General features: G+C 67.2%; 55 protein-coding genes (2 of these 55 running past the window's edge). 26 read left to right on the top strand and 29 right to left on the bottom strand.

The window, feature by feature from the left end:
* Positions 1-710, bottom strand: the 5' portion of a protein-coding gene (locus BLR75_RS00525; protein ID WP_084313119.1) for an acyl-CoA dehydrogenase family protein. The gene continues 454 nt to the left of window position 1, outside the view; the window shows 710 of its 1,164 coding nt (coding positions 1-710); its start codon is at positions 708-710; its stop codon lies beyond the left edge, outside the window.
* A 38-nt stretch (positions 711-748) separates the two neighbouring features.
* On the bottom strand, positions 749-1,576 hold the full coding sequence (locus tag BLR75_RS00520; RefSeq protein WP_084313118.1) for an HTD2 family dehydratase: 828 nt from the start codon (positions 1,574-1,576) through the stop codon (positions 749-751).
* A gap of 119 nt (positions 1,577-1,695) precedes the next feature.
* Between BLR75_RS00520 and BLR75_RS00515 the strand changes: the two genes are divergently transcribed.
* A complete protein-coding gene (locus BLR75_RS00515; RefSeq protein WP_084313117.1) occupies positions 1,696-2,631 on the top strand; it encodes a LysR family transcriptional regulator in 936 nt (311 codons plus the stop codon).
* Between the two features lie 10 nt (positions 2,632-2,641).
* On the opposite strand, the gene BLR75_RS00510 is transcribed toward BLR75_RS00515, so the two are convergent.
* The 3 genes from BLR75_RS00510 to BLR75_RS00500 all read right to left on the bottom strand — a co-directional run bounded on the left by BLR75_RS00510 (position 2,642) and on the right by BLR75_RS00500 (position 7,035).
* A complete protein-coding gene (locus BLR75_RS00510; RefSeq protein ID WP_371858131.1) occupies positions 2,642-4,072 on the bottom strand; it encodes an alginate export family protein in 1,431 nt (476 codons plus the stop codon).
* A gap of 124 nt (positions 4,073-4,196) precedes the next feature.
* The gene (locus tag BLR75_RS00505) at positions 4,197-5,888 is read right to left on the bottom strand and encodes an arylsulfatase (protein WP_084313115.1); all 1,692 of its coding nucleotides are present in this window, start codon (positions 5,886-5,888) and stop codon (positions 4,197-4,199) included.
* A 199-nt stretch (positions 5,889-6,087) separates the two neighbouring features.
* Positions 6,088-7,035 (bottom strand): LysR family transcriptional regulator, encoded by a 948-nt coding sequence (locus tag BLR75_RS00500; RefSeq protein ID WP_084313114.1) that lies wholly within the window; start codon positions 7,033-7,035, stop codon positions 6,088-6,090.
* A gap of 205 nt (positions 7,036-7,240) precedes the next feature.
* On the opposite strand from BLR75_RS00500, the gene BLR75_RS00495 reads away from it, so the two are divergent.
* The 3 genes from BLR75_RS00495 to BLR75_RS00485 all read left to right on the top strand — a co-directional run bounded on the left by BLR75_RS00495 (position 7,241) and on the right by BLR75_RS00485 (position 11,940).
* Positions 7,241-9,394 (top strand): FUSC family protein, encoded by a 2,154-nt coding sequence (locus tag BLR75_RS00495; protein WP_084313113.1) that lies wholly within the window; start codon positions 7,241-7,243, stop codon positions 9,392-9,394.
* Positions 9,395-9,757: 363 nt separating this feature from the next.
* On the top strand, positions 9,758-10,009 hold the full coding sequence (locus tag BLR75_RS00490) for a DUF2790 domain-containing protein (protein ID WP_084313112.1): 252 nt from the start codon (positions 9,758-9,760) through the stop codon (positions 10,007-10,009).
* 257 nt (positions 10,010-10,266) lie between these two features.
* On the top strand, positions 10,267-11,940 hold the full coding sequence (locus BLR75_RS00485) for an MFS transporter (RefSeq protein ID WP_084313111.1): 1,674 nt from the start codon (positions 10,267-10,269) through the stop codon (positions 11,938-11,940).
* Here BLR75_RS00485 and BLR75_RS00480 read toward each other — a convergent pair.
* Both BLR75_RS00480 and edd read right to left on the bottom strand, forming a co-directional pair.
* The gene (locus BLR75_RS00480) at positions 11,937-12,926 is read right to left on the bottom strand and encodes a glucokinase (RefSeq protein ID WP_084313110.1); all 990 of its coding nucleotides are present in this window, start codon (positions 12,924-12,926) and stop codon (positions 11,937-11,939) included. The two genes, BLR75_RS00485 and BLR75_RS00480, sit on opposite strands and share 4 nt — an antisense overlap.
* A gap of 53 nt (positions 12,927-12,979) precedes the next feature.
* Entirely contained in the window at positions 12,980-14,806 is a 1,827-nt protein-coding gene (gene edd, locus BLR75_RS00475) for a phosphogluconate dehydratase (protein ID WP_084313109.1), read from the bottom strand.
* Between the two features lie 128 nt (positions 14,807-14,934).
* Between edd and gap the strand changes: the two genes are divergently transcribed.
* Positions 14,935-15,939, top strand: coding sequence for a type I glyceraldehyde-3-phosphate dehydrogenase (gap, locus tag BLR75_RS00470; protein ID WP_084313108.1), 1,005 nt, complete (start codon positions 14,935-14,937; stop codon positions 15,937-15,939).
* Between the two features lie 126 nt (positions 15,940-16,065).
* On the opposite strand, the gene BLR75_RS26610 is transcribed toward gap, so the two are convergent.
* From BLR75_RS26610 to BLR75_RS00430, 8 genes are all read right to left on the bottom strand, one after another.
* Positions 16,066-16,248: a DUF1289 domain-containing protein gene (locus BLR75_RS26610; RefSeq protein ID WP_174688571.1), complete on the bottom strand. Its 183-nt coding sequence runs from the start codon at positions 16,246-16,248 to the stop codon at positions 16,066-16,068.
* Between the two features lie 217 nt (positions 16,249-16,465).
* On the bottom strand, positions 16,466-18,757 hold the full coding sequence (gene bglX / locus BLR75_RS00460; protein ID WP_084313106.1) for a beta-glucosidase BglX: 2,292 nt from the start codon (positions 18,755-18,757) through the stop codon (positions 16,466-16,468).
* 137 nt (positions 18,758-18,894) lie between these two features.
* The gene (gene trpB / locus BLR75_RS00455) at positions 18,895-20,100 is read right to left on the bottom strand and encodes a tryptophan synthase subunit beta (RefSeq protein WP_084313105.1); all 1,206 of its coding nucleotides are present in this window, start codon (positions 20,098-20,100) and stop codon (positions 18,895-18,897) included.
* Positions 20,101-20,256: 156 nt separating this feature from the next.
* Complete coding sequence (gene scpB, locus BLR75_RS00450; protein ID WP_084313104.1) at positions 20,257-21,228, bottom strand: SMC-Scp complex subunit ScpB; 972 nt, start codon at positions 21,226-21,228, stop codon at positions 20,257-20,259.
* A gap of 49 nt (positions 21,229-21,277) precedes the next feature.
* Complete coding sequence (locus BLR75_RS00445) at positions 21,278-22,036, bottom strand: segregation and condensation protein A (protein WP_169720270.1); 759 nt, start codon at positions 22,034-22,036, stop codon at positions 21,278-21,280.
* Positions 22,037-22,384: 348 nt separating this feature from the next.
* Positions 22,385-23,599 carry a tryptophan--tRNA ligase gene (locus tag BLR75_RS00440; protein WP_084313103.1) on the bottom strand — a complete coding sequence of 405 codons (1,215 nt, stop codon included), beginning with the start codon at positions 23,597-23,599 and terminating at the stop codon, positions 22,385-22,387.
* 16 nt (positions 23,600-23,615) lie between these two features.
* Positions 23,616-24,248 carry an L-threonylcarbamoyladenylate synthase gene (locus BLR75_RS00435; protein WP_084313102.1) on the bottom strand — a complete coding sequence of 211 codons (633 nt, stop codon included), beginning with the start codon at positions 24,246-24,248 and terminating at the stop codon, positions 23,616-23,618.
* Entirely contained in the window at positions 24,245-25,120 is an 876-nt protein-coding gene (locus BLR75_RS00430) for a PHP domain-containing protein (protein WP_084313101.1), read from the bottom strand. The genes BLR75_RS00435 and BLR75_RS00430 overlap by 4 nt, the downstream gene beginning before the upstream one ends.
* 181 nt (positions 25,121-25,301) lie before the next feature.
* On the opposite strand from BLR75_RS00430, the gene BLR75_RS00425 reads away from it, so the two are divergent.
* From BLR75_RS00425 to BLR75_RS00400, 6 genes are all read left to right on the top strand, one after another.
* Entirely contained in the window at positions 25,302-25,895 is a 594-nt protein-coding gene (locus BLR75_RS00425; protein WP_084313100.1) for a septation protein A, read from the top strand.
* A 1-nt stretch (position 25,896) separates the two neighbouring features.
* Positions 25,897-26,196 carry a YciI family protein gene (locus BLR75_RS00420; protein WP_084313099.1) on the top strand — a complete coding sequence of 100 codons (300 nt, stop codon included), beginning with the start codon at positions 25,897-25,899 and terminating at the stop codon, positions 26,194-26,196.
* An 88-nt stretch (positions 26,197-26,284) separates the two neighbouring features.
* Positions 26,285-26,656 (top strand): hypothetical protein, encoded by a 372-nt coding sequence (locus BLR75_RS00415; protein ID WP_084313166.1) that lies wholly within the window; start codon positions 26,285-26,287, stop codon positions 26,654-26,656.
* A gap of 14 nt (positions 26,657-26,670) precedes the next feature.
* Positions 26,671-27,348 carry a response regulator transcription factor gene (locus BLR75_RS00410; RefSeq protein ID WP_084313098.1) on the top strand — a complete coding sequence of 226 codons (678 nt, stop codon included), beginning with the start codon at positions 26,671-26,673 and terminating at the stop codon, positions 27,346-27,348.
* 112 nt (positions 27,349-27,460) lie between these two features.
* Positions 27,461-27,928 (top strand): Spy/CpxP family protein refolding chaperone, encoded by a 468-nt coding sequence (locus tag BLR75_RS00405; protein WP_084313097.1) that lies wholly within the window; start codon positions 27,461-27,463, stop codon positions 27,926-27,928.
* A gap of 85 nt (positions 27,929-28,013) precedes the next feature.
* A complete protein-coding gene (locus BLR75_RS00400) occupies positions 28,014-29,342 on the top strand; it encodes a sensor histidine kinase (protein ID WP_084313096.1) in 1,329 nt (442 codons plus the stop codon).
* 475 nt (positions 29,343-29,817) lie between these two features.
* On the opposite strand, the gene BLR75_RS00395 is transcribed toward BLR75_RS00400, so the two are convergent.
* Complete coding sequence (locus tag BLR75_RS00395) at positions 29,818-30,378, bottom strand: nitroreductase family protein (RefSeq protein ID WP_084313095.1); 561 nt, start codon at positions 30,376-30,378, stop codon at positions 29,818-29,820.
* A 151-nt stretch (positions 30,379-30,529) separates the two neighbouring features.
* Between BLR75_RS00395 and BLR75_RS00390 the strand changes: the two genes are divergently transcribed.
* Together BLR75_RS00390 and BLR75_RS00385 are read left to right on the top strand one after the other, a co-directional pair.
* Positions 30,530-31,984, top strand: coding sequence for a TrkH family potassium uptake protein (locus BLR75_RS00390; RefSeq protein ID WP_084313094.1), 1,455 nt, complete (start codon positions 30,530-30,532; stop codon positions 31,982-31,984).
* 120 nt (positions 31,985-32,104) lie between these two features.
* The gene (locus BLR75_RS00385) at positions 32,105-32,422 is read left to right on the top strand and encodes an Mpo1-like protein (RefSeq protein ID WP_084313093.1); all 318 of its coding nucleotides are present in this window, start codon (positions 32,105-32,107) and stop codon (positions 32,420-32,422) included.
* On the opposite strand, the gene BLR75_RS00380 is transcribed toward BLR75_RS00385, so the two are convergent.
* From BLR75_RS00380 to BLR75_RS00335, 10 genes are all read right to left on the bottom strand, one after another.
* The gene (locus BLR75_RS00380) at positions 32,419-32,748 is read right to left on the bottom strand and encodes a YnfA family protein (protein ID WP_084313092.1); all 330 of its coding nucleotides are present in this window, start codon (positions 32,746-32,748) and stop codon (positions 32,419-32,421) included. The two genes, BLR75_RS00385 and BLR75_RS00380, sit on opposite strands and share 4 nt — an antisense overlap.
* A gap of 24 nt (positions 32,749-32,772) precedes the next feature.
* Complete coding sequence (locus BLR75_RS00375; RefSeq protein ID WP_084313091.1) at positions 32,773-33,198, bottom strand: hypothetical protein; 426 nt, start codon at positions 33,196-33,198, stop codon at positions 32,773-32,775.
* Between the two features lie 236 nt (positions 33,199-33,434).
* The gene (locus BLR75_RS00370) at positions 33,435-34,247 is read right to left on the bottom strand and encodes an SDR family oxidoreductase (protein ID WP_084313090.1); all 813 of its coding nucleotides are present in this window, start codon (positions 34,245-34,247) and stop codon (positions 33,435-33,437) included.
* Positions 34,248-34,359: 112 nt separating this feature from the next.
* The gene (locus tag BLR75_RS00365; RefSeq protein WP_084313089.1) at positions 34,360-34,662 is read right to left on the bottom strand and encodes a hypothetical protein; all 303 of its coding nucleotides are present in this window, start codon (positions 34,660-34,662) and stop codon (positions 34,360-34,362) included.
* 93 nt (positions 34,663-34,755) lie between these two features.
* Positions 34,756-34,914 (bottom strand): DUF3309 family protein, encoded by a 159-nt coding sequence (locus tag BLR75_RS00360; RefSeq protein ID WP_084313088.1) that lies wholly within the window; start codon positions 34,912-34,914, stop codon positions 34,756-34,758.
* Positions 34,915-35,148: 234 nt separating this feature from the next.
* Positions 35,149-35,775, bottom strand: a complete 627-nt coding sequence (locus tag BLR75_RS00355; protein WP_084313087.1) for a 3'-5' exonuclease — start codon at positions 35,773-35,775, stop codon at positions 35,149-35,151.
* Positions 35,772-37,562 (bottom strand): DUF294 nucleotidyltransferase-like domain-containing protein, encoded by a 1,791-nt coding sequence (locus BLR75_RS00350; RefSeq protein ID WP_084313165.1) that lies wholly within the window; start codon positions 37,560-37,562, stop codon positions 35,772-35,774. Before BLR75_RS00350 ends, BLR75_RS00355 begins: the two co-directional genes overlap by 4 nt.
* A gap of 69 nt (positions 37,563-37,631) precedes the next feature.
* Complete coding sequence (locus BLR75_RS00345; RefSeq protein WP_084313086.1) at positions 37,632-39,287, bottom strand: cation acetate symporter; 1,656 nt, start codon at positions 39,285-39,287, stop codon at positions 37,632-37,634.
* Positions 39,284-39,595: a DUF485 domain-containing protein gene (locus BLR75_RS00340; protein ID WP_084313085.1), complete on the bottom strand. Its 312-nt coding sequence runs from the start codon at positions 39,593-39,595 to the stop codon at positions 39,284-39,286. Before BLR75_RS00340 ends, BLR75_RS00345 begins: the two co-directional genes overlap by 4 nt.
* Positions 39,596-39,815: 220 nt before the next feature.
* Positions 39,816-40,697, bottom strand: coding sequence for a glycine betaine ABC transporter substrate-binding protein (locus tag BLR75_RS00335; protein ID WP_084313084.1), 882 nt, complete (start codon positions 40,695-40,697; stop codon positions 39,816-39,818).
* A 286-nt stretch (positions 40,698-40,983) separates the two neighbouring features.
* On the opposite strand from BLR75_RS00335, the gene BLR75_RS00330 reads away from it, so the two are divergent.
* Entirely contained in the window at positions 40,984-41,208 is a 225-nt protein-coding gene (locus BLR75_RS00330) for a DUF2061 domain-containing protein (protein ID WP_084313083.1), read from the top strand.
* Between the two features lie 85 nt (positions 41,209-41,293).
* The gene (locus tag BLR75_RS00325; RefSeq protein WP_084313082.1) at positions 41,294-42,880 is read left to right on the top strand and encodes a glycoside hydrolase family 17 protein; all 1,587 of its coding nucleotides are present in this window, start codon (positions 41,294-41,296) and stop codon (positions 42,878-42,880) included.
* A 243-nt stretch (positions 42,881-43,123) separates the two neighbouring features.
* On the opposite strand, the gene BLR75_RS00320 is transcribed toward BLR75_RS00325, so the two are convergent.
* A complete protein-coding gene (locus tag BLR75_RS00320; RefSeq protein WP_084313081.1) occupies positions 43,124-43,483 on the bottom strand; it encodes a hypothetical protein in 360 nt (119 codons plus the stop codon).
* Between the two features lie 125 nt (positions 43,484-43,608).
* On the opposite strand from BLR75_RS00320, the gene BLR75_RS00315 reads away from it, so the two are divergent.
* The 4 genes from BLR75_RS00315 to BLR75_RS00300 all read left to right on the top strand — a co-directional run bounded on the left by BLR75_RS00315 (position 43,609) and on the right by BLR75_RS00300 (position 47,315).
* Complete coding sequence (locus BLR75_RS00315; protein WP_084313080.1) at positions 43,609-44,094, top strand: GNAT family N-acetyltransferase; 486 nt, start codon at positions 43,609-43,611, stop codon at positions 44,092-44,094.
* A gap of 98 nt (positions 44,095-44,192) precedes the next feature.
* The gene (locus BLR75_RS00310) at positions 44,193-45,542 is read left to right on the top strand and encodes an alpha/beta fold hydrolase family protein (protein WP_084313079.1); all 1,350 of its coding nucleotides are present in this window, start codon (positions 44,193-44,195) and stop codon (positions 45,540-45,542) included.
* A 4-nt stretch (positions 45,543-45,546) separates the two neighbouring features.
* Positions 45,547-46,347: an MlaA family lipoprotein gene (locus BLR75_RS00305; RefSeq protein WP_084313078.1), complete on the top strand. Its 801-nt coding sequence runs from the start codon at positions 45,547-45,549 to the stop codon at positions 46,345-46,347.
* Between the two features lie 107 nt (positions 46,348-46,454).
* A complete protein-coding gene (locus BLR75_RS00300; protein ID WP_084313077.1) occupies positions 46,455-47,315 on the top strand; it encodes a pirin family protein in 861 nt (286 codons plus the stop codon).
* Here BLR75_RS00300 and BLR75_RS00295 read toward each other — a convergent pair.
* Entirely contained in the window at positions 47,288-48,496 is a 1,209-nt protein-coding gene (locus tag BLR75_RS00295) for a patatin-like phospholipase family protein (protein WP_084313076.1), read from the bottom strand. The two genes, BLR75_RS00300 and BLR75_RS00295, sit on opposite strands and share 28 nt — an antisense overlap.
* Positions 48,497-48,553: 57 nt before the next feature.
* Positions 48,554-49,489 (bottom strand): lipid A biosynthesis lauroyl acyltransferase, encoded by a 936-nt coding sequence (locus BLR75_RS00290; RefSeq protein WP_084313075.1) that lies wholly within the window; start codon positions 49,487-49,489, stop codon positions 48,554-48,556.
* A 158-nt stretch (positions 49,490-49,647) separates the two neighbouring features.
* Between BLR75_RS00290 and minC the strand changes: the two genes are divergently transcribed.
* The 7 genes from minC to BLR75_RS00255 form a co-directional block, all read left to right on the top strand.
* Positions 49,648-50,442, top strand: a complete 795-nt coding sequence (gene minC, locus BLR75_RS00285) for a septum site-determining protein MinC (protein ID WP_084313074.1) — start codon at positions 49,648-49,650, stop codon at positions 50,440-50,442.
* A gap of 60 nt (positions 50,443-50,502) precedes the next feature.
* The gene (minD, locus tag BLR75_RS00280) at positions 50,503-51,318 is read left to right on the top strand and encodes a septum site-determining protein MinD (RefSeq protein WP_084313073.1); all 816 of its coding nucleotides are present in this window, start codon (positions 50,503-50,505) and stop codon (positions 51,316-51,318) included.
* Entirely contained in the window at positions 51,315-51,569 is a 255-nt protein-coding gene (gene minE / locus BLR75_RS00275; RefSeq protein ID WP_084313072.1) for a cell division topological specificity factor MinE, read from the top strand. The genes minD and minE overlap by 4 nt, the downstream gene beginning before the upstream one ends.
* A gap of 66 nt (positions 51,570-51,635) precedes the next feature.
* Positions 51,636-52,271, top strand: a complete 636-nt coding sequence (locus tag BLR75_RS00270; RefSeq protein ID WP_084313071.1) for an RluA family pseudouridine synthase — start codon at positions 51,636-51,638, stop codon at positions 52,269-52,271.
* Positions 52,272-52,411: 140 nt separating this feature from the next.
* Entirely contained in the window at positions 52,412-53,701 is a 1,290-nt protein-coding gene (locus BLR75_RS00265) for a M18 family aminopeptidase (protein WP_084313070.1), read from the top strand.
* A 207-nt stretch (positions 53,702-53,908) separates the two neighbouring features.
* On the top strand, positions 53,909-54,967 hold the full coding sequence (locus tag BLR75_RS00260; protein WP_084313069.1) for an ABC transporter substrate-binding protein: 1,059 nt from the start codon (positions 53,909-53,911) through the stop codon (positions 54,965-54,967).
* A gap of 54 nt (positions 54,968-55,021) precedes the next feature.
* Positions 55,022-55,611: the 5' portion of an alkaline phosphatase family protein gene (locus tag BLR75_RS00255; RefSeq protein ID WP_084313068.1), read on the top strand. 220 nt of this gene lie beyond the right edge of the window; only the first 590 of its 810 coding nucleotides appear in the window; the start codon lies at positions 55,022-55,024; its stop codon lies off the right edge, out of view.

Genomic DNA, 55,611 nt, shown 5'->3' with positions numbered 1-55,611 from the left:
ATGTACTTGAAGCCCTTGCCCTCTTCGCCGATCAGGTTCTCGGCGGGGATTTCCAGGTTGTCGAAGAACAGCTCGTTGGTCTCGTGGTTGACCATGTTGGCGATCGGGCGGACGGTCAGGCCGTTGCCGATGGCCTCGCGCAGGTCGACCAGGAAGATCGACATGCCTTCGGACTTCTTCTTCACCTCGGCCAGCGGGGTGGTGCGCGCCAGCAGGATCATCAGGTCGGAGTGCTGGATACGCGAGATCCACACCTTCTGGCCGTTGATCACGTACTTGTCGCCCTTGCGCACGGCGCTGGTCTTGATCTTGGTGGTGTCGGTGCCGGCGGTCGGCTCGGTCACGCCCATCGACTGCAGGCGCAGGTCACCGGCGGCCAGGGCCGGCAGGTACTTGCGCTTCTGCTCCTCGCTGCCGTTACGCAGCAGGGTGAACATGTTGTACAGCTGGCCGTGCACGGTGCCGGAGTTGCCGCCGCAACGGTTGACTTCCTCGAGGATCACCGAAGCCTCGGCCAGGCCCAGACCCGAACCGCCGTACTCGACCGGAACCATCGCCGACAGCCAGCCGGCCTTGGCCATGGCGGTGACGAACTCATCCGGGAAGCCCTTCTCTTCGTCGATCTTGCGCCAGTATTCGGCCGGGAATTGCGCGCAGAGGGCACGGACGCCTTCGCGGATGGCATTCATTTCTTCGCTGTTCGGGTTCATTCGGCGGTTCCTTGATTCTTGTACGTTTGCAGAGGTGTTCAATCGAATTCGACTTCGGCGCGCTGGGCGATGCCGCCGGCATTGGCGGCCCACAGTTCGGCCTTGCCGGGGGCGACGATGCGTCCGCCGACCTCGAAGGGTTCGGGAGCGATCAGCGGGCGCTGGCCGCGATAGCTGAAGCGGCGCACCCGCGCCTGCGGGTTGGCGCGGCAGAACGCGCGCAGGTTCAGCGTGGCGATCAGCGGGCCGTGCACCACCAGGCCCGGGTAACCCTCGGCCTCGGTGACGTAGGGCCAGTCGTAGTGGATGCGGTGGCCGTTGAAGGTGACGGCGGAGTAGCGGAACAGCAGGGTCGGCGTCGGCGCCACGCGCTCGTTCCACTCGCCTTCCGGGGTAGGTTCGCCGGCGCCGAGCTTGGGCGGGGTCGGCTCGCGGTAGACGATGTTCTGGATCTCGCGGATGACCAGGTGCCCATCCTGAAGGTATTCATGGCGCAGGGTCACGAACAGCAGCGAGCCGGTGCGGCCGTGCTTTTCCTCGACGTTCTCGATGCGGGTCTGGCGCACGACTTCCGCACCCACGCGCAGCGGCTCGAAGAACTCCAGCTCGCCGCCGGCCCACATGCGATTGCGGTTGTCCGCGGGAGGCAGGAACCCACCGCGCGCCGGGTGACCGTCCACGCCCAGGCCTGCCTCGTCCACCGGCTCCTGGAAGAACGCCCAGTGCCATAGCGGCGGCAGGGACTGCCCGTTGCGCGGCGCGGGTTCGCTGAAGGTCGCGGCGATGCGCTTGACCAGGTTGGCGCTCAACTGGTCGGCGGCCTCTTCGCGACGACCTATCCAGGCGCTGAAAGTGGTATCGCTCATGTCGCGGGCTCCGTGATCTGGAAAGTCCACAGACGATGCGACAGCCGCCGCGTTTTGTGAATTTGCTTTTTCAACCAGGAGCGTTCAGCTTAGGTGAACGCCAACACCGAGCCCGAACCATGCATTTCGATCTGCCGGACCTGCGTCTGTTCATCCACATCGCCGAGTCCCCCAGCCTCACCCAGGGCGCACGCAAGGCCTTCCTCTCGCCGGCCGCCGCCAGCGCGCGAATCAAGGCCCTGGAAGGCCAGCTCGGCAGCCGCCTGCTCTACCGTGACAGCCGCGGCGTCGAACTGACGCCCGCCGGCGAACGCCTGCTGCAGCACGCGCGGCTGATCATGCGCCAGGTGGACTACCTGAAGAGCGAATTCACCGAGTACGCCAGCGATGCCGCCGGGCATATCCGCATCTTCGCCAACACCACGGCGGTCACCGAATTCCTCCCGGAAATCCTCGCCGGCTTCCTCGCCGAACGCCCGGGGGTGACGGTGGACCTGCAGGAGCGGCTGAGCCGGGACATCGTGCGCGGCGTGCTGGACGGTTCCACCGACCTCGGCATCATCGCCGGCCCGGTTTCCGCCAGCGGCCTGCAGGTGCTGCACTTCAGCACCGACCGCCTGCTCCTGGCGGTGCCCCACGGCCACCCGCTGGCCGGGGCGAAGACGCTGAAACTGCGCGACACCCTGCGCTACCCCCACGTCAGCCTGCCGGAAGGCACCACCCTGCACGCCTTCCTGCTCGACCAGGTGGAACAGATGGGCGAGCAACTGACCCTGCGCATCCAGGTGTCCAGCTTCGAGGCGATCTGCCGGATGATCGAGAGCGGCGTGGGCATCGGCGTCATCCCCGAATCCGCCGCCCGCCGCCACAGCCGGACCATGAAGCTGGCGACCATCGCCCTCGACGAACCCTGGGCGGTGCGCGAACGCAGCATGCTGGTGCGCGACATCGAGGCGCTGCCGAGCTGCGTGCGGGCGTTGATCGAGACGTTGCAGCGGTATGGCGGGACGGCCCTGGAGGAAGAAAGCAGCGGAGCCGCCCGGCCGGCAGGCTGAACCGCTCTACCTAGAAACGGAAGGTGCCGCGCAGCGAGACGAACTGACTGTCTTCGCCCCCGGCGCTGCGTACTGCCCGTCCCACGTCGTAGTACTTGTAATCCAGGTCGACGGTCAGGTTGGTGGAGGCGAGCCACTTCACGTTGGCCCGGAGAATGGTGCCGATATCCCGCCCGGAACTCTGTTCGGCGGTCGCGGCGACGACCATCCCCGGGAAGTACACGGCGCCGTCCGCGCTCTCCTTCCAGGCCTTGAACAGCCCCGGCTCGATCCGCAGCGTCGGCCAGGGTGAAAAGGCCAGGACCGGGCCGACGATGATGGCGTTGGACAGGGTGATCAGGGCCGCCTCGCCATACACGCCGTTGCGCGGGAACAGCGGATCGAAGGTCTCCACCCGATCGTCTCCGGCCTGCCTGTCGCCGCTGGCGGCATCGATGCGCAACCCCAGGCGCGGTCGCCAGGGACCGGCGAAGCTGTAGCCGCTGTCGGTGGAAAACGCCCAGGCACGGATGTCCGCGCTCGCCATGTCGCCGAACTGGCCAGCCAGATCCCAGCTCCAGTCGAACGGGCCGGCATTCCCGAAGATCCGGGTGCCCAGGGTGTAGCGCTCCTCCTCGCCGGTGAGTCCGGCCAGGCTCCGCGCCTCCGTTTCCAAGCCGAAGCCGTAGAGATCGACATTCCAGCCACGGCTCAGGGGTAGCGTCCCGTACAGGCCATAGAACTTCACGTTGTTGTTCGAGCCGTCGTCGAAGGAATCCTTGTCCAGCCGCACCGGACGCACGGCGAAGGCATCCAGCTTGCCGCCCTGCGCCCATTTCATGCTCAGGCGCAGGCCATCGAAGGTCTGGCGGATGTTGGGCACATCCCGATAGGTCACCCAGGCCTGGTTGCCATAGGCCATTTCCTGACGCCCCACGCGGGCCGTCAGGCTCGCATCGGCCAGCTCGAAGCGACCGTCGATGAACGCCTGGTGCACGTCGTTGCGGCTTTCGTCGGTCGGCGAGAGCTGGTCCTTGCCCCAGGCGCGGGTGTTCTCGACCTGCACGAAGGCGCGCAGCCGGTCATCCAGCAGATGCAGATCGGCATGGGCCTGCAGGCGCTGCATCAGGTAGGAATCGTCGTCGCTGTCGCGCAGCCCCAGGAACGGTTCGTCGAAGGCGTCCGCGCGGTAGCGGACCTCGCCGCCGAGCTGCAGCCAGGCCGACTCGGACAGGCGGTGATAGCGGAAGGAGTCGAACGGATCGGTGCGCTTCTGCGCGTCATCGAGAAATCGATAGTCCTCCAGCCAGCGCGGCAGCCCGGGGCGCAGGGGCCGCTCCTGCTCGAGCGGGTTGGCCAGGGTGAAACCGGCCGGGAAGGCCAGCGTGGCCAGCAGGCTGGCGCAGGACACGCCCAGCAGCCGTCTGGCCGGCACGGATAGGGTGCATGGAGACATCGTCAAGGCTCTTCGTTGTTTTTCTGGTGATTGCCCGGGTTCGGCTTCCCCGGGCCGGAACGGGCCCGGGAAAGAAACGACCCGCGCATTGGAGGGGACGAGCGAGCGCCCCGCTATTCGAAGCGGAAGGTCACTGGATGCAGGTGGTGAAGAGGCAGTTCATCTGGCCGTACTTGTAGCGAATCGGTGCCGGCACGATGCCGTTGTTCTGCGAATAGGCCTCCCAGTCGGCCGCCAGCTCGGCGACCTTTTCCGGGTTGCTGGCGGACAGGTCATGCCTGAACGCCGGATCTCCGGACAGGTCATACAGCTCCCAGTTGCCCGTACCGTAGGGCGGCTTCTGCATCTGGGCTGCCCATTGGCCCTTGTACATGGCGCGACGGCCGTTGAACTCCCAGCCCAGCGCGCGCTCCGGCTGATCTTGGCCCTTGAGGGCGGCAAGCATGGAGCGCCCTTGCAGCGCCAGCAGCCGGTTGCCCTGGTACTGCCCGGGATACTTCACGCCGGCCAGTTCCAGAACGGTGGGTACGAAGTCCATGGCATGCAGCACGTCGCGATTGATCTGGCCGCCCTCGACCGCCTGCGGGTAGCGGATGATCGCCGGAACCTGGATACCACCCTTGGCGACGAAGCTCTTGAAGTAGGGGAACGGCGTCGCGCCCACCTGCGCCCACTTCGGCCCGAGGGTGACGTAGGAGCCCTTGCGGCCCATGTTTTCCGGGCTGTTGTCGAAGGTCTGGTCGACCCAGTCCTTGATCCCGTTGCGGTCCTCGGTGGTGCCCAGGGATTCGGCGGTGGACGACTCCGGCCCGTTGTCGGACATGAACAGGATGAGGGTGTTGTCGAGTTCGCCGGTCTTGCGCAGATGCTCGACCACACGACCGATGTTGTGGTCCAGGTTGTCGACCATGGCCGCGTAGATCTGCATCGCCCTGGTCTGCTCCATGCGCTGCGCCTCGGTCAGCTCCTCCCAGCGGGGCAGCTTGTCCTTCAGCGGATCGTTGGCCTGGGTGCCCGGCGGCAGGATGCCGAGTTCGATCATCCGCGCCAGGCGCTTCTGCCGCAGCGCCTCATAGCCATCAGCGTAGGCGCCGGCGTACTTCGCCAGGTACTGGTCCGGAGCCTGTAGCGGCCAGTGCGGTGCGGTGAAGGCCAGGTAGGCGAAGAACGGCTTGCCGGGCTGGCGGTCCTGCTTCAGGTACGCGAGCAGGCGGTCGGTATAGAAATCGCTGGAGTAGAAGTCCTCCGGAATCGATACATCCTTGCCGTCTTCCAGATAGCGGGCCTTGTAGTTGCCCGGGAACATCTGGGTCTTGTCCATATGGCTGGCGCCGCCCGGCAGCAGGGTGTAGGAGCGCTCGAAGCCACGGGCGGCGGCATTGGTTTCAGCGGTGGCTCCCAGATGCCACTTGCCGGTCATGAAGGTGTTGTAGCCGTTGTCCCTGAGCAGTTCGGCCAGCGTCGCCACGCGTTTGTTCAGATGCCCTTCGTAGCCGGGCTTGCCCTGCTGTTCGGGCTGCAGGTATTCGGCCATGGTTCCCAGGCCGGCCTGGTGGTTGTCAACGCCGGTCAGCAGCATCGAGCGGCTTACCGAACAGGTCGGCCCTGCATAGAAGTTGGTCAGGCGCACGCCCTGGTCGGCGAGTCCCTGGAGGGTTGGCGTGGAGATTTCTCCACCGAACGGCTGGGTATCGGAAAAGCCCAGGTCGTCCGCGACGATCAACAGGACATTGGGGCGTTCCGGCGGAGCGGCCTGAACTTCCAGGCCCGGGCATAGCAATGGGAAAAGGAGCGCAAGGGCGCGGCGAGGCATTCTGAACATGGTCCTACCTTTTCTTGGTCTTGTAGTGGCGAATCGCGCGACCAGACCCGCCACCCCGCCCGGATGAGCTGGAACAGGGAGCGCCAGACACGCAATTGGACCTTAGTCGGCAGGAGTGCCACGAACAATCAGACGCATCACGAACTGAGTGTCCACGAAACGCGAACAATCCGCCGTGGCAGCCTTCGCCAGCGAGCGGCTAGGTCCCCAGCTTCCCGCCCAGCTCCGCCATCATCCGCTCGTGCTCTTCGAGCATCCCCGGCAGGCAGTCGCGGAGGAACTCCACCCAGGTGCGGATCTTCGCGTCGAGGTACTGTCGCGACGGGTACAGCGCGTAGACGTTGAGGTGGAACAGGCTGTAGTTGGGCAGCACGCGCACCAGCGAACCGTTCTTCAGCCCCTGCACCGCCGAGTACACCGGCAGCGCGCCGATGCCCATGCCGGCGACCAGCGCCTCGGTCATGGCGTCGGCGGTGTTCACCTGGAAGTGGGTGTGGTTGATGGTCGCCAGCTCCTGGCCGTCCGGGCCGTCGAACAGCCACTTGTCCAGCGACATCACCGAGTTGACCAGGCGCAGGCAGCGGTGCGCGGCGAGGTCGGCGGGCGTCTTCGGGTTGCCGTGCGCCGCGACGTAGGCCGGCGAGGCGCAGAGCACGCTGTAGGTCTGCCCGAGGCGCTTGGAGACGAAGCCGGAGTCCGGCAGCTCCCGGGCGATCACCACGGAGATGTCGTAGCCCTCGTCGAGGATGTCGGTGGTGCGATTGGCCAGGGTCAGGTCGAAGCTGACTTCCGGGTAGATCTCGCAGTACTGCGAGATCGCCCTGATCAGGTAGTGCTGGCCGATGCCGGTCATGGCGTGCACCTTCACCTTGCCCGCCGGCTTGGCGTGGGCGTCGCCGGCCTCCGCCTCGGCTTCCTCGATGTAGCCGAGGATCTGCTGGCAGCGCAGCAGGTAGCGCTGGCCGGCCTCGGTGAGGGCGATGCGGCGGGTGGTGCGGTGCAGCAGGCGGGTGCGCAGGTGGGCTTCGAGCTTGGCGACGGTGCGCGAGACGTAGGCGGTGGTGAGGTCCATGCGCTGGGCGGCGGCGGTGAAGCTGCCGGTCTCGGCGACACAGACGAAGGTACGCATGTTGTGCAGGAGATCCATGATCGCCTCTGGAAAAGGACGACAGATTGTCGCATGTTTCAAAATGTTGATTGTTATCCGGCCAGGCAACAATCAATCGCTCAACCGTCAGCTTATCCGTCTTCCGGCCGCCTTCTAGAATCGCCCTCCCCTGCGGCCTCAGGACCACCCGCTGTGCCCTGCCTCGCGCCTTTCCCCGCCCCTCCGTCCATTTCGAGATAAGCCCATGCCCAGCCTTTCCGCGCGTCTGCCGAATGCCGCCGCGCTGCGCCTGGCGCTGTCCGCCTGGGCGCACAGCGACGGGGTCACCTGGGTGTTCATCGCCAAGGCGCTGATCACCGCCTTCACCGCCCTCTGGCTGGCCTACCGCCTGGAACTGCCGCAGCCGAACACCGTGCTGGTCAGCGCCTTCATCGTCCTGCAGCCGCAGAGCGGGCAGGTGCTGGCGAAGAGTTTCTACCGCATCCTCGGCACCCTGCTCGGGCTGAGCGTGATGGTCACCCTGATCGCCCTGTTCAACCAGGAGCGCGTGCTGTTCCTGCTCAGCGTGGCGCTCTGGGTCGGCCTGTGCACCGCCGGCGCGGCGCGCTACCGCGACTTCCGCGCCTACGCCTGCCTGCTCGCCGGCTACACCGCGGTGATGATCGGCATCCCTGCCACGCTGCATCCGGAAGGCGCCTTCATGCAGGCGCTGTGGCGGGTGCTGGAGATCAGTCTGGGTATCCTCTGCACCGGCGTGGTCAGCGCGGTGGTGCTGCCGCAGACCAGCAGCGCCGCCCTGCGCAACGCGCTGGACACGCGCTTCGGCGACTTCGCCGGGCTGGCCAGCGCCGGGCTCGCCGGCAACCTCGACGCCACGCGCTTCGAACAGGCCAGCGCACGTATCGCCGCCGAATCGGTGGGCCTGGAAAGCCTGCGCAACGTCACCGTCTTCGAGGACCCGCACATGCGCCTGCGCAGCGGCCGGCTGGCGCGGGTGAACAGCGAGTTCATGCGCATGACCACGCGCTTCCACGCCCTGCAGCGCCTGCTCGACCGCCTGCGCGAACGCCAGGCCGCGGCGCTGCTGGAGGTGCTGATGCCCTGCCTGCTGCAGCTCGCCGACCTGCTCGCCGGCTGGCATGGCCGGCCATTGCGCTACGCCGACGCCGAACGCCTCGCCGCGCAGCTGGACGAATGCAGGCAACAGCTGATGCCGGCGATCCGCGAGGCCCGCGCACTGCTCGCCCGGAGCCGCCCGAAGGAGTCCGACCAGCTCGACTTCGAGACCGCCGCCGAACTGCTGTTCCGCTTCGCCGGCGACCTCCACGACTACGCCCTCACCCACGCCTCGCTGGCCGCACACAAGCACGAGCGCGAGCAGTGGAAGGAACGCTTCACGCCCAAGGCCAACGCCGTCGCCGCGGCCGTCGCGGGATTCCGCTGCGCGCTGCTGGTGCTGGCCGGCGGGATCTTCTGGATCGCCACCTCCTGGCCCAGCGGCGCCACCTTCGCCCTGACTTCGGTGCTGATCGCCGCACTCTCCTCCGCCTCGCCCGATCCCAAGCGCCTGTCGCTGCAACTCACCCTCGGCACCCTGCTCGGCGCCAGCCTCGGCTTCGTCCTGACCTTCCGCGTGCTGCCGCATCTCGACGGTTTCCCGTTGCTGTGCATGGCGCTGGCGCCGATGTTCGCCCTCGGCGCCTTCCTCATCACCCGGCCGCAGTGGAACGGCTATGGCGTCGGCCTGCTGGTGTGGTTCTGCATCGCCTCGCTGCCAGCCAACCTCGCTCGCTACGATGCCTACCACTTCATCAACGAATACCTGGCGATGCTGCTGTCCATGGGCATGGCGGTGATCGCCGCGGTCGTCATCCTGCCGCCGAACCGGCCGTGGCTATGGGAGCGCCTGGAGGCGGAACTGCGCCTGCGTGTGGTGCACGTGATCAGCGACCCGGCGAAGGGCCTTTCCGCAGGCTTCGAAAGCGGCACCCGCGACCTGCTGAACCAGGCGTATGGACTCTCCAGCGGCCGCCCGGACGTACAGCAGCGGCTGCTCCGCTGGATGTTCGTGGTGCAGGAGGTGGGCCTGGCGATCATCGAGCTGCGCCGCGAGCAGGAAGCGTTGCCGGCGGAGCCCTGGTACTCCGAGAGGATGCCCTGGCGCCGGGCGATCCGCGCCATGGGGCGGGCGCTGATCCGCCTGTTCATCCAGCCGGGCGAGGCGAACCGGCTGCGCGCGCTGGGGGCGGTGGAGCATGCGATCCATGCGATCCGCAGCACCCACGAGCCGCATCCGCCGCACTTCGACACTTCGCCGTTGCGGCGGATGTGCAGTTACCTGCATTTCATCCGCACGTCGTTGCTGGACCCGCGCTCGCCGTTGCGGGAGGCGCAATGATTGATCCGATGGACACACCGTGCCGCGTCATTTCGCGGGCATGGCCCGCTCCTACAGGGACTCATCCGCCGCTATTGGACGCAGGAGCGTCCCGGGATGCGTTCCCACGCAGGAGCGTGGGAACGATGAATCTCGCAGGCATGACCCGCTCCAATTGTTGCCTGTGAGTACGAAGTATTTCAGGCCGCCAGACATATGAATCACAGTGGCCAGATCCTAATATTTCCGTGCTGCTACAGCGCGCGCCGCAACACCCCGACTTCCCCGTGACAACCCTCGAAAACTCCCGATCGAGCCGCAGGCACCTGCCGGACCAGGCGTGCCCGCTCGCGGCCCGGTATCGGGCAAAAGGCAGGTAATTCAATGAAAGCTGCATTCATCCTGGCCCTCGCCGGCTTCTCCTCGTTCGCCTTCGCCGATGAGGCGAACGCCGACAGCGTGGCCGTGGAGCAGTACACCTATGACATGAAGCTGGACATCGCCCGGGTGATCTCCAATACCGACGTCTCCAGCCAGTGCGGCGTCGTGCCGGCGCGGATGACCTACGAAGACTCCCAGGGCCAGCGCCACACCATCCAGTACCAGGTCTGGGGCGGCGGCTGTTCCGGCGGCTAGGACGCGCATTTCTCCCCTCGCAAGACCATGGCCATGGATCGGCCATTTCCCCTCCTCCCAGGTCCCCTTGCCATAAATCATTGCCCCGCCAGATAACGCCGCCCCGGCGGATGGCACGGCAGGCAGCCATCGCTACACTTCCCCGGCAGAACATTTCGTAGGAGCGGGCCATGCCCGCGACCGCTCTGCCTGGACGGTTCGCGGGCATGGCCCGCTCCTACAAAAAATCGCCCGAAACAGACTTCAAGGACGTAGCCATGCTCCAGTCCGTTTCACCCAAGCACGACCTGCCCCTGAAACCCGAATCCGACAAGCCCCAGGAACCCCGCAGCGGCGTGCTCGCGCCCTTCTCCATCGGCGCCTTCCGCATCATCTGGATCTGCAACCTGTTCGCCAACCTCGGCACCTGGGCGCAGTCGGTGGCGGCGGCCTGGGTGGTCACCGAGGCGCATGCCAGCCCGCTGATGGTGGCGATGATCCAGGTCGCCTCGGCGCTGCCGCTGGTGCTGCTGTCCATCGTCTCCGGCGTGCTGGCGGACAACCACGACCGGCGCAAGATCATGCTGATCGGCCTGACCCTGGAGCTGAGCGGTGCGGCGCTGGTCACCGGCCTCGCCTTCTTCGGCTACCTCGATCCGCTGATGCTGATCCTGTCGATCCTCTGGCTGTCCCTCGGCAGCTCGATCACCATTCCCGCCTGGCAGGCGGCGGTGAACGAGCAGGTGCCGCCGCGCATGGTCGGCGACGCGGTGCTGCTCAACAGCGTCAACTACAACGTCGCCCGCGCCGCCGGGCCGGCGATCGGCGGCCTGCTGCTGAGCGCCACCGGGCCGGCCTGGGTGTTCCTGTTCAACTGCCTGTGCTACATGGCGCTGATCTGGGCGATCTGGAACTGGCGGCGGGAAATCCCCAAGCGCACGCTGCCGCCGGAGCACATCCTCGAAGGCGTGGTCGCCGCGCTGCGCTTCACCCAGTACTCCAGCGTCACCCGCCTGGTGATGCTGCGTTCCTTCCTCTTCGGCATTTCCGCCAGCGCGGTGTGGGCGCTGCTGCCGCTGCTGGCGCACCGCAACCCGGACGGCAACGCCTCGGTGTACGGCTACATGCTCGGCGCCCTCGGCGTCGGCGCGATCCTCGGCAGCACCATGGTCAGCAAGGCGCGCAAGTGGATCGGCAGCAGCCGGCTGATCAGCCTGGCCGCGGCGGTGCTCGGGCTGGTGATGCTGACCCTCGGCTGGGTCGACGCGCTGTGGGTGCTGTTCCCGGCGCTGGTGGTGGGCGGCAGCTGCTGGATCGCCGCAGTGGCGACCTACAACTCGGCGGTGCAGATACTGGTCCCGGACTGGGTCAAGGCGCGCGCCCTGGCGCTGTACCAGACGGCGATCTACGGCGGCCTGGCGCTCGGCTCGTTCCTCTGGGGCCACTTCGCCGGCAGCATCGGCGTGCAGGGCTCGCTGCTCGCGGCGGGCTGCACCCTGCTGGTCACCGTGGCGCTGCTGTACAACTCGCGGCTGCCGGAGCTGGAGCCCGGCGGCATCGCCCGCGCGCCGGCCAGCGCGCCGGGAGCACCGAGCTTCGCCTTCAACCCGGAGCGCGGCGCGGTGCTGGTGTCCATCGAATACCGCATCCCGGCGGAACGCACCCGCGACTTCGTCCGCGCCAGCCGCCCGCTGCGCCGCCTGCGCCTGCGCAACGGCGCCGAACGCTGGGCGCTGTACCGCGACGTCAGCCAGCCGGAGACCTGGCAGGAGCTGTTCCTGGTGGACAACTGGATCCAGCACCTGCGCATGCTCGACCGCCTGACGCTGGAGGACAAGACGATCATCGACACCGTCAACAGCATGCACGCCGGCGACGGTCCGCCGCTGGTGCGGCATGGGGTCAGCTACGAATCGGCCGGCTACGAGGCGCCGCCCGAGAGTCTCGGCTAGGCACCCGCCAGGGACTGCTCCAGCGCCACGCCGGCGCCGAACAGGCCGGGGTGCTGGGCGGTCATCACCCACACCGGCACCGGGTCGAGGTACGGACCACTGGTCTTGCCGCGCTGGCTGAAGGCTTCGGCGAAGCCGCTGCGGCGGAAACGGTCGAGGAAGCGCGGGACGATGCCGCCGGTGATGTAGACCCCGCCCAGCGCGCCGACGGTCATCACGGCGTTCCCCGCGACCCGCGCCAGCCACAGGAAGAAGTGTTCCAGCACCGCGTCGGCGTAGACGTCGCCGGCCAGCGCCAGTTCGCCGATCTGCGCCGCGCTGGTGCACTTCGGCTGCACGCCGTCGACCTGGCAGCTCAGCCGGTACAGCGTCTCCAGCCCGCGCCCGGAGAGCACGCGCTCCGCCGAGACGTGGCCGTACAGCTCGCGCAGATGCTGCCAGATGGCGAAGTCGCGCTCCGAGGTCACCGGCAGGTCGACGTGCCCGCCCTCGCAGGACAGCACTTCCCAGCCGCCGCCCGGCAACGGCACCAGGCTGCTGACCCCGAGGCCGGTGCCGGGACCGATGATCAGCCGCGCCCGCGCTTGCTGCGCCTGCCCCTGGCGGACGCAGACCAGGTCGTCGCCGCCCAGCCGCGAGGCCGCCCAGGCCATGGTGCTGAAGTCGTTGACCAGCAGCAGATGGCACAGGCCGAGTTCGGCGCGGAAGGCGGCGCGATCGATCACCCAGTGGTTGTTGGTGAAGCGGAAGTCGCCCGCGCCCACCGGACCGGCGCAGGCCAGGCACACCGCCCGGATGGCGCCGAGCGGCTGGCCGCTGCGCTGCAGGTATTCGCGCACCGCATCCTCGATGCGCGGATAGTCGGCGCAGGCCAGCACCTGGATGGCGTCGAGCCGCCCGTCGCGCCACAGGGCGAAACGGGCGTTGGTACCGCCGATGTCGCCGACCAGCGCGACGCCGGCCGGAACCTCAGGTTGCTTGTTCATCGTGTGCCCGCAATTTTCATTGGCAGTGCGAATATCCTTGGCCAGGACTTGGCCTATCGCAAGGCGGTCAGCTCGGCGGTAAAGCTGCAGGCGCCCTGCTCGGCCGGGCTCATCGCCTGGCGCATGAAGGCGAACAACTCGCGACCGCAGCCGCTGCCGTCGTCCTCGGGCCGCGGCGCCAGCGGGCGGGACTGCCATTCGGCGTCGCCGACCAGCACGCGCAGCTCGCCGGTGGAACCATCCACGCGCACCACGTCGCCGTCGCGCAGGCGCGCCAGCGGGCCGCCGTCGATCGCCTCGGGGCTGACGTGGATCGCCGCCGCCACCTTGCCGGAGGCGCCGGACATGCGCCCGTCGGTGACCAGCGCCACCTTGTAGCCGCGGTCCTGCAGCACGCCGAGGAACGGCGTGAGCTTGTGCAGCTCGGGCATGCCGTTGGCCTTCGGGCCCTGGAAGCGCACCACCGCGACCAGATCGCGGTCCAGCTCGCCGGCCTTGAAGGCGGCGGCCAGCCCGGCCTGGTCGTGGAAGATGCGCACCGGCGCCTCGACCACCTGGTGTTCCGGCGCTACCGCGGAAATCTTCATCACGCCGCGCCCGAGGTTGCCCTCCATCAGGCGCAGGCCGCCTTCCGGGGAAAACGGGTTGGCCCGCGGGCGCAGGATGTTCTCGTCGAGGCTCTGCTGCGGGCCTTCGCGCCAGACCAGCTTGCCGCCGTCGAGAAAGGGTTCCTGAGTGTAGCGGCGCAGGCCCTTGCCGACCACGGTCTGCACGTCCTCGTGGAGCAGGCCGCCGTCGAGCAGCTGGCGGATCAGGAAGGACATGCCGCCCGCCGCCTGGAAGTGGTTGATGTCGGCCTGGCCGTTCGGATAGATGCGCGCCAGCAGCGGCACCACCTCGGACAGGTCGGCCATGTCCTGCCAGGTCAGCTGGATGCCGGCGGCCTGGGCGATGGCCAGGATGTGCAGGGTGTGGTTGGTCGAGCCACCGGTAGCCAGCAGCGCCACCACCGAGTTGACGATGGAGCGCTCGTCGACGATTTCCGCCATCGGCAGGTAGTTGCCGTTTTCCGGGGTCAGGCGGCTGGCCTGGCGCGCGGCTTCGCGGGTCAGTTCGTCGCGCAGCGGGGTGTTCGGGTTGACGAAGGAGGCGCCCGGCAGGTGCAGGCCCATCACTTCCACCAGCAGCTGGTTGGTGTTGGCGGTGCCGTAGAAGGTGCAGGTGCCCGGCGCGTGGTAGGAAGCCATTTCCGAGGCGAGCAGCTCCTCGCGGGTCGCCTTGCCCTCGGCGAACAGCTGGCGCACGGCGGCCTTTTCCTTGTTGGAGATGCCGGTGGGCATCGGCCCGGCCGGGACGAACACCACCGGCAGATGGCCGAAGCGCAGCGAGCCGATCAGCAGGCCGGGGACGATCTTGTCGCACACGCCCAGGCACAGCGCGGCGTCGAACATGTTGTGCGAGAGGGCGATGGCGGTGCCCATGGCGATCACGTCGCGGCTGGTCAGCGACAGCTCCATCCCCGGTTCACCCTGGGTGACGCCGTCGCACATGGCCGGCACCCCGCCGGCGAACTGGCCGACCGAGCCGATCTCGTGCAGGGCTTCCTTGATCAGCGCCGGGAAGCGTTCCAGCGGCTGGTGCGCCGAGAGCATGTCGTTGTAGGAGGAAACGATGGCGACGTTGGCCTGGTTCATCAGGCGCAGCGTCTGCTTGTCGCTATCGCCGCAGGCCGCGACGGCGTGGGCGAGGTTGCCGCAGGGCAGCGTACCCCGGTGCGGGCCCTTGGTCGCCGCGGCTTTCACCATGGCGAGATAACGCTGACGGGTCGCCGCGCTGCGGGCCTGGATGCGCTGGGTGACTTCGAGCACGCGGGGGTGCATGGCAGCATTCTCCTTCAGACTATCGATTGTTGTTTTTACAACATAATCGTCGATTACAGGGCGTTTACTTTTTCTCTGAGAGAAAATTTAATTGTTTTTACCACATTCATGAAAAAGAGACGACATCCATGACCATTCGCCTGGCGATCAACGGTTTCGGCCGCATCGGCCGCAACGTCCTTCGAGCCCTGTACACCGGCGGCCATCGCCAGCACCTGCAGGTCGTGGCGATCAACGACCTCGGCAAGCCGGACATCAACGCCCATCTGTTCCAGTACGACAGCGTGCACGGGCGCTTCCCCGGCGAGGTCGCGCACGATGCCGAAAGTCTCAGCGTAAATGGCGACCGCATGGTCGTCACGACGATCCGCAATCCGGCGGAGCTGCCCTGGGCCGACCTGGGCGTGGACATCGTGCTGGAGTGCAGCGGCGCCTTCACCCAGCGCGACAGGGCCGCCGCGCACCTGCAGGCCGGCGCGCGCAAGGTGCTGATCTCCGCCCCGGGCAAGGGCGCCGACGCCACCGTGGTGTACGGCGTCAACCACGAGATGCTGCGCGCCTCGCAGCAGATCGTCTCCGCTGCGTCCTGTACCACCAACTGCCTGGCGCCGCTGGCACAGGTGCTGCACCGCGAGCTGGGCATCGAGCACGGGCTGATGACCACCATCCATGCCTACACCAACGACCAGACGCTGACCGACGTGCACCACGCCGATGTCTACCGCGCGCGCTCGGCCACCCAGTCGATGATTCCCACCAGGACCGGCGCCGCCGAGGCGGTCGGCCTGGTCCTGCCGGAGCTGGCCGGCAAGCTGAGCGGCCTGGCGGTGCGGGTGCCGGTGATCAATGTGTCGCTGGTGGACCTCACCGTGCAGGTCGGCCGCGATACCGACGTGGAGACGGTCAATCGGTTGATCCGCGAGGCCAGCGAGGGTTCCAGCGTTCTTGGCTACAACGAGCTGCCGCTGGTGTCGGTGGACTTCAACCACGACCCGCGCTCGTCGATCTTCGACGCCAACCACACCAAGGTCAGCGGGCGGCTGGTGAAGGTGATGGCCTGGTACGACAACGAGTGGGGATTCTCGAACCGGATGCTGGATGTGGCGCTGGCGATGCACCAGGCGCCGGAGTGATTTGATGGACACCATGGTTCCCACGCTCCTGCGTGGGAACCCATCCGGGGACGCTCCTGCGTCCCTTCGACGCGGGAGCGTCGAGAGCTGCATTCCCACGCGGGAGCGTGGGAACGATGCCGCGGGCTACTTGTAACGCCTGCGCCTCTGCGCCTCGAACACCAGCAGGCGCATGTCCGACTCCGCCAGCACCGCCTGCTGGCCCAGCGCGTCGAGCTTCTTCCAGCCCCTGATCTCTTCCCGCGTCCGCCCGCAGCCGAGGCAGACGCCGGCGTCGAACTCACAGACCTTGATGCATGGACTCTTCACGTTTCCCCCTGTCGAACGGTTGGTCAGACGGGAGTAGTTGAGGGGAAATGCGGAGGGAGGTCCAAGGGGAAAAAGGCATCGCGCCGATCGACGATGCCAATCGCCGCGCCGAAATTCGCACGTAGGGTGGATGAGGCTCTTTTCATCCACCATTGCGGTGCCGCATGCGCGGCCATGGTGGATCGATGGAGCGTGATCCACCCTACGCCCGCCCCCGTCACAACAAGGTGAATTGCCCTTCCTTCACGTCCTGCGAATCCAGGCCGATGTAGACCTTGAATTCCCCCGGCTCCGACGCATGGCGCAGCTGGCTGTCGTAGAAGCGCAGGTCGTTCTCGCGGATCGGGAACTCGACGACCTTCGACTCGCCCGGCTCGAGCATCACCTTGCGGAAGTTCTTCAGCTCCTTCACCGGCCGGCTGATCGACGCGGCGACGTCCTGCAGGTAGAGCTGCACCACGGTCTCGCCGGCGCGCTTGCCGGTGTTCTTCACCGTCACTTTGGCGGTCAGGGTGTCGTCCTTGCTCATTTTCCCGCTGGACAGGCTGACGTCCGAGACACTGAAGCTGGTGTAGCTGAGGCCGAAGCCGAACGGGTACAGCGGGCCGTTGGCGGCGTCGAAGTAGCGCGAGGTGTACTTGTTCGGGTGTTCGTGGTCGAACGGGCGGCCGGTGTTGAGGTGGTTGTAGTAGATCGGCACCTGGCCCACCGAGCGCGGGAAGGACATGGTCAGCTTGCCGGCCGGGTTGTAGTCGCCGAACAGCACGTCGGCGATGGCGTTGCCGCCCTCGGTGCCGCTGAACCAGGTTTCCAGGATGGCGTCCATGTTCTCGCTTTCCCAGCGCAGGTCCAGCGGGCGGCCGTTCATCAGCACCATGACGATCGGCTTGCCGGTGGCCTTCAGCGCCTTGAGCATCTCGACCTGGCTGGCCGGGATGCGCAGGTTGGTCTTGCTCGACGCCTCGTGGGCCATGCCCTGGGATTCGCCGACCACGGCGACCACCACGTCGGCCTGCTTCGCCGCCTCCACCGCTTCCACCAGCATGGCCTGCGGGCTGCGCGGGCCGACGATGACGTCGGGGTTGTACTCGTTCAGGTAGGCGAGGACTTCCGGGTCGTCGGTGACGTTGGCGCCCTTGGCGTAGATCAGCTGGGCGCGGTCGCCGATGGCGTTCTGCATGCCCTGCAGCACGGTCACCGCCTGCCGCGCCTTGCCGGCGGCGGACCAGCTGCCCATCACGTCGCGCTTGCTGTCGGCCAGCGGGCCGATCACCGCGATGGTGCCCTGGCGCTTGAGCGGCAGCACGTCGCCGGCGTTCTTCAGCAGCACCTGGCCCTTGCGCGCCACCTCGCGGGCGGCCTGGCGGTGCAGGCGCTCCTCGGCATCGGTGTCCACCGGGTCGGCGCCCTGCAGATAGCGATAGGGATCGTGGAACAGGCCCATCTCGTACTTGGCGACCAGCACGTCGCGGCAGGCGCGGTCGATGTCGCTCTCGGCGACCTCGCCGGACTTCAGCAGGCCCGGCAGCTCGTTGCGGTAGAGGTCGTCGTTCATGTTCATGTCGACGCCGGCCTTGATCGCCAGCTTCACCGCCTCGCGCTCGCTGGCGGCGACGCCGTGCTTGACCAGTTCCTTGACCGCGCCGTGGTCGCTGAGGGTCAGGCCCTTGTAGCCCCACTCCTTGCGCAGCAGGTCCTGCAGCAGCCAGGTGTTGGCGCTGGCCGGCACGCCGTTGATGCTGTTCAGCGAGACCATCACCGAGCCGGCGCCGGCGTCCATGGCGGCGCGGTACGGCGGCAGGTAGTCCTGGTACATGCGCTGCGGGCTCATGTCGACGGTGTTGTAGTCGCGGCCGCCCTCGCCCGCGCCGTACAGGGCGAAGTGCTTGACCCCGGCCATGATGGTGCCCGGCTTGCGCAGGTCGTCGCCCTGGTAGGCCTTGACGATCACGCCGGCGATCTGGCTGGTCAGCCAGGTATCCTCGCCGAAGCCTTCGGAGACGCGGCCCCAGCGCGGGTCGCGGGCGATGTCGACGGTGGGCGAATAGGTCAGGTTGAGGCCGTCGGCGCTGGCTTCCAGGGCCGACACCCGGGCGCTTTCGGCGATCGCCTGCATGTCCCAGCTGGCCGCCAGGCCGAGGCCGATGGGGAACACCGTGCGGTGGCCGTGGACCACGTCGTAGGCGAAGAACAGCGGGATCTTCAGCCGGCTCTTCATGGCCTCGTCCTGCAGCAGGCGGATGCCCGGACGGGTCACGGTGTTGAACACCGCCCCGGTGATGCCGGCGCGGATTTCCTCCTGCAGCACCGGCTTCGGATGGTCGGCGCCGACGCTGACCAGGCGCAGCTGGCCGATCTTCTCCTCGATGGTCATCTGCTTCATCAGGTTGTCGATGAAGGCGTCCCGCGACTGGCCGGGAAGCGGCTGCGCCGGCTCGGCGGCGAACAGCGAGGCGCTGGCGACCAACAGGGCGAGCGCACTGATGCGACTGATCTGGCTTGTTTTCATCTGGACACTCAACGACCGCGCCCCGGGCGCCGGCCTACCGCAGGTAGTGGGAATTTCGCCCCTCGCGGGGGCATCGAACGAGTCCGTGGGCGGCATGCACGCCGCCCACGGCATGCACGCCGCCCACGGCAAAGCGCTTACAGGCCGAGCAGGCTGGCCACGTAGTCGGCATCCTTGTCGCCGCGGCCGGACAGGTTGACCAGGATGTGCCGGTCCCTGCCCAGGGTCGGCGCGGTGCGGATGGCCCAGGCCACCGCGTGGGCGCTTTCCAGGGCGGGGATGATGCCTTCCACGCGCGACAGGGTCATGAAGGCGTCCAGGCATTCCTGGTCGCTGGCGGTGACGTACTGCACGCGGCCCTGGTCCTTCAGGTAGCTGTGCTGCGGGCCGACGCCCGGGTAGTCGAGGCCGGAGGCGATGGAGTGCACCGGCGCCGGGTTGCCCTCGGCGTCTTCCAGCACGTAGCAGGCCATGCCGTGGATTTCGCCGGGCTTGCCCAGGCTCAGGGTGGCGGAGTGCTGGCCCATTTCCAGGCCCCTGCCGGCGGGTTCTACACCGACCAGGTTGACGCCCTCGTCGCCGAGGAAGGCGGTGAACATGCCGATGGCGTTGGAGCCGCCGCCGACGCAGGCGGTGACGTGATCCGGCAGGCGGCCGTACTTCGCCTGGAACTGCTCGCGGGCCTCATTGCCGATGATCGACTGGAAGTCGCGGACCATGCTCGGGAAGGGGTGCGGACCGACCACCGAGCCGATGGCGTAGATGTAGTCGTGCGGGTTCTTCAGGTATTCCTCGAAAGCACTGTCCACCGCTTCCTTCAGCGTCGCCGCGCCGCGGGTCACCGCCACCAGCTTGCAGCCGAGGATCTTCATCTTGGTGACGTTGGGGTGCTCCTTCTCGATGTCCACCTGGCCCATGTGGATCTCGCAGGGAATGCCCACCAGCGCGCAGGCGGTGGCCAGGGCGACGCCATGCTGACCGGCGCCGGTCTCGGCGATCACCTTCTTCTTGCCCATGAACCTGGCCAGCAGCGCCTCGCCCAGGCAGTGGTTGATCTTGTGCGCGCCGGTGTGGTTCAGGTCCTCGCGCTTGAGGTGGATCTGCGCGCCGCCGAGCTGCTCGGACAGGCGGCGGGCATGGAAGATCGGGCTGGGGCGGCCGACGTAGTCGGCGAACAGGCTGGCCAGTTCCTGCTGGAAATCGGCGCGCTGGCGGATTTCCTGGTAGGCGGCGTCGATGTCATCCATGGCCTGCTTGAGTTCCGGCGGCACCAGTTGGCCGCCGTAGGGGCCGAAATAGCCGTTGGCGTCGGGCATGGGGCCGAAATGCGTGGTTGCGCTCATCGAAATCGTCTCTTTGTTCGAATCGGGAGGGCGTCGGCGTGACGCCGGGAAGCAGTGGGGCGACGAGTATATCCGGGCTGCAATCGGTGCGGTTTCGCTTGCGTCTGGAAAAATCGGCTTCTTCGCGGCTCATCCGCAGGGCGGAGCCAAGCGCGGTCAGTCATCCCGCTCGCGCAGCATCTCCATTTCCTCGCGCATGGCCTCGGCCAGCGCGCGTTCCTCGTCGTACTCGTCTTCCTCCGGCGCGGCGGCCGGCGGCTCCGGCGAAACCGGCAGCGGCCGCGCCTCCTCGGGCGCTGCGGCTTCCTCTTCCGCCCGCGGCTCGATGGGCGGCAGCTCCAGCAGGTCGTCGAAGTCGGTCTTCAGACCCTGTTCCATCTCGTCCAGTTCAGCGAGCAGGCTGCGGAAGCTGGTTTCCTCCTTCGGCTCGGCCGGCGGCGCGGGTTCGGGCTCCTCGCCCGCCTCGCGCAGGGCCAGGTCGGCCAGGGCCTGGATCGACGGCGGGACGTAGTCCTCGTCGTCGAGGTCGGCGCCGGTGGCGTCCATCGGCACCGCGACCAGCAGCGGCCCGTCGTCGGTCGCGGGCTCCGGCTCCATCTCGCGGATTTCCGAGAGCGGCGGCAGTTCGTCCAGGCTCTTCAGGTTGAAGTAGTCGAGGAAGGCGCGGGTGGTGGCGAACATCGCCGGGCGGCCGGGCACCTCGCGGTAGCCGACGATGCGGATCCACTCGCGGTCCATCAGCGTCTTGACGATCTGGGTGTTCACTGCGACGCCGCGCACGTCCTCGATCTCGCCGCGGGTGATCGGCTGGCGGTAGGCGATCAGCGACAAGGTCTCCAGCAGGGCGCGGGAATAGCGCTGCGGACGCTCCTCCCAGAGCCGCCCGACCCAGGGCGACAGGCGCTCGCGAATCTGCAGGCGATAGCCGGAGGCCACCTCCTTCAGCTCGAAGGCGCGCCCCGCGCAGGACAGCGCAAGGATCGACAGCGCATCGCGGAACTGCTGCGGCGAGGGCCGCTCCTCCTCCTCGAACAGCTCGCCGAGGCGCTCCAGCGACAGCGGCTTGCCCGCGGCCAGCAGGATGCCTTCGAGCAGGGTCGCCAGTTCTTGCGGGTCGGAGAGGTTCATTGCGCGGGGCTCGTGGAGTTATTTCGAAGGGCGATGATAAGCCAGGAGATCAGAACTGGTCGTCGACTTCGTCAGCGCCTTCTTCGGCAGCGGCTTCCGGCTGTTCCTCCGCCTCGACCCGGGCGCGCACGTGGATCGGCGCGAAGGCTTCGTTCTGCACCAGTTCCACCAGCTGTTCCTTGATCAGCTCGAGGATCGCCATGAAGGTCACCACCACCCCGAGCCGGCCCTCCTCCACCCGGAACAGCTGGATGAACGGCACGAAACCGGCGCCCTTCAGGCGTTCGAGGATTTCCGTCATGCGCTCGCGGGTGGAGAGCATCTCGCGGGTGACCTGGTGGCTTTCGAACAGGTCGGCGCGGCGCAGCACCTCGCCCAGGCTGTAGAGCAGCTCCGGCAGGCTGACTTCCGGCAGCAGCTTGCGCGCCCGCGCATCCGGCGCCGACACCGTAGGCACGATGTAGTCGCGGCCCTCGCGCGGCAGTTCGTCGAGGTCCTCGGCGGCCTTCTTGAAGCGCTCGTACTCCTGCAGGCGGCGGATCAGCTCGGCGCGCGGGTCTTCCTCCTCCGCTTCGGCCTCGCTGGAACGCGGCAGCAGCATGCGCGACTTGATCTCGGCGAGCATGGCCGCCATCACCAGGTATTCGGCGGCCAGTTCCAGACGGGCGGTCTTCATCAGCTCGACGTAGCCCATGTACTGGCGGGTGATCTCGGCCACCGGGATGTCGAGGATGTCGATATTCTGCTTGCGGATCAGGTAGAGCAGCAGGTCGAGCGGGCCTTCGAAGGCTTCGAGGAAGACTTCCAGCGCATCCGGCGGGATGTACAGGTCCTGCGGCAGCTCGGTGACGACCTCGCCATAGACCAGCGCGAGCTGCAGCGGCTCGCGGTATTCCGCGGCGGCGGCGGGGTTTTCCGGCTCGGTCATGGTGCTCATCGGCCACTCGTCAGGCGCAGGTTGGAGTTGGCGGGCATTATCCCTGCTTTTGCTTTCCTGTAGGAGCCAGCTTGCTGGCGATCAACGGAGTCAGCCGGCGGCTCGATGATTGCCGGTAAGCCCGGGTTCGGTGTAGGAGCGCACCTGGGCGCGACCGATCACGGGCATGGCCCGCTCCCATAGGACTTCGGCGCTCCTGCGTGGGAACCCGTCCGGGGTCTAGCGATACGCCAACCCCATCGCCTGGCGCACCTCGACCAGGGTCTCGCGCGCCGCCTCGCGGGCCTTTTCCGCGCCTTCGGCGAGGATGCTGCGGACCAGTTCGGGGTTGTCCTCGTAGTCCAGGGCGCGTTCCTGGATCGGCTGCAGTTCCAGGCGCACCGACTCGATCACCGGGCGCTTGCAGTCCAGGCAGCCGATGCCGGCGCTGCGGCAGCCCTGCTCCACCCAGTTGCGGCAGCCCTGGTCGGAGTACACCTGGTGCCACTGCCAGACCGGGCAGCGTTCCGGCTCGCCGGGATCGCTGCGGCGCACCCGCGCGGGGTCGGTGGGCATGCGGCTGATCTTTTCCTCGACCTCGGCGAGGCTGTCGCGCAGGGCGATGACGTTGCCCAGCGTCCTGGCCATGCGCTGGCCGTCCAGCCCCGGCATCCTCGGCGTGTCGCTGGGCAGCGACTGCGGCTCGGGCAGCAGCACGCGGCCGCTGCCTTCCAGGTAGCCGAACAATCGCTCGCGGTCGCCGAGGGTCATGCTTTTCTGTTCATCGAGCAGCGCCCGGGCGGTTTCCAGCGCGTCGGTGTCGCCCTGCTCCTGCCAGGTGCGGCGCAGCGAGCCGTACAGCCGCGCGGTCTTCTTGCCGAGGCGGGTCATGGCGGCCCGGACCTTCTCCTCGAAGTCCTCCTCGCCGCCATACAGATGGTTGAAGCGCCGGGCGATCTCGCGGGTGAACTCCACATGGGCCTGCTGGCTGGTTCCGGCCGCCACCAGCCCGGCGCGATAGATCAGGATGTCGGCGGCCTGCAGCAGCGGATAGCCGAGGAAACCGAAGCTGGAAAGATCGTGATGGCTGAGCCTTTCCTGCAGTTCCCGGTAGGTGGGCACGCGCTCCAGCCAGGGCAGCGGGCAGATCATCGACAGCAGCAGGTACAGCTCGGCGTGTTCCGGCACCTGGGACTGGATGAACAGGGTCGCCGCGCTCGGGCTGAGGCCGACCGACAGCCAGTCGATGGCCATTTCCCAGACGTGCTGGCTGATCCCGTCGGCGTCGGAGAATTCGGTGGTCAGCGCATGCCAGTCGGCGATGGAGAAGAAGCACTCGTACTCGTGCTGCAGCCGGGTCCAGTCGCGCAGCGTGGAGTGGTAGTGCCCCAGGTGCAGCGGACCGATGGGGCGCATGGCGGAGAATACCCGGCGCGGCGAGTCGACAGTGGTCAAGCGGCGGTCCCCGGCGCTAGGCCACGGCGGTCTGGAACGGCGTCGGATCGCCGCAGCCGACGCGCACCACCACCGGGTCTTCCTCGGTAAGGCTGATCACCGTGGAGGCCTCGCCACCGCCGTAGCCGCCGTCGATCACCAGGTCGACCTGGTGCTCCAGTATCTCGCGCATCTCGTAGGGATCGTGCAGCGGCTCGCTGTCGCCGGGCATGATCAGGCTGACGCTCATCAGCGGCTCGCCCAGCTCCTCCAGCAGCGCCAGGGCGATCGGGCAGCCCGGCACGCGCAGGCCGATGGTGCGGCGCTTGGGATGCAGGAGCATGCGCGGCACTTCGCGGGTGGCGTTGAGGATGAAGGTGTAGGGGCCGGGGGTGTAGGTCTTCAGCAGGCGGAACAGCGCGGTGTCGACCTTGGCGTAGAGGCCCAGCTCGGACAGGTCGCGGCAGACCAGGGTGAAATTGTGCTTGTCGTCCAGCCTGCGCAGGCGGCGGATGCGCTCGACCGCCGACTTCTCGCCGATGCGGCAGCCCACCGCGTAGGAGGAGTCGGTCGGGTAGACGATCACGCCACCGTTCCGGACCACCTCCACTGCCTGCTTGACCAGGCGTGGCTGGGGGTTTTCCGCGTGTATCTGGAAGAACTGACTCATGGACTCTCCTTGATCCCGATCGAGGTTTCCCGGCTGGCGAAGCGCGGCCACAGCGGCGGCAGGTCTTCCGGCACGGGCCGGTAGGAACCGAGTTCGGACCAGTCGCTGGGGGCGTGGAAGTCGCTGCCGGCGCTGACCATCAGGCCGAATTCGCGGGCGAGGATGCTCAGCACACCGACCTGGTCGGCCGACTGCGGGCCGTTGACCACTTCGATGGCGTGGCCGCCGGCCTGGATGAATTCGCCGATCAGCTTGCGTCGCTTGGTGCGGGTGAAATCGTAGTGGCAGGGGTGCGCCAGGCTGATCCAGGCGCCGGCCGCGCGCAGGGTGCCGACCGTATCGGCAAGGCTCGGCCAGTGCTGCTTGACGTCGCCCAGCTTGCCGGCGCCGAGCCACTTGCGGAACGCCTCGGCGCGGTCGCCGACGTGCCCGGCGCGCACCAGGAATTCGGCGAAATGCGGGCGCGCCGGGGCATTGTCGCTGTCGCCCAGCTCCTGCTGCACCGCCCGCGCGCCGGCGAAGGCGCCGGGCATGCCCTTGGCTTCCAGGCGCCGGCCGATCTCCTCGGCGCGCGCCCAGCGGCCGCGATGCAGGTCGTCGAGGGCGCGCACCAGCGGCTCGGCCCGGTCGTCGAAGGCGTAACCGAGCACATGGATGGTGGCGCCGCCCCAGGTGCAGGACAGCTCCACGCCGTTGACCAGCTCCACGCCCAGTTCTTCGGCGGCGGCGCGCGCCTCGGCGAGGCCTTCGAGGGTGTCGTGGTCGGTCAGGGCGAGCAGGCGCACTCCGCGCTCGTGGGCGCGGGCGACGACGGCGGCAGGCGGAAGAACGCCGTCGGAGGCGGTGCTGTGGCAATGCAGATCGACACGCATGGGCTGTCCGGATAGAAAAACTTCGAAATGTTTACGCTTCTGTATAGACGTTCCGGACAGCCCGTTCACGCCGGCGCTGTCTGCGGGCCGGCATGGACGGGAGTCTGGAAGAGACGGACGACTGTTTCACAACATCCGGAGGTTGCTATTATGCCGACTCCCCTGGGCTCTGGCTGCCGTAATGAAGCAATTCATCGATTTCATCCCCCTGATCCTGTTCTTCATCGTCTACAAGCTGGACCCGCGCAACGTCGAACTGGCCGGACAATCCTTCAGCCTCGGCGGCATCTTCAGCGCCACCGCGGTGCTGATCGGCACCTCGGTGATCGTCTACGGCGCCCTGCTGATCAAGCAGCGCAAGCTGGACAAGGGCCAGTGGCTGACCCTCGCCGCCTGCCTGGTGTTCGGCGGCATGACCCTGGCGTTCCACAGCGAGACCTTCCTCAAGTGGAAGGCGCCGGTGGTCAACTGGCTGTTCGCCCTGGGCTTCGCCGCCAGCCACTTCATCGGCGACCGCCCGCTGATCCAGCGCATCATGGGCCACGCCGTGCAGATGCCGGAGCAGATCTGGAGCCGCCTGAACATCGCCTGGGTGCTGTTCTTCCTGGTCTGCGGCTTCACCCAGCTGTTCGTCGCCTTCACCTTCCAGAGCATCTGGGTGGACTTCAAGGTGTTCGGCAGCCTGGGCATGACCCTGATATTCCTGATCGGCCAGGGCGTTTTCCTGGCCCGCCACATGCACGACGCCCCAACCGGCGACAAGCCCAAGGACTGACATGCTCTACGCAATCATCGCCCGCGACATCCCCGCATCCCAAGAACGCCGCCTGGCCTCGCGCCCGGCGCACCTGGCCCGTCTCGAACAGCTGAAGGAAGAAGGCCGCCTGGTGCTGGCCGGCCCGCACCCGGCGATCGACAGCAACGACCCGGGCGCCGCCGGCTTCACCGGCAGCCTGATCGTCGCCGAATTCGACTCCCTCGCCGCCGCCCAGGCCTGGGCCGATGCGGACCCTTACCGCGCCGCCGGTGTCTATGCAGACGTAGTGGTGAAACCGTTCAAGAAAGTCCTGCCGTAAACGCAAGGCATCCGGCGCAGGGACGCGCCGGCACACGCAGGTCTCGAACGCCGGGATGGCCATGGATTTCATCGCACAAGGAATTCCGATGCACCGTATCGCCCCCCTGCTGTTCGCCGGCCTGACCCTGTCCACCGCCCTGCAGGCGGAGGAAACGCCCGCGGCGGCCGAACCCGGCGCGACGCTGGAGCAGCGCCTGGCCGAGGCCGAGCGCCAGCGTGACGAACTGGCCGTGCAACTGCAGCGCGCCGACAGCGACACCGCCAGGCTCGCCGGACTGCGCCAGGAGAACCAGCGCCTGCGCCAGCAGTTGCAGCGGGTCCAGGCGCAGCAACCGCAGCGCCTGCTCAACGAACAACAGACCTGGTACGTGACGGGCGCCGCCACCGCCCTGCTGGCGTTCTTCCTCGGCGCCCTGAGCCGCGGCCGGCGCCGCCAGCGCCGCGAGTGGCTGAACTGAAAGAAAGCGGAATCATGAGCGAGTTGCTGCTGATCGACGACGATCGCGAATTGTGCGAGCTATTGTGCGCCTGGCTGGTGCAGGAAGGCTTCAGCGTGCGCGCCAGCCACGACGGCGCCGAAGCGCGCGCCGCCCTGGCCAGCCGCACCCCGGACGCCATCGTCCTCGACGTGATGCTGCCCGACGGCAGCGGCCTGGAACTGCTCAAGCAACTGCGCAGCGAACATCCCGAGCTGCCGGTGCTGATGCTCTCGGCCCGCGGCGAACCGCTGGACCGCATCCTCGGCCTGGAACTCGGCGCCGACGACTACCTGGCCAAGCCCTGCGACCCCCGCGAACTGACCGCGCGCCTGCGCGCCGTGCTGCGCCGCAGCCATCCGGCGCACCCCACGGCGCAGATGGAACTGGGCGACCTGGCGCTGAACCTGACCCGCGGCGTCGTCAGCATCGGCGAGCACGAGGTCAGCCTGACCCTCTCCGAAAGCCGCATCCTCGAAGCCCTGCTGCGCCAGCCCGGCGAGCCGCTGGACAAGCAGGCCCTGGCGCAACTCGCCCTCGGCCGCAAGCTGACCCTCTACGACCGCAGCCTGGACATGCACGTCAGCAACCTGCGCAAGAAGCTCGGCGCCCATCCAGACGGCCGCCCGCGCATCCTGGCGCTGCGCGGGCGCGGCTATTTCTACGCCCCGTGACGCCTAACCGAATCTTTACCGAAGCTTTACCGGCGACTGACTGCCCTTGACCTTGCCAACCCTAGACTGGGCCCATCCGGTAACGAACCGGTCCCTAGAAAGGAGAGACACCATGCGCAAGACTCTGACCGCCCTGCTGATCGCTGCCAGCCTGCCGACCTTCGCCCTCGCAGCCACTTCGGCCGCGCCCGATGCGCCGCCGTACGAAGGCGGCATGCACATGGGCGGCCACGGCCACGGCTACGGCCACGGCAAGTTCGGCGGTGGCCACGGCATGTTCCGCGACCTCGACCTGACCCGCGAGCAGCGCCAGCAGATGGGCAAGCTGATGGGCGAAGGCATGAAGCAGCGCCACGAAATCACCCAGCGCTACCTGGACAAGCTGCCGGAAGCCGAGCGCAAGGCCATGAAGGACGAGCTGAAGGCCAGCCGCGAAAAGACCCAGAAGGACGTCCGCGCCCTGCTCAACCCCGAGCAGCAGAAGAAGTTCGACGAACTGCAGAAGAAACGCGAACAGCGCAAGGCCGAATGGGCCGAGTTCCAGCAATGGAAAGCGCAGAAGGACGCCAAGGGCAACTGATCGCCCATCCCCACCACACGCCGGGCCTTGGCCCGGCGTTTCCATTATGGTCGGCAGGCCAATCATGCGGCTGAACAGGAAAACCATGCGTTCTCTCTTCTGGCGAATCCTCGCCGCCTTCTGGCTCGCGCTGCTGCTGGTGGCGGGCCTGTCGATCCTGCTCGGCCGCGCGATGAACCAGGACGCCTGGATCATCGCCCGCTACCCAGGCCTGGGCGACCTAGCCCAGGCCTGGACCACGCTCTACGAGACCCAGGGCCCGGGCGCCGCGCAATACATGCTGAAAGAACGCCAGCGCGACTTCCAGCTGTCGGTGCAGGTGTTCGACGAGAACGGCGACCGCCTGGTCGACGGCACCTACCTGCCGCGCCCGCACCGCCCGCGCAGCGGCCACGAGCGCGCCGACATGCCGCGTTTCCCCTGGCGCCAGCTGAGCCAGGAATACACCAGCCCGCAAAGCGACCACACCTACCTGTTCATCTACCGGATTCCGACCCGGGCGATGGAGGCATGGCAGCACAGCAGCCTGCTCTGGCCGCTCAGCGCACTGGGCATCGCGCTGGTGGTGCTGACCATCTTCAGCCTGCTGCTGACGCTCTACATCACCCGCCCGCTGAACCGCCTGCGCCGCGCCGTGCACGACCTCGGGCAGACCGCCTACCAGCAGGAAACCCTCGGTCACCTGTCCCGCCGCGGCGACGAACTGGGCGTGCTGGCCCGCGACTTCAACCGCATGGGCGCGCGCCTGCAGCGCCTGATCAACAGCCAGCGCCAGTTGCTGCGCGACGTTTCCCACGAGCTGCGCTCGCCGCTGGCGCGCCTGCGCATCGCCCTGGCCCTGGCCGAACGCGCCACGCCGGAGGAACGCGCCGGCATGTGGCCGCGCCTGGAGCAGGAATGCGACCGCCTGGAAGCGCTGATCGGCGAAATCCTCGCCCTCGCCCGCCTCGACGCCGATCCCGGCCCGACCAGCCGCATTCCGCTGCTGCCACTGCTGGAACGCCTGCGTGGCGACGCGCAACTGCTCGCCCCGGAACAGGACATCCAGCTGAAAGTGCCCGCCGAACTGGCGGTGGAGGGCTGGCCGGACATGCTCGAACGCGCGCTGGACAACCTGCTGCGCAATGCCGTGCGCTTCAACCCGCCCGGCCGGCCGCTGGAAATCGAGGCGGCGACCGAGGACGGGCACCTGAACATCCGCATCCGCGACCATGGTCCCGGCGCCAGCGAGAATCACCTGGGGCAACTGGGCGAGCCGTTCTTCCGCGCCCCCAACCAGAGCAGCCCCGGCCACGGCCTCGGCCTGGCCATCGCCCGCCGCGCCATCGAGCGGCATGCCGGGCGCCTGCGGCTGGGGAATCATCCGGCCGGCGGGTTCGTCGCGACGGTGGAGTTGCCGGCGCCGAAGCTGTAGGAGCGCGCCATGCGCGCGCCAACATGGTCGCGGGCATGGCCCGCTCCTACAGGTTTACCCTCGTGCACTGAAATGACGGTTGGACGTAGGGCGAGGCCAAGCTGCACCCGTAGGAGTGAGCTTGCTCGCGAACAAAATGCGCTGAGATACCAAGACAGTTGCTACATGGAGTCGCGTCGCCCCTGAAGCACGCACAGAACCTGTAGGAGCCAGCTTGCTGGCGATTGCCGTGTTCTCCTTCCACGCCGACGTTGAGGGAAAAACTGGATCGCCAGCAAGAACTAGGCGTCCCCCTGGCTCCTACAGGTATGGCGTCAAGCGGGCCATGAGCAGCCACGTAGGGCATAACGCGCCAGCGCTATCCGCCATCCCATCGGCGCGGCCTGGTCGGCGGATGAAGCGTTCCGCTTCATTCGCCCTACACCAGCGGTTGGCCATAGCGGAAAGACAGTTGCGCCTACAGGATCATGAAGGCTCAGCCGTTCCAGGCGCTGACGAAATCCGCCGGAGCCAGCTCCACCGGCCGGCGCAGCTCGCCGATCGGCGTGCCCATGTAGATGAAGCCGACGATGCGCTCGTTCGCCCCCAGCCCCAGGCCTTCGTGCACCAGCGGATCGAAGGCCATCGCCCCGGTCCGCCACATCGCCCCCAGTCCCTCGGCGAATGCCGCCTGGATCAGTCCATGAGTGGCGCAGCCGGCCGACAGCAACTGCTCGATCTCCGGCACCTTGGGATGTTCCTGCAGGCGGGCGACGGCGACGATCAGCAGCGGCGCGCGCAGCGGCATGGCGCGGGCCTTGTCCAGCGCTTCCGGAGCGGCGTCCGGCTGGGCGGCGGCAGTGGCCCGGGCGAACAGTTCGCCCAGTTGCCTGCGCGCATCCCCGGCTACCGTGAGGAAGCGCCAGGGCCGCAGCTGGCCGTGATCCGGCGCGCGCAGGGCGACGCGGAACAGGCGTTCCAGCTGTTGCGCGCTGGGCGCCGGTTCGCCCAGGCGGGCATGGGATACACGGTTGAGCAGCGCGTCGAAAGCCTCCATGGGCCACCTCCAGAGAAACACGAAGCCGCACATTGTAGTCGCAAATCCTTCGCATTTGGGCGAAGCGGAGCGATCCTCCCACCCGTCGTCGCCGTTTACTCTCTGTGGACGCCAGGTAAAATGGCCGGTTCCTGACTGCTGAGCTTGTCCAATGGCCCTGCCGACCCTTCGCCTCCTCGGATACATCATCGGCATCTTCCTGATCACCCTGGCAGTCAGCATGCTCATCCCCATCGGCACGCTGCTCCATTTCGACCGCACCGGCGACCTGCACGCCTTCATCTGGTCGAGCATCATCACCTTCACCGCCGGGCTCGGCCTGGTGCTGCCGGGGCGTCCCGAGCACGTGCACCTGCGCCCGCGCGACATGTACATGCTGACGGTGTCGAGCTGGGTGCTGGTGTGCATCTTCGCCGCACTGCCCTTCGTCTTCACCCAGCACATCAGCTACACCGATGCCTTCTTCGAGAGCATGTCCGGCATCACCGCCACCGGTTCCACCGTGCTCAGCGGGCTCGACAGGATGTCCCCGGGCATCCTCATCTGGCGCTCGCTGCTGCACTGGCTGGGCGGCATCGGCTTCATCGGCATGGCGGTGGCGATCCTGCCGATGCTGCGCATCGGTGGCATGCGCCTGTTCCAGACCGAGTCCTCGGACCGCACGGAAAAGGTCATGCCGCGCTCGCACATGGTCGCCAAGTACATCGTCGGGGTGTACGTCGGCATCACCCTGCTCGGCACCCTGGCCTTCCACCTGGCCGGCATGAGCCTGTTCGACGCGCTCAACCATGCGATGTCGGCGATCTCCACCGGCGGTTTCTCCACCTCCGACCAGTCCCTCGCCAAGTGGCACCAGCCGGCGGTGCACTGGGTCGCGGTGGTGGTGATGATCCTCGGCAGCCTGCCGTTCGCCCTGTACGTTTCCACCCTGCGCGGCAACCGCTGGGCGCTGTACAAGGATCACCAGGTGCGCGGCCTGCTCGGCCTGCTGGTGTTCACCTGGCTGGTGATGGGCACCTGGTATTCGCTGAATTCCGAGCTGGGCTGGGCGGACGCCTTCCGCATCGTCGCGGTGAACGTCACCTCGGTGGTCACCACCACCGGCTTCGCCCTCGGCGACTACAGCCTGTGGGGGCACTTCTCGATCATGCTGTTCTTCTACCTGGGCTTCATCGGCGGCTGCTCCGGCTCCACCGCCGGCGGGATCAAGATCTTCCGCTTCCAGGTGGCCTTCATCCTGCTGCGCGCCAACCTCTACCAGCTCATCCACCCGCGCGCGGTGATCAGCCAGATGTACAACGGCCACCCGCTGGACGAGGAAATCGTCCGCTCGATCCTGACCTTCTCGTTCTTCTTCGGCGGCACCGTCGGCCTGCTCGCCCTCGGGCTATCCTTCCTCGGCCTGGACTGGATGACCGCGCTCACCGGCGCCGCCAGCACCGTGGCCGGCGTGGGTCCGGGCATGGGGCCGATCATCGGGCCTGCGGGGAACTTCGAATCGCTGCCGGACACCGCCAAATGGCTGCTCTCCGGCGGCATGCTGCTCGGCCGGCTGGAGATCATCACCGTGCTGGTGCTGCTGACGCCGGCCTTCTGGCGGCACTGAGCGGCATCATTCAGCCGGCGATTGGCGCGGCATTCAGGCGGCAGTGAAGCTGCCGCCGGGATAGTGGGCAGGCGGACTAAAATGGCACTCTGACGCCACTTCAACCACAGGAGGTGTCCCATGAGCAGCCAGTCCGCCGAGCGCTTCCACAGCTTCCGCGAGTTCTATCCGTTCTACCTGCGGGAACACAGCAACCCGACCTGCCGCCGGCTGCACTACGTCGGCAGCCTGCTGGTGCTGGCCCTGCTCGCCTACGCCATCGCCAGCCAGCAATGGCTGTGGCTGCTGGCGCTGCCGGTGGCCGGCTACGGCTTCGCCTGGGTCGGCCACTTCGTCTTCGAGAAGAACCGCCCGGCGACCTTCCAGTATCCGCTGTGGTCGTTCATGGGCGACTGGGTGATGCTCAAGGACGCCTTCACCGGGAAAATTCGTTTCTAGGCGCTGACCCGCGGCCCGAACAGAATCACGCTGGCCCCGGCCACGCACAGCGCCACCCCCAGCCAGTCGCTGAGCAGCGGCTTGCTGCGCTCGATGACCGCCAGCCAGAACAGCGAGGCGGCGACGTAGATCCCGCCGTAGGCGGCATAGGCGCGACCGGCGTAGGCCGCCTCGACGCGGGTGAGGAGGACGGCGAAGACCGTCAGGCTGAGCAGCCCAGGCACGATCCACCACGGGCTGCGCTCCATCCGCAGCCACATCCAGAAGGCGTAGCAGCCGCCGATCTCACACAGCGCCGCCAGCACGAACCACAGATAATTCAGCATTCCGTTTCCTCGACGGGGCGCGGCTCAGCCACGCAGGCCGCCCTCGCGTTCCCAGGCGCAGCGCATGCGCAACTCGCCTTCCCGCGGGCTGTGGAAGCCGCGCTCGGACTCCCAGCGGAAGGTGTGCACCCCGCTGGATTCGGTTTCCAGGTGGACCACCGCGCTGGCCCAGTAGAGCCGGCGCAGCAGGTTCTCGAACTGCTCGGTCCACAGGCTCCACTCGTATTCGATCGCCGGGTAGCTGGCGCCGAAGTGGATCACCTGCGACTGGTAGAGGCCGCTGCCTTCGCGTTCGCAGCGGCTGAACATCTCGCGGCCGAGGAAGGGCCAGGCCTCCCCGCACGGCAGGCTATCCAGCACCTTGCGATTGGCCGCGCGGCGCATGCGGCGCTCCATCGAGTCGCCGGGCCAGTCGCGGATGCAACCATAGACGAAGGATTCAGACTGCACGGTTCGGTTCCAGACGGGAAAGGCAGCCTTCTATCACAGCGGGCGCGGGCGGCGGAAGGAAGTTCTTGCGAAAAAATGTACCCCCGGAAAAGCAGAAGCCCCGCAAAAAGGGCGGGGCTTCCACTGGGGTCCAACGTACTACGGCAGGCAGGCCGGTGACCTAACCTACCCGTTCGCACCGACCTGGGCAAGCCCCGCGCGCAAACGCACCGAAAGGGTGCGAAAAGCCCGCCGGATCAGGCTCCCACGCGACGCGCAGCACGCATCTTGGCCGCCACGCCGAGCATCTCGTCGTAGATCGCCTGGGGGTTCTGCTGCTTGACCTGCCAGGCCAGGCGGCCCTGCTCGTGGGGCAGGATCATGAAGCTGCCGCGCGCCACTTCCGCATGGATGTAGTCGGCGATGTCGGCGGCGCTGATCGGCGAACTCTGCAGCAGCTTGCCGAACTGGCCCTTCATCTGCGCGCTGGGGCCGTGGTAGGAGTCCAGCAGGTTGGTCTGGAAGAACGACGGGCAGACCACGTGCACGTCGATCTCCAGCGCCGCCAGCTCCACCAGCAGGCTTTCCGACAGCGCCACCACGCCGGCCTTGGCGACGTTGTAGTTGCTCATCGCCGGACCCTGCATCAGCGCGGCCATGGAGGCGATGTTGACGATCCTGCCCTTGCTGCGCTCGAGCAGCGGCAGGAAGGCCTTGCAGCCCTTCACCACGCCCATCAGGTTGATGGAGATCTGCCAGTCCCAGTCTTCCAGGCTGAGTTCGTCGAAGAAGCCGCCGGACGCCACGCCGGCATTGTTGACGATCACGTCGATGCCGCCGAAGCGCTCTTCGCAGGCCTGGGCCAGGGCGGTGAGCTGGCTGTAGTCGCGCACGTCGCAGCGCTGGGTGAAACCGTCGCCACCGGCGGCGCGCACCAGTCTGAGGGTTTCGCCGAGGCCGCTTTCGTTGATGTCGGCCAGCGCCAGCTGCCAGCCTTCGCGCGCCCAGCGCAGGGCGATTTCACGACCGAGGCCGGAACCGGCGCCGGTCACCATCATGCGTTCTTGCATAGGGGGATTGCCTTCATTCGTGTCCGTGGATGGACCGAGTGTAATCAAGGCATCCCGCTCGCAGCGGTGAAATCAGGGTGCTGAATGGCGCCGGCAAAGTCAGGGACGAGATTCAGATAGTGAGGATCGCCACCAGCTTGCCCAGCACCAGCGAAACCCCGGCGGAGATCAGCAGGAAGGCGGCGCAGTTGACCCGCTCGCTGTGGAAATGGGCGAGCCGGCGCACACGGTAGCGCAGGAGGAAACAACCGAACGCCAGCGGCAGGGACGGCACCAGGAAAAGGAACTGCCAGTACAACTGCTCATCGATGCTGCGCGACAGCAATCCCCCGTCGGCCGGCAACAGCAGCAGTCCCAGTCCCAGTTGCGCCGCCAGCCCCAGCAGCCCCAGTCCGATCATCGCTCCACCCAGCATGTCCGCCCTCCCCGGCATTCATCGCAGGGCATGTTAGTAGTTGGCGGGGATGGCCGCTGTGCAATCGTTCACTTTGCGGGGCGACCTGTGCGGCTAAATCATGCCGAGCAGCACCAGTATGAGAATGACCGCCAGGACCACGCCGATCCCGCCGGACGGGCCATAGCCCCATTCCCTGGAGTGAGGAAAGACCGGCAGCACGCCGATCAGCGCAAGGATCAGGATGATCAGGAGGATGGTTCCCAGGGTCATGGCATTTCTCCCTTCCACTGACGACAGGCGCAGAGCGGCGTGCCGAGCCGGGACATTGCTCCGCTTACTAATTCGGACCCGGAGCCCGGGAGGAAGATTCAGAAAAGATCGGGAGTATCGCCTCGACAGCATCCAACCCTGTAGGCGCGCCATGCGCGCGACATCGGCGGCAGGTCGCGGGGAAAGCACGATGAAAAAAATGCCCGCCGGGTGGCGGGCCAGGAGAGAGAAACTTCAGGCCACGTGGCGTGGCAGCGAACCCTTGCGCAGACGCAGAAACATCAGCGCCACCGCCTGGGCGTCGCCCAGCGCGGTATGCCGGCCTTCCACCGGGATATCCAGGGTCCGCGCCAGGGTGTCGAAGCGCAGGTCCAGGTGCAGGTCGGGGAAGCGCCGGCTGAGCTTGCGGTGGTACAGCTCGGAGACCTCGATGCGCGGATTGGGCAACGACTCGTCCAGCTGTTCGCGCAGGTGCCGCTTGAGCACTGCGCAATCGAAGGACAGGTAGTAGCCGAGCAGCGGCCGGTCGCCAATGAAGGCGAGCAGCCGGCGCAGCGCCTCGGCCAGCGGCAGCTGGCCGTGCAGATCGGCGTGGCGCAGCTTGTGGATGCGGATCGACTGGTGGTCGAGGCTGGCCGGCGGTTCCACCAGCAGGTCCAGGCGCTCGCCGAGGACCATCTTGCCGCGGCGGATCAGCACCGCGCCGATGCTCAGGATGTCCGCCGTGCGCGGGTCCAGGCTGGTGGTTTCGAGGTCGATGGAGACGATCTCCTCGGCCTCCTCGGGCGCATGCAGGCACCAGTAGAGGCGGCGGCGCCAGGTCGACAGCGGAACAGTGGGAATCTTCACCGGGGCGTTCATCGTGTCTCCAGGTGGAATTGCCGGGCCAGGCTCTGCTTGAACTTCTTCACCACGTGCAGGCCGAAGCGCAGCAGGTCGCGTTCATGGCGGCTCAGGCGCGACACGTCGAGGCCCTGTTCGCGGCCGTCGCGATTGCCGTCGAGCTGCTGTTCCAGGCGCAGCTGCAGGAACAGTTCGAAGGACTCGGCGAGGTTGTCGGCCAGGGCGCCATCCAGCACGCCGCGCGCCTTCAGCTCCGCCAGCCGGGCCAGGGTGCCGCGCTCCTCCAGCCCTTCGCGCAGGGCCAGGGAACGGCAGCCGTGGACGATGGGGAAGATGCCGCCGCGCTTCACGTCGAGGTGCGCATCGAGGGTCTTCAACTGGCCAAGGAAGGTCAGCGGCGTATCGAACTGCAGGGCCGCCACGGCGACGCCACCGAGCCAGCGCTCACCGTCTTCGGCGAAACGGCTCAGGTCCTCGCGCAGCGGCTCGAACAGCTGACGGTTGCCGGCCACCGGCCAGGCGTCGGCGAGGATCGACAGGCGCAGCAACTGCTCCGGAGCGCCCTCCAGCTGGATCTGCAGCAGTTCACGCTGCCAGGCGGAAACCGACTTGCACCATTCGGCTCGGCTGGCCATCACCCCGCCCGGGCACGGCGGATAGCCGAACTCCAGCAGCGACGCGGTGAAGCGCTCCATCAATCGCAGTCCCTGCTCCTGCGGCAGGTCGTCGGCGAGGATCAGGGCGTTGTCCTGGTCGGTCTTCAGCAACTGTTCGCCGCGCCCTTCGCTGCCCATCACCAGCAGGCAGCAGCGGCCGCGCAGCTGTGGCGGAACCTGCATCTCGAACAGCCGTTCGAGCAACTGGTCGTTGAGGGTGCTGACCAGTTGCATGATGAAGCGCAGGCGGATGCCATTGCCGCACAGGGTGGCGATCAGGCTGTGCAGGGTTTCCGCGGCGCTGCGCAGTTCGCCTTCGGTCTCGGCGCGGGCGATGCGCATCGCCAGCACATGGGAATGGGTGGAGAACAGGCTGAGCACCTGGGTCAGGTGCAGCAGGCCGATCACCTCACCCTCCTCGCGCACGGCGACGCGCTCGATGCGCAGGCGGGTCATGAGGATCATCGCGTCGAAGAGGAAATCGCCCAGCTCGACGCTGGCCAGCGGACCGTGCGCCAGCGGGCCGATCGGCTCCTGCTCGGAGCGGCCGTCGCGGAAGTGCGCAGTCATCAGGTCGGTGCGGGTGACGATGCCCAGTTCGCCATCGCGGCGCACCAGCAGTGCGTCCGCGCCACGGCCGAGCTGCAGGCGCGCGGCATCGCCGAGGGGGAAATCGGCGGCCACCTCGATCGCCGGCAGCAGGTGCTCGCGGGCGATGCGGGTGAGGATGAATTCGGCCAGGTTCTGGCCGTCGCGCTGGGCAAGCTGGCGCTTGCTGGCGAGGTCGGCCTGGAAGAAGCGGGCGAACCCGGGGTTGCCCGCGCACAACTGGTGGAAGGCGCTGGCGGGGAGCTCATAGACGATGCTCTCCTCCACCGCCTGGTAACGGTGCTTGCTGCTGCCGGAGAACAGCCCGCGGATGTCGAACAGGTCGTCGGCGCCGTACTGGGCGAACAGCCGCCCGTCCTCGCCGCGCTCCTCGATCACGCCCTTGAGCAGGATGAACAGGCCGGGTACCGCGGCGCCGGCTTCCAGCAGGACTTCGCCGTCGGTGTAGTAGCCGACGCTGAGCGCATCGCGCAGCTGTTCGCGCTCGTGGGCACGCAGTTGGTCGAACGGCGGTGAGGCGAAATTGAAGCTCTCGGACATCATTCCACCCAAGCGCAGACTGGAGGCAATGGCCTCCAGTCTGCGGTCATGGCATTACGTTCCGGTGACTCAGTGGGCTACCGCGCCACTGGCACCCAGACCGGTCTGCGAACGGATGAACTGCGGGAAGAAGCGTGCGCGCTCTTCGTTGGCAGCGGTGGACTTGTCGGTGATGGAGAAGAACCAGATGCCGATGAAGGCCACGGCCATGGAGAACAGCGCCGGGTACTCGTACGGGTAGATGGCTTTCTCGTGGCCGAGGATCTGAACCCAGATGGTCGGGCCGAGGATCATCAGCACCACCGCGGTGATCAGGCCCATCCAGCCGCCGATCATCGCGCCGCGGGTGGTCAGCTTCTTCCAGTACATGGAGAGCAGCAGTACCGGGAAGTTGCAGCTGGCGGCGATGGAGAACGCCAGGCCGACCATGAAGGCGATGTTCTGCTTCTCGAACAGGATGCCGAGCACCATGGCTACCACGCCGAGGGCGATGGTGGTCACCTTGGACACGCGCAGTTCATCCTTCTCGTTGGCCTTGCCCTTCTTGATCACGCTGGCGTACAGGTCGTGGGACACCGCCGAGGCGCCCGCCAGGGTCAGGCCGGCGACCACCGCCAGGATGGTGGCGAAGGCGACCGCGGAGATGAAGCCGAGGAACAGGTTGCCACCCACCGCGTTGGCCAGGTGCACGGCGGCCATGTTGGTGCCGCCGATCAGGGCGCCAGCGGCGTCCTTGAAGGCCGGGTTGGTGCTGACCAGCAGGATCGCGCCGAAGCCGATGATGAAGGTCAGGATGTAGAAGTAGCCGATGAAGCCGGTCGCGTAGAACACGCTCTTGCGCGCTTCCTTGGCGTCGCTGACGGTGAAGAAGCGCATCAGGATGTGCGGCAGGCCGGCGGTGCCGAACATCAGCGCGAAGCCGAGGGAGAAGGCCGAGATCGGGTCCTTCACCAGGCCGCCGGGGCTCATGATCGCCTCGCCTTTCGGGTGGACCTTGATGGCTTCGGAGAACAGGGTGCTGACGTCGAAGTTGACGTGCTTGAGCACCATGACCGCCATGAAGGTCGCGCCGGACAGCAGCAGCACGGCCTTGATGATCTGTACCCAGGTGGTCGCCAGCATGCCGCCGAACAGCACGTAGAGGACCATCAGGATGCCGACCAGGACCACCGCGACGTGGTAGTTCAGGCCGAACAGCAGCTGGATCAGCTTGCCGGCGCCGACCATCTGCGCGATCAGGTAGAAGGCCACCACCACCAGCGAACCGCAGGCGGACAGGGTGCGGATCTGCGTCTGCCCGAGGCGGTAGGAGGCGACGTCGGCGAAGGTGTACTTGCCGAGGTTGCGCAGGCGTTCGGCGATCAGGAAGAGGATCACCGGCCAGCCGACCAGGAAGCCGATGGAATAGATCAGGCCGTCATAGCCCGAGGTGAAGACGAGCGCGGAAATCCCCAGGAAGGACGCGGCGGACATGTAGTCGCCGGCGATCGCCAGGCCGTTCTGGAAGCCGGTGATGCTGCCGCCGGCGGTATAGAAGTCGGCGGCCGACTTGCTGCGCTTGGAGGCCCAGTAGGTGATGCACAGGGTGAACAGGACGAAACCGACGAACATGACGATGGCGGAAACGTTCATCGGCTGGCGCTGCACATCCCCGGTGAGGGCGTCGGCCCAGAGGGCCGGAGCGAAGGCAGCCAGCCCGAGAGCGGCGAACAGGCGAGCGATCATTGCTGGGCCTCCTTGAGGATCTGCTGGTTGAGGCTGTCGAACTCGCCATTGGCGCGGCGCACGTAGATGCCGGTCAGGATGAAGGCCGAGACAATCAGACCAACGCCGATCGGGATGCCCCAGGTGACGGAGGTATCCGATCCCATGCGGGCGCCGAGGATCTGCGGTGCGAAGGCGATCAGCAGGATGAAGCCCACGTACAGGCCCAGCATGATCAGGGAGAGCAGCCAGGCGAATCGCTCGCGCTTGGCCACCAGTTCTTTGAAGCGCGGATTGCTCTCAATCCGCTGGTAGATGCTGTCGTTCATTTTGTTTTTGTCCTCACAGCGGGGATGACGCGGAAGTCGTCGGTTCCTACTGTAGGACTCTGGTGCAAGCTCTCCAGACGACTTTAGTCGTAGCGAATAGCGGCCACCCGCATCGCCCTGGCGCGGATGGCCGGAATAGAGCGCCCGGAAAAGAAAATCCCCTGTCGCCGCGAGGGTGACAGGGGATTTGTGGGGGGCTATCGCTGGCGGTTCCGGCCGATCAGTTGGCCGTCTGGGCGACCGGAGTGGCAACCCACTCCTTGACCCGCTCCGGGTTGGCGTCGACCCATTTCTTCGCCGCCACCTCGGGCTTCTCGCCTTCCTGGATCGCCAGCATGACCTCGCCGACCTCCTGGCCGTTCTTCCAGCGGAACTGCTTGAGGAAGTCCCACACCGGCTTGGCCTTGGCCTCCAGCGCCGGGTTGGCGATGCTGTCGACGTGCTCGACGTCGCCGTAGACCTTCTTCGGATCCTCGAGGAACTTCAGCTTCCACTTGGCGAACATCCAGTGCGGAATCCAGCCGGTCACCGCGATGGCCTTCTTCTCGTTCTCCGCGCGAGTCAGCTCGGAGATCATGCCGCTGCCGGAACTGGCCACCAGCTTGTAGTCGAGGCCGTAGTCCTTGATCGCCTTGTCGGTCTTGAGCATCACGCCGGCGCCGGCGTCGATGCCGACGATGCGCCCACCGAAGGCGTCCTTCTGCGCGTTCAGGTCCTCGATGCTGTTGGCCTGCACGTATTCCGGCACGATCAGGCCGATCTTGGCGTCCGGATAGTTGATGCCGAGGTTGACCACCTTGTCCTTCATCTTCTCGTAGTAGGCGCCGTGGGTGGCCGGCAGCCAGGCGGAGAGCGTCGCGTCCAGTTTGCCGCGTGCCACGCCCTGCCACATGATGCCCGCCGCCACCGGCATCAGCTTGACGTCATAGCCGAGCTTCTCGCGGATCACTTCCGCGGCGACGTGGGTGGTGGCCACGCTGTCCGACCAGCCGTCGACGTAACCGATGGTGATTTCCGGCTTGTCCGCCGCACCCGCCAACCCCGCCGCAGCCGACATCGCCAGGCCGGCTCCCAGGCACAACAGTCGTCGCATCATTCGCATGCTTTTCTCCCCTTTCTTATCGATGGGCATCGCGGGCGGGCGCCCCGATGCAGATGCGGTCATGGCCGCCCTTCAATGATCTGCCTGCCCCCCCGGCGAACTGCTCCGAGAACGACCCGCAATGAAGCGATCCGCGACAGGACCGGTCCGGCAGCGACATCGGCGAGCGATTCGCGACCATTGCCTGCCCCTATCGGAGCCATCGAAGGTGGCAATTTTCGATTCATCGTGCCAGGAGATAGCCTGTTTTCAACAGGAAACGATTCTCAACTACGGGAGAGCCGCCATGCTCAAGACCCTGACCTTCACCGTGATGCACTTCGTCATCGCCTTCAGCGTCGCCTATGCGCTGACCGGCAGCGTCACCGTCGGCGGGCTGGTGGCGGTCATCGAACCGCTGTGCAACTCGGTCGGCTTCTACTTTCACGAGAAACTCTGGAAACGCATCGAGGGCCGTCGCGGCGAAGAACACGAAAGCCACGGCCACCACTGCCTGCCCTTCCACGCCTGAAGACCGGCGGCCGGCCATGCCGGCCCGCTGACGACGCCTGGCGGCGTTGCTAAGATGCGCCACTCCGCCGCCATGCGCCGCCCCCATGCCCCACGCCCAGCGCTTCCCCGCCCTTCCCTACTGCCTGGCCCTGCTGCTGGCGTTGCTGGCCATGGCCGGCGCCTGGTACTGGCTCGGCCGGCCGGTCGTCCTGCCTGACGCGGCCAGCGCCACGCACAAACTGCAGTGCGCATCCTACAGCCCCTTCGCCAAGGACCAGTCGCCGTTCGACCAGCCCTTCGTGCTCCGCCCCGAGCAGATGGACAAGGACCTGGCGCTGCTGGCGACGCGCTTCGAATGCGTGCGCACCTATTCCATGACCGGTCTCGAAGACATCCCCGCGCTGGCCCGCAAGCACGGCCTGAAGCTGCTGCTGGGCGCCTGGGTCAACGCCAGCCGGCAGGACACCGCGCGAGAGATCGAACTGGCGATCAAGGCCGCCAACGCCAACCCCGACGTGGTGCAGGCGGTGATCGTCGGCAACGAGACGCTGCTGCGCAAGGAAGTCACCGCCCGCCACCTGGCCCGGCTGATCGGCCAGGTCAAGAACCGGATCGAACAGCCGGTGACCTATGCCGATGTCTGGGAATTCTGGCTGCGCCACCCGGAAATCGCTCCGGCGGTGGATTTCCTCACCATCCACCTGCTGCCGTACTGGGAGGACGACCCCGCCGGCATCGACCAGGCCCTCGTCCGGGTCGCAGAAGTGCGCACGCTGTTCGGCCGCACCTTCGCGCCCAAGGACATCCTGATCGGCGAGACTGGCTGGCCCAGCGAAGGCCGCCAGCGCGAAACCGCCGTGCCCAGCCGGGTCAACGAGGCGCGCTTCATCCGCGGCTTCGTGCGCATGGCCGAACAGAACGGCTGGCGCTACAACCTGATCGAGGCCTTCGACCAGCCGTGGAAGCGCGAGAGCGAAGGCGCGGTGGGCGGCTACTGGGGGCTGTTCGATGCCGATCGCGAGGAAAAGGGCGTGCTCGCCGGGCCGGTTTCCAACCTGCCGCACTGGCCGCTGTGGCTGGGTCTTTCCGGGGTGGTCTGCGCCGCCGGCCTGCTGCTCGCCGGCCGCCCGACCGGTTCCCGCGCGGCATTGCTGCTGCCGTTCGCTGCGGCGCTCGGCGCCTCGTGCATCGGCCTGTGGATCGAGCAGGCGCTGGTCACCAGCCGCTTCGCCGGCGAATACCTCTGGGCCGCGGCGCTGGTCGGACTCAACCTGATCGTGCTGGCCCATGCCAGCCTGGCGCTTGCCGCACGCAGCGGCTGGCGCGAGCGCCTGTTCGCCTGGCTGGAAGCGCGCGGCGGCTGGTGGCTGGCGGCCAGCGGCTTCGCCGGTGCGGTCATGGTGCTGGCGCTGGTGTTCGATGCCCGCTACCGCAGCTTCCCCAGCGTGGCGCTGCTGTTCCCGGCGCTGGTCTACCTGTGCCGACCGGCCCGCGGCCCGCGCCGGGAAACCCTGCTGCTGACCGCCCTGATCGCCGCCGGCATCGTCCCGCAACTGCTGCAGGAAGACTGGACCAATGCCCAGGCGCTGGGCTGGGCCGCGGTCAGCCTGCTGCTCGCCGCGGCGCTCTGGCGCGGATTGCGGGTCCGGCGGCCTGCGCAAGAGAACGGCGCCGAGCCAGTCCGCTGCTGAGCGGCCGGTCGCGGGCATGGCCCGCTTCTACAGGATTCGCGAGCAAGCTCGCTCCTGCCGGCATGTTCCCGCTCTTCGTAGGACCGAGGGGGACGCCCAGTCCTTGCTCGCGAACAAAATGCGCTGAGATGCCAAGACAGTCGCTCCTGCGATGTTGTCTTTGAGCGGCGGAAACGTAGGGTGGATGAGGCTTTTTTCATCCACCCTTGCGCGGTCATGGTGGATCGATGGAGCTGATCCACCCTAGGTTCCTCGCACCAGCCGCAATCCGGCGATCACCACCGCGAACACCGCCAGGCCGGCGGAATACAGCGCCAACGCCGGCAGGCCGAGGAACAGCGCCAGCGTCGCCAGCCACCAGCCGACGCGCCCCGGCCAGAAGAAGGCGAGCAGCGCGGCAGCCAGTGCCACGCCGGCGATCACTCCGAAATGGATCAACAACCCCAACCCGGCGCGCAGCTGGCATTCCCAGCGCCCCGCCTGTTCGGCGCAGAGGCCGACCCATTGCCCGTCCTCCATCAGCCCCAGGCGCACACCATAGGCGGCGGCCAGCCAGAGCGGCAGGGCGAGCAGCAGCAGGATCACGGCAGAACGACTGGGCATGGCGCCTCTCCGGGACGAAACCGGCGCCCAGCATAGCCATCGCCGGAGGCCATGCAAGCGCTGGCAGTTGCCAGCGACCGGACACAGACGGCATGCTCGGAATCCCTGCCCCGGAAGGAACCGCCATGTCCCGCATCAGCCTTCGCCCCGCCCGCCCCGATGACGTTCCGCTGATCCTCGCGCTGATCGCGGAACTGGCCGAATACGAGCATCTCAGCCACCAGATGGCCGCCGACGCGGCGCGCATGCACGAGCACCTGTTCGGCCCGCGCCCCTACGCGGAAGTGCTGATCGGCGAGGTGGACGGCGAAGCGGCCGGTTTCGCGCTGTTCTTCCACAACTATTCGACCTTCCTCAGCCAGCCGGGCATCTACCTGGAGGACCTGTTCGTCCGCCCCGCCGCCCGTGGCCTGGGCCTCGGCAAGGCGCTGCTGACCGCGCTGGCGAAGCTGGCGGTGGAACGCGGCTGCGGCCGGCTGGAATGGTCGGTGCTGGACTGGAACGAACCGGCCATCGGTTTCTACCGCAGCCTGGGCGCAGTGCCGATGGACGAGTGGAGCGTCTACCGCCTGGCCGGAGACGCGCTGGCCGAGCTGGGCCGGCGCGACTGACGCGCAGCGAAAGCGCCGGGCCCGGCGCACTTGTCGGGCCGCCACTGGTCATATCCGCCGATACCCATTCGGCCAGCATCTTCCAAGGATTCCGCGCCATGTCATTCATATCCCGTGTGGCCGCCCTGCTCGGCGGCCTCGCCCTGGCTCTCGCCGGGCCCGCGTCGGCCCGGGACGTCGACCAGGCCAGCTACGGCTACCCCCTGGCCAACCCGTTCGAGGCGACCATCGCCACCACGCCGCCGGAACTGCGCGCGCAGGTGCCGGACAACTCGGACATCGACCAGCACGACTACGCGCTGAAGCTGCGCCCGGAGCGCGAGCACGAGCTGCCGGACAACTTCTGGCCGGTGAAGAAACTGCACTACCGCCTGGCCCGGCAGGACGGCCCGGCACCGCTGATCTTCATCATCGCCGGCACCGGCGCGCACTACGCCAGCTCCACGCCGAACTACCTCAAGCAGCTGTTCTACGGCGCCGGCTACCACGTGGTGCAGCTATCCTCGCCGACCAGCTGGGACTTCATGGTCTCCGCCTCGCGCTTCGCCACGCCGGGCTACACGCCGGACGACGCCGACGACCTGTACCGGGTCATGCAGGCCGTGCGCGCCCAGCATCCGGACCTCGAGGTCACCGACTTCTACCTCACCGGCTACAGCCTCGGCGCCCTGCACGCGGCGTATGTCAGCCACCTCGACGAGACCCGGCGCAGCTTCAACTTCAAGCGCGTGCTGCTGCTCAACCCGCCGGTGAACCTCTACACCTCGATCAGCAACCTCGACCGGCTGGTGCAGACCGAGGTCAAGGGCATCACCGACAACCGCACCTTCTATGGGGTGATCCTCGGCAAGCTGACGCGCTACTTCCAGCAGAAGGGCTATATCGACCTCAACGACGCCTTCCTCTACGACTTCCAGCAGTCCCGGCAGCACCTGAGCAACGAGGAGATGGCCATGCTGATCGGCGCCACGTTCCGCTTCTCCGCCGCCGACATCGCCTTCACCTCGGACCTGATCAACCGCCGCGGCCTGATCATCCCGCCGAACTACCCGGTCAGCGAGAGCACCAGCCTGGTGCCGTTCTTCGCCCGCGCCATGCAGTGCGACTTCGAGTGCTACGTGACCGAGCAGCTGATCCCCATGTGGCGCGCGCGCTACAACGGCGGCAGCCTGCCGCAGCTGATCAACCAGGTCAGCCTCTACGGAATCAAGGACTACCTGCAGCAAAGCCCGAAGATCGCGGTGATGCACAACGCCGACGACATCATCCTCGGCCCGGGCGACATGGGCTTCCTCCGCCGCACCTTCGGCGAACGCCTGACGCTCTACCCGCGCGGCGGCCACTGCGGCAACCTCAACTACCGCGTCAACGCCCAGGACATGCTGGCGTTCTTCCGCGGCCAGGACAGCGGCGCCGGCCTGCAGACGGCAGCACTGAAAGGAAACTGACCGAATGATTCGCCATTGCCCCTGGATATTCGCCCTGCTGCTCGGCTGCGGACTCGCCCAGGCCGACGCCACCAGACCCGCGCCGCACCCCTTCGAATCGCAAGCGGACGCCGACGGCTTCACCCATCCGCTCGACCAGCTGAAGATCAACCCCGGCCTCGACCAGCGCGAATTCGAACGCGCCACCCTCGACGCGCTGGACGTCTATGACCCGTGGGAGTCGTGGAACCGGCGGGTCTACCACTTCAACTACCGCTTCGACGAGTGGGTGTTCCTGCCGGTGGTGCGCGGCTACGAGTTCGTCACCCCGCACTTCGTCCGCAGCGGCGTCAGCAACTTCTTCAGCAACCTCGGCGACGTGCCGAGCCTGCTCAACAGCCTGCTGCAGTTCAAGGGCAAGCGCGCCCTGAACACCACCGGCCGGCTGCTGGTGAATACCACCGTGGGCGTGTTCGGCCTGTGGGACCCGGCCACGCGCTGGGGCATGCCCAGGCAGACCGAGGATTTCGGCCAGACCCTGGGCTTCTACGGCGTACCCGGCGGCCCCTACCTGGTGCTGCCGATCCTCGGCCCGTCCAACGTGCGCGATACCGGCGGCCTGGTCACCGACTTCGCCGCGGAAAGCCAGGTCAACTACCTGAACGTCGCCGAGGAAAGCGGCCGCCACCCGGAAATCACCGCCCTGCGCGTGGTCGACAAGCGCTACAGCACCAACTTCCGCTACGGCCAGATGAACTCGCCGTTCGAGTACGAGAAGCTGCGCTACTTCTACACCGAGGCGCGCAAGCTGCAGATCAGGGAATAGCGGAACACCGATCAATCGACACCATCGATAGGAATCAAGAAAAACTCGCAACCATTGATTCATGAATCGGGACTAGCATGACTCCATCAACCGATGAGGAGGTTCCCATGCCCCGTTTCCGTGAAGTCCGTGACCTGCATATCGGCCGTCCCGCCTCCGATGGCGCCGGCGTGCGCCTGACCCGGGTGATCGGCGGCCCCGGTATCGAACGCTTCGATCCGTTCCTGATGCTCGACCAGTTCGACACGCAGAACCCCGACGACTACATCGCCGGCTTCCCGGCGCACCCGCACCGCGGCTTCGAGACGGTCACCTACATGCTCGAAGGCCGCATGCGCCACGAGGACCACCTGGGCAACGAAGGCCTGCTCAAGCCGGGCGGCGTGCAATGGATGACCGCCGCCCACGGCATCATCCACAGCGAGATGCCGGAACAGCAGGACGGCGCCATGCGCGGCTTCCAGCTGTGGCTGAACCTGCCGGCCCGGGACAAGCTGGCGCCGGCCGGCTACCGCGATATCGAACCGCAGGACGTGCCGCGCACCCGCACCGCCGGCGGCGTCGAGGTGACGGCGATCGCCGGGCGCTTCGACAACGGCGAGACGCTGCTGGACGGCGCCGTGCAGCGCCCCGTCACCGAGCCGCACTACTACGACCTGGTGCTGCCGGCTGGCAGCAGCGTCAGCCCGCGTCTGCCGGAGGGGCACAACGTGCTGCTGTACGTCTACGAAGGCAGCCTGCAGGTGGAGGGGGAAAAAGGCGGCAGCGAAGTCGGCAGCAACCGCCTGGCGCGCCTGGGCGAAGGCAGCGAGCTGCGCCTGGCCAGCGACGGCGGCGCCCGCGTCCTGTTGCTGGCCGGCAAGCCGCTGAACGAACCCGTCGTGCAGTACGGGCCGTTCGTGATGAACAGCCGCGAGGAAATCGAACAGGCCCTGCGCGACTATCGCGACGGCGTGCTGGCGGTCTGATCGCCCCCGTCCAGCCCGAGGAAGCGCGCCAGTTCGGCGCGCTGCCGCATGGCATCGTCGTAGCCCAGCTGGATCAGTTCGTTGCAGTAGCCCTGCTCGAACAGCAGATAGCTGAGCACCCCCGCACCACTCGCCCTGGTCGCGCCCGGCCCGCGCAGGAACAGGCGCATCGCCCAGGGCAGCTCGTCGCGGTACTGGGCGGCGATCTCGTCCAGCGGCCGGCTCGGCGAAACCACCAGCACCTCCACCGGCTTCAGGCCCGGCGTTATCTCCCGCAGCTGTTCCGGAATCAGCGCACCGAGGTTGTTCATCCGCTCGACCTGCTCGATGTCGCTTTCAAGGCTGTCGATGAAGGTGCTGTTGAGCAGATGGACGCCCATCTGCGCCAGGGTCGGCGGCAACCCGCTCCGTTGGTCGCCGACCGCGACATTGGCATCCCCCGTCAGCGGATTGCCGCTGACGCCGATCACCAGCACCCGGTTCGCCCCCAGGTGCAGCGCCGGACTGATCGGCGCCTGCAGGCGCACCGCGCCGTCACCGAAGTATTCGCGCTGGATCTTCACCGGGGAGAACAGCAGCGGAATCGCCGAACTGGCCAGCAGGTGCTCCAGGCGCAGGCGCGTCGGCACGCCGATCCGGCGATGGCGCAGCCACGGCTGGATGGTCCCGCGTCCCTGGTAGAAGGTCACCGCCTGGCCCGATTCGTAACCGAAGGCGGTCACCGCCACCGCGCGCAGGCTGCGCTGGCGGATGGCCGCGGCGATTCCGGAAAAGTCCAGCTCGCGCGCCAGCAGATGGCGCAACGGGCGGCTGTCGAGCAGCGACACCGGACGCCTCCCGCCCAGGCCGAGCAGGCTGTGACCGAGGAAGTGCATGGCCTGGCCGACCACGCCGGAGAAGTCGGAGCGGTACACCTGGCCGCTGCGGAACTGCTGCCAGACCCGCGTCAGGCGCTGGATCGCGTCGGAGAAGTGCAGCGCACCGCAGGCCAGCCCCACGGCGTTGATGGCGCCGGCGGAGGTACCGACTATCACCGGGAAGGGATTCGGCGCGCCCTTCGGCAGCAGGTCGCCGATCGCCGCCAGCACGCCGATCTGGTATGCGGCGCGGGCTCCGCCGCCGGAAAGGATCAGGGCGGTGACGGGCGGTGCGGGAGTTCGGAACGAGTCGGTTTCGCTCAAGACGGCATCCTTGGATCGTCGCCCTTCGGTATGTCGGGCCCTGCGCCAGGCCGCCGCTCAGCGGCGCTTCTTCGAATACAGCTTCGGCTCGCCCGCCGGCCGGGTCTTGAAGCGCCGGTGCGCCCACAGGTACTGCTCCGGCTGGCGCGTGACCTCCTGCTCCACCCAGCGGTTGATGCGCAGGCAATCGGCTTCCTCGCTCTCGCCGGGGAAATCGGCCAGCGGCGGGTGGATCGTCAGCCGGTAGCCGGAACCGTCGGCCAGGCGCGTCTGGGTGAACGGCAGCACGCGGGCGCGGCCGAGCCGGGCGAACTTGGTGGTGGCGGTGACGGTGGCCGCCTGGATGCCGAACAGCGGCACGAAGATGCTCTGCTTGGCGCCGTAGTCCTGGTCCGGCGCGTACCAGATCGCCCGGCCGGCGCGCAGCACCTTGAGCATGGCGCGCACGTCCTCGCGCTCGATGGCGGTGGCATCCGGGTTGTGCCGCTCGCGGCCGCGGCGCTGGATGTAGTCGAACACCGGATTCTTGTGCTCGCGGTACATGCCGTCGATGGTGTGCCGCTGGCCGAGCAGCGCGGCGCCGATTTCCAGGGTGGTGAAGTGCAGGGCCATGAGAATCACGCCCTGCCCTTCGCGCTGCGCCTGCTGCAGGTGCTCCAGGCCCTCGATGTGCGCCAGCTTCGCCAGACGCGCCCGCGGCCACCACCAGCTCATGGCCATCTCGAGGAAAGCGATGCCGCTGGAGGCGAAATTTTCCTTCAGCAGGCGGCTGCGCTCGGCCGGGGACATCCGCGGGAAGCACAGCTCCAGGTTGCGCGCGGCGATCGCCCGGCGGCTGCCGACGACGCGGTACATCAGCGCGCCGAGGCCGCGGCCAAGCCGGAGCAGCACGGGATACGGCAGCTGCACCACCAGCCAGAGCAGCCCCAGTCCCAGCCAGAGCGGCCAGAAGCGCGGATGGAGGAAGGCGGGACGAAAGCTGGGACGGTCCATGAAAGAATCCGGCGGGGGAACGAAACCCGGCATTCTACCTTGCTGTCCGATCTTTGCGGCTGCCATCATCGGACGATTTCCCGCTGGCGCCGCGGCACCCTTGCGACTGCCCGGTCGCTCCGTTATAAGTCGATGTTATTTAACAAGTTAGGCCACCCATGAGCCAAGCCGATCTCCTCGAGCAAGACCCCGTATTCCAGCTGAAGGGCAGCATGCTCGCCGTCACCGTGCTGGAACTGGCGCACAACGATCTGGCTCGGCTGAACCGGCAGCTGACCGACAAGGTCGCCCAGGCGCCGAACTTCTTCCGCGACACCCCGCTGGTGCTCGCCCTCGACAAGCTGCCCGACGAAGAAGGCCAACTCGACCTGCAGGGCGTGCTCGACATCTGCCGCCGCCACGGCCTGCGTACCCTGGCGATCCGCGCCAACCGCGAGGAAGACCTGCGCCTGGCGACCATGCTGGACATCCCCGTGCTGCCCGCCTCCGGTTCCCGCGACCGTCCGCTGGAAGCCAGGGACAGCGCGCCGGCCGAACCCGCCGTACGCCGCCGCCGCGTGGAAAAGCTCGCCGACCCGACGCCGGCCGTCGAGAAGAAGGCCGAGCCGCCGGTCGCCGAAAGCCGCCCGACCAAGCTGATCACCGCGCCGGTGCGTGGCGGCGTGCAGATCTACGCCCCCGGCGGCGACCTCATCGTCCTCGCTCCGGTCAGTCCCGGCGCGGAACTTCTCGCCGACGGCAACATCCATGTTTACGGTCCGATGCGCGGACGCGCCCTGGCCGGCGTAAAAGGCGACACCAGCGCACGGATCTTCTGCCAGCAACTGGCCGCCGAACTGGTGTCCATCGCCGGTAATTACAAGGTCGCCGAAGACCTGCGACGCAGTCCGCAATGGGGGCAGGCCGTGCACGTCAGCCTGTCGGGTGACGTGTTGAACATCACCCGCCTTTAACGGATACTGCCGCGACTTTCAGGGACCAGAACTTCTCGTTTTTCATTGGGGTGAATCACCTTGGCCAAGATCCTCGTAGTCACTTCCGGTAAGGGTGGCGTCGGTAAAACCACCACAAGCGCCGCCCTCGGCACCGGCCTGGCATTGCGCGGTTTCAAGACCGCCATCGTCGACTTCGACGTGGGCCTGCGGAACCTCGACCTGATCATGGGCTGCGAGCGCCGCGTGGTATACGACTTCGTCAACGTGATCAACGGCGAAGCCACGCTGACCCAGGCCCTGATCAAGGACAAGCGCCTGGAAAACCTCTACGTGCTGGCCGCCAGCCAGACCCGTGACAAGGACGCCCTGACCCTGGAAGGGGTCGGCAAGGTCATGGAAGAGCTGAAGAAGTCCTTCGAATACATCATCTGCGACTCCCCTGCCGGTATCGAGAAGGGCGCGCACCTGGCTATGTACTACGCCGACGAGGCGATCGTCGTGACCAACCCGGAAGTCTCCTCGGTGCGCGACTCCGACCGCATGCTCGGCCTGCTGGCCAGCAAGTCGGCCCGCGCCGAGAAGGGCGAGGACCCGATCAAGGAACACCTGCTGCTGACCCGCTACAACCCCGAGCGCGTCACCAAGGGCGAAATGCTCGGCGTCACCGACGTCGAGGAAATCCTCGCCATCCGCCTGCTCGGCGTGATCCCGGAATCCCAGGCCGTACTCAAGGCATCCAACCAGGGCGTCCCGGTGATCCTCGACGAGCAAAGCGACGCCGGCCAGGCCTACAGCGACGCGGTCGACCGCCTGCTGGGCAAAGAGATGCCGCATCGGTTCCTCGATGTGCAGAAGAAAGGATTCCTGCAACGACTGTTCGGAGGACGTGAATGAGCCTATTAGACTTCTTTCGCAGCCGGAAGGCGCCCAGCACCGCCTCCATTGCGAAGGAAAGACTCCAGATCATCGTCGCCCACGAGCGCGGCAACCGTTCGCAACCGGATTACCTCCCGCAGCTGCAGAAAGACCTGCTGGAAGTGATCCGCAAGTACGTGCCGATCGAGCAGGAACAGGTCCAGGTCGAACTGGCGAACCAGGGCAGCTGCTCGATCCTGGAACTCAACATCACCCTGCCGGAACGCTGATTCCGCGCCGGGACCCTTGCGGCGGCTTCGGCCGCCGCAGTCGTTTCTACCCGCCGACGAGACACCATGCCGCTGTCGAACATCCAGATCGTCCACGAGGACGCCGCCCTGCTGGTGGTGAACAAGCCTACCCTGCTGCTTTCCGTTCCCGGACGGGCGGACGACAACAAGGACTGCCTGATCACCCGCCTGCAGGAGAACAGCTATCCGGAGGCACGCATCGTCCATCGGCTGGACTGGGAGACGTCCGGCCTGATCGTGCTGGCTCGCGATGCCGACAGCCATCGCGAACTGTCCCGGCAGTTCCACGACCGCGAGACCGAGAAAGCCTACACCGCGCTGTGCTGGGGGCAGCCGGAACTGGACAGCGGCCGCATCGACCTGCCCCTGCGCTACGACCCGCCGACCAAGCCGCGCCACGTGGTGTGCCACGAGCACGGTCGCCACGCCCTGACCTTCTGGCGCGTCATCGAACGCTGCGGCGACTGGTGCCGGGTCGAACTCACCCCCATCACCGGCCGCTCGCACCAACTGCGCGTGCACATGCTTTCCATCGGCCATCCGCTGCTCGGCGACCGCCTGTATGCCAACCCCGAGGCCCTGGCCGCCCACGACCGCCTCTGCCTGCACGCCAGCATGCTCTGCCTGACCCACCCACAGACCGGCGAACGCCTGCGCTTCGAGAGCCCGGCGCCGTTCTAGCCCGCGCCACGGTATCCATCGTTCCCACGCTCCTGCGTGGGAACGATAAGAGTGTGTGACGTTATAGGGCCATGCCCGCGACAAGGCCGCTGGATACGCATTTGCGATAAAATGCCCCCATTCGCTGTCCGGAGTTTCCCATGCGTGCAGAACTCAACCAGAGCCTGATCGATTTCCTCGCGGCCTCCCCCACTCCCTTCCACGCCACCCAGAGCCTTGCCCGCCGCCTCGAAGAAGCCGGCTACAGGCGCCTCGACGAGCGCGAAGCCTGGCGCACCGAGGCCGGTGGCCGCTACTACGTGACCCGCAACGACTCCTCGCTGATCGCCTTCAAGCTGGGCCGCGGCCCGCTGCTGGACAATGGCCTGCGCCTGGTCGGCGCGCACACCGACAGCCCCTGCCTGCGGGTCAAGCCGAATCCGGAGCTGGCGCGCAAGGGCTACTGGCAGCTGGGCGTGGAAGTCTACGGCGGCGCCCTCTTCGCGCCCTGGTTCGACCGCGACCTGTCGCTGGCCGGCCGCGTCACCTTCCGCCTGGCCGGCAAGGTGGAAAGCCGCCTGATCGATTTCGCCCGCCCCATCGCGGTGATCCCGAACCTGGCGATCCACCTCAACCGCGACGCCAACATGGGCTGGGCGATCAACGCGCAGAACGAACTGCCGCCGATCCTCGCCCAGCTCGCCGTCGGCGAATCCCGTGATTTCCGCGACCTGCTCGCCGAACAGCTGCAACTCGAGCACGGCATCGGCGCCGACACCATCCTCGACTACGAACTGAGCTTCTACGACACCCAGCGCGCCGCGGTGCTCGGTCTGCAGGACGAGTTCATCGCCGGCGCCCGCCTGGACAACCTGCTGTCCTGCTACGCCGGCCTGGACGCGCTGCTGTCCAGCAGCGACGAGCAGAGCGGCGTGCTGGTCTGCACCGACCACGAGGAAGTCGGCTCGTGCTCCGCCTGCGGCGCCGACGGCCCGTTCCTCGAGCAGGTGCTGCGCCGCCTGCTGCCGGAAGGCGACGCCTTCGCCCGCGTCGTGCAGAAATCGCTGCTGGTTTCCGCCGACAACGCCCACGGCGTGCATCCGAACTACGCCGACAAGCACGACGCCAACCACGGCCCGCTGCTCAACGGCGGCCCGGTGATCAAGATCAACGCCAACCAGCGCTACGCCACCAACAGCGAAACCGCCGGCTTCTTCCGCCACCTGTGCCTGGAAGCCGAGGTGCCGGTGCAGAGCTTCGTGGTGCGCAGCGACATGGCCTGCGGCTCCACCATCGGCCCGCTCACCGCCGGCCAGCTCGGCGTGCGCACCGTCGACATCGGCCTGCCGACCTTCGCCATGCACTCCATCCGCGAACTGGCCGGCAGCAAGGACCTCACCTACCTCGCCAAGGTCCTGCGCGCCTTCTACGACAGCGCCGACCTGCCGTAACTCCCTCTCCGTTCCCCGCTCCCGGCACGGCTCCCCAGCGGATGCCGTGCCGCCTGCCGCAAGCTCCCATGGTCTACGCTGATCCAGGCTGACAAGGAAATCCGCGGACGCGCTGACACGCAGGCATCACACCCGCCGCATGGACTGGCCGGCGCCCGCTCGGGCCTTTCCGCACCATCATCCGTCCGATGAGCCAAGGAGCACCGAATGAATCGCTTGCTAGCTTCACTGCTGGGATCGGCCATTGCCTTCGGCGCCGGCCTGTCCGTGGCTGCCGACGCCGATCTGCAGGCGCTGGAACAGGCGGCCCGCCAGGAGGGCCAGGTGAACAGCGTGGGCATGCCCGACAACTGGGCGAACTGGAAGGACACCTGGAAGGACCTGGAAAGCAAGTACGGCCTCAAGCACATGGACACCGACATGAGCTCGGCGCAGGAACTGGCCAAGTTCAAGGCGGAAGGCGAGAACGCCACCGCCGACATCGGCGACGTCGGCGCCGCCTTCGGTCCGATCGCCGTGCAGCAGGGCGTCAGCCAGCCCTACAAGCCGAGCACCTGGGACCAGATTCCGGACTGGGCCAAGGACAAGGACGGCCACTGGGCGCTGGCCTATACCGGCACCATCGCCTTCATCGTCAACAAGGACCTGGTGAAGGAACCGCCGAAGAGTTGGGCCGACCTGCTGAACGGCAAGTACAAGGTCACCATCGGCGACGTCAGCTCGGCCGCCCAGGCGGTGAACGGTGTGCTCGCCGCGGCCATCGCCAACGGCGGCGACGAGAAGAACATCCAGCCCGGGCTGGACTTCTTCGCGAAGATCGCCAAGCAGGGCCGCCTGTCGCTGACCAACCCGGTGATCAGCACGCTGGAAAAGGGCGAGGTGGAAGTCGGCGTGGTCTGGGACTTCAACGGCCTGAGCTACCGCGACCAGATCGACCCGAACCGCTTCCTGGTGCTGATCCCGTCCGACGGCTCGGTGATCTCCGGCTACACCACCATCATCAACAAGTACGCCAGGCAGCCGAACGCGGCGAAATTGGCGCGCGAGTACATCTTCAGCGATGCCGGGCAGATCAACCTGGCCAAGGGCAACGCGCGGCCGATCCGCGCCGAACACCTGACCCTTCCGGATGAGGTGAAGGCCAAGCTGCTGCCCAACGAACAGTACGCCAAGGCCCAGCCGATCAAGGACGCCAGGGCCTGGGAGGAAACCTCCAGGCGTCTGCCGCGGATGTGGCAGGACAGCGTGATCATCAACATGCAATGACGCGGACGTCCGCCGCGCCCCAGGGCCGGCGGACCAGTCCGGAAGGCGGTTGCGATGCGCCACGATGTCATCCTCGTTCTCCTCGATGGCCTGAACTACAGCGTCGCCCACGACTGCATGGGCCACCTGCAGGCGCTCTGCAATGCCGGACGCGGCCAGTTGTACCGCGTCGAAAGCGAGCTGCCGTCGCTGTCGCGGCCGCTCTACGAATGCATCCTCACCGGCGTGGCGCCGATCGACAGCGGCATCCTGCACAACAACGTGGTGCGCCTGTCCCGGGAGCGCAGCCTGTTCCACTACGCCCGCGCCGCCGGCCTGAGCACCGCGGCGGCGGCCTATCACTGGATCAGCGAGCTGTACAACCGCGCGCCGTTCAACCCCACCCGCGACCGGCATACCGATGACCCGTCGCTGCCGATCCAGTACGGCCATTTCTACTGGGTCGACCACTATCCGGATTCGCACCTGTTCTGCGACGGCGAAAGCCTGCGCCGCCGCCATGAGCCGAACCTGCTGCTGGTCCACCCGATGAACATCGACGACGCCGGCCACCAGCACGGCCTGAACTCGCCGCAGTACCGCAACAGCGCCCGGCATGCCGACGTCCTCCTCTCGGAGTACCTGCAGCAGTGGCTGGAGGCCGA

This window comes from Pseudomonas jinjuensis (assembly GCF_900103845.1).
Taxonomy (GTDB): domain Bacteria; phylum Pseudomonadota; class Gammaproteobacteria; order Pseudomonadales; family Pseudomonadaceae; genus Pseudomonas; species Pseudomonas jinjuensis.
The sequence above is the reverse complement of the archived record's forward strand: the minus strand, read 5'-3'. Positions and strand labels throughout refer to the sequence as shown.

Coding starts and splice junctions, on each gene's coding strand:
- BLR75_RS00300 (WP_084313077.1), top strand. CDS start 46,455: ATGCCCCGTTTCCGTGAAGTCCGTGACCTGCATATCGGCCGTCCCGCC.
- BLR75_RS00520 (WP_084313118.1), bottom strand. CDS start 1,576: ATGAGCGATACCACTTTCAGCGCCTGGATAGGTCGTCGCGAAGAGGCC.
- gap (WP_084313108.1), top strand. CDS start 14,935: ATGACCATTCGCCTGGCGATCAACGGTTTCGGCCGCATCGGCCGCAAC.
- BLR75_RS00425 (WP_084313100.1), top strand. CDS start 25,302: ATGAAGCAATTCATCGATTTCATCCCCCTGATCCTGTTCTTCATCGTC.
- BLR75_RS00270 (WP_084313071.1), top strand. CDS start 51,636: ATGCCGCTGTCGAACATCCAGATCGTCCACGAGGACGCCGCCCTGCTG.
- scpB (WP_084313104.1), bottom strand. CDS start 21,228: ATGAACCTCTCCGACCCGCAAGAACTGGCGACCCTGCTCGAAGGCATC.
- BLR75_RS00360 (WP_084313088.1), bottom strand. CDS start 34,914: ATGACCCTGGGAACCATCCTCCTGATCATCCTGATCCTTGCGCTGATC.
- BLR75_RS00430 (WP_084313101.1), bottom strand. CDS start 25,120: ATGCGTGTCGATCTGCATTGCCACAGCACCGCCTCCGACGGCGTTCTT.
- BLR75_RS00505 (WP_084313115.1), bottom strand. CDS start 5,888: ATGTTCAGAATGCCTCGCCGCGCCCTTGCGCTCCTTTTCCCATTGCTA.
- BLR75_RS00490 (WP_084313112.1), top strand. CDS start 9,758: ATGAAAGCTGCATTCATCCTGGCCCTCGCCGGCTTCTCCTCGTTCGCC.
- BLR75_RS00335 (WP_084313084.1), bottom strand. CDS start 40,697: ATGCGAATGATGCGACGACTGTTGTGCCTGGGAGCCGGCCTGGCGATG.
- BLR75_RS00405 (WP_084313097.1), top strand. CDS start 27,461: ATGCGCAAGACTCTGACCGCCCTGCTGATCGCTGCCAGCCTGCCGACC.
- BLR75_RS00410 (WP_084313098.1), top strand. CDS start 26,671: ATGAGCGAGTTGCTGCTGATCGACGACGATCGCGAATTGTGCGAGCTA.
- BLR75_RS00345 (WP_084313086.1), bottom strand. CDS start 39,287: ATGATCGCTCGCCTGTTCGCCGCTCTCGGGCTGGCTGCCTTCGCTCCG.
- trpB (WP_084313105.1), bottom strand. CDS start 20,100: ATGAGCGCAACCACGCATTTCGGCCCCATGCCCGACGCCAACGGCTAT.
- BLR75_RS00380 (WP_084313092.1), bottom strand. CDS start 32,748: ATGCTGAATTATCTGTGGTTCGTGCTGGCGGCGCTGTGTGAGATCGGC.
- BLR75_RS00315 (WP_084313080.1), top strand. CDS start 43,609: ATGTCCCGCATCAGCCTTCGCCCCGCCCGCCCCGATGACGTTCCGCTG.
- BLR75_RS00260 (WP_084313069.1), top strand. CDS start 53,909: ATGAATCGCTTGCTAGCTTCACTGCTGGGATCGGCCATTGCCTTCGGC.
- BLR75_RS00395 (WP_084313095.1), bottom strand. CDS start 30,378: ATGGAGGCTTTCGACGCGCTGCTCAACCGTGTATCCCATGCCCGCCTG.
- minE (WP_084313072.1), top strand. CDS start 51,315: ATGAGCCTATTAGACTTCTTTCGCAGCCGGAAGGCGCCCAGCACCGCC.
- BLR75_RS00495 (WP_084313113.1), top strand. CDS start 7,241: ATGCCCAGCCTTTCCGCGCGTCTGCCGAATGCCGCCGCGCTGCGCCTG.
- BLR75_RS00290 (WP_084313075.1), bottom strand. CDS start 49,489: ATGGACCGTCCCAGCTTTCGTCCCGCCTTCCTCCATCCGCGCTTCTGG.
- BLR75_RS00350 (WP_084313165.1), bottom strand. CDS start 37,562: ATGTCCGAGAGCTTCAATTTCGCCTCACCGCCGTTCGACCAACTGCGT.
- BLR75_RS00485 (WP_084313111.1), top strand. CDS start 10,267: ATGCTCCAGTCCGTTTCACCCAAGCACGACCTGCCCCTGAAACCCGAA.
- BLR75_RS00320 (WP_084313081.1), bottom strand. CDS start 43,483: ATGCCCAGTCGTTCTGCCGTGATCCTGCTGCTGCTCGCCCTGCCGCTC.
- BLR75_RS00400 (WP_084313096.1), top strand. CDS start 28,014: ATGCGTTCTCTCTTCTGGCGAATCCTCGCCGCCTTCTGGCTCGCGCTG.
- BLR75_RS00415 (WP_084313166.1), top strand. CDS start 26,285: ATGCACCGTATCGCCCCCCTGCTGTTCGCCGGCCTGACCCTGTCCACC.
- BLR75_RS00305 (WP_084313078.1), top strand. CDS start 45,547: ATGATTCGCCATTGCCCCTGGATATTCGCCCTGCTGCTCGGCTGCGGA.
- BLR75_RS00435 (WP_084313102.1), bottom strand. CDS start 24,248: ATGAGTCAGTTCTTCCAGATACACGCGGAAAACCCCCAGCCACGCCTG.
- BLR75_RS00365 (WP_084313089.1), bottom strand. CDS start 34,662: ATGCTGGGTGGAGCGATGATCGGACTGGGGCTGCTGGGGCTGGCGGCG.
- minC (WP_084313074.1), top strand. CDS start 49,648: ATGAGCCAAGCCGATCTCCTCGAGCAAGACCCCGTATTCCAGCTGAAG.
- BLR75_RS00480 (WP_084313110.1), bottom strand. CDS start 12,926: ATGAACAAGCAACCTGAGGTTCCGGCCGGCGTCGCGCTGGTCGGCGAC.
- BLR75_RS00325 (WP_084313082.1), top strand. CDS start 41,294: ATGCCCCACGCCCAGCGCTTCCCCGCCCTTCCCTACTGCCTGGCCCTG.
- BLR75_RS00390 (WP_084313094.1), top strand. CDS start 30,530: ATGGCCCTGCCGACCCTTCGCCTCCTCGGATACATCATCGGCATCTTC.
- BLR75_RS00310 (WP_084313079.1), top strand. CDS start 44,193: ATGTCATTCATATCCCGTGTGGCCGCCCTGCTCGGCGGCCTCGCCCTG.
- BLR75_RS00515 (WP_084313117.1), top strand. CDS start 1,696: ATGCATTTCGATCTGCCGGACCTGCGTCTGTTCATCCACATCGCCGAG.
- BLR75_RS00355 (WP_084313087.1), bottom strand. CDS start 35,775: ATGAACGCCCCGGTGAAGATTCCCACTGTTCCGCTGTCGACCTGGCGC.
- BLR75_RS00340 (WP_084313085.1), bottom strand. CDS start 39,595: ATGAACGACAGCATCTACCAGCGGATTGAGAGCAATCCGCGCTTCAAA.
- BLR75_RS00370 (WP_084313090.1), bottom strand. CDS start 34,247: ATGCAAGAACGCATGATGGTGACCGGCGCCGGTTCCGGCCTCGGTCGT.
- BLR75_RS00265 (WP_084313070.1), top strand. CDS start 52,412: ATGCGTGCAGAACTCAACCAGAGCCTGATCGATTTCCTCGCGGCCTCC.
- edd (WP_084313109.1), bottom strand. CDS start 14,806: ATGCACCCCCGCGTGCTCGAAGTCACCCAGCGCATCCAGGCCCGCAGC.
- BLR75_RS00385 (WP_084313093.1), top strand. CDS start 32,105: ATGAGCAGCCAGTCCGCCGAGCGCTTCCACAGCTTCCGCGAGTTCTAT.
- BLR75_RS00330 (WP_084313083.1), top strand. CDS start 40,984: ATGCTCAAGACCCTGACCTTCACCGTGATGCACTTCGTCATCGCCTTC.
- BLR75_RS00500 (WP_084313114.1), bottom strand. CDS start 7,035: ATGGATCTCCTGCACAACATGCGTACCTTCGTCTGTGTCGCCGAGACC.
- bglX (WP_084313106.1), bottom strand. CDS start 18,757: ATGAAAACAAGCCAGATCAGTCGCATCAGTGCGCTCGCCCTGTTGGTC.
- BLR75_RS00420 (WP_084313099.1), top strand. CDS start 25,897: ATGCTCTACGCAATCATCGCCCGCGACATCCCCGCATCCCAAGAACGC.